Annotated in this window: 60 protein-coding genes, 1 tRNA gene and 2 pseudogenes (2 of these 63 cut by a window edge); 41 read left to right on the forward strand and 22 right to left on the reverse strand. The window is 38.5% G+C overall.

Annotation, left to right across the window (positions count from 1 at the left end):
• Together hemC and DM558_RS00615 are read right to left on the reverse strand one after the other, a co-directional pair.
• Positions 1-452, reverse strand: the 5' portion of a protein-coding gene (gene hemC / locus DM558_RS00610; protein WP_127161588.1) for a hydroxymethylbilane synthase. 481 nt of this gene lie to the left of the window's left edge; only the first 452 of its 933 coding nucleotides appear in the window; its start codon is at positions 450-452; its stop codon lies beyond the left edge, outside the window.
• Positions 453-519: 67 nt separating this feature from the next.
• Complete coding sequence (locus DM558_RS00615; RefSeq protein WP_127161589.1) at positions 520-924, reverse strand: acyl-CoA thioesterase; 405 nt, start codon at positions 922-924, stop codon at positions 520-522.
• 222 nt (positions 925-1146) lie between these two features.
• Here DM558_RS00615 and DM558_RS00620 point away from each other — a divergent pair, with 222 nt between their 5' ends.
• The 3 genes from DM558_RS00620 (at position 1147) to DM558_RS00630 (ending at position 3007) form a co-directional block, all read left to right on the forward strand.
• A complete protein-coding gene (locus DM558_RS00620) occupies positions 1147-1884 on the forward strand; it encodes a hypothetical protein (RefSeq protein ID WP_127161590.1) in 738 nt (245 codons plus the stop codon).
• Between the two features lie 107 nt (positions 1885-1991).
• Positions 1992-2699, forward strand: a complete 708-nt coding sequence (locus DM558_RS00625) for a hypothetical protein (RefSeq protein WP_127161591.1) — start codon at positions 1992-1994, stop codon at positions 2697-2699.
• An 8-nt stretch (positions 2700-2707) separates the two neighbouring features.
• Positions 2708-3007, forward strand: a complete 300-nt coding sequence (locus DM558_RS00630) for a hypothetical protein (protein ID WP_127161592.1) — start codon at positions 2708-2710, stop codon at positions 3005-3007.
• A 21-nt stretch (positions 3008-3028) separates the two neighbouring features.
• Here the strand turns inward: DM558_RS00630 and DM558_RS00635 are convergent, their stop codons facing one another.
• Positions 3029-3850 (reverse strand): TatD family hydrolase, encoded by an 822-nt coding sequence (locus tag DM558_RS00635; RefSeq protein ID WP_127161593.1) that lies wholly within the window; start codon positions 3848-3850, stop codon positions 3029-3031.
• Positions 3851-3868: 18 nt separating this feature from the next.
• A complete protein-coding gene (locus tag DM558_RS00640) occupies positions 3869-4612 on the reverse strand; it encodes a methyltransferase domain-containing protein (RefSeq protein WP_127161594.1) in 744 nt (247 codons plus the stop codon).
• Positions 4613-4706: 94 nt separating this feature from the next.
• Between DM558_RS00640 and DM558_RS00645 the strand changes: the two genes are divergently transcribed.
• The 6 genes from DM558_RS00645 (at position 4707) to DM558_RS00670 (ending at position 9704) form a co-directional block, all read left to right on the forward strand.
• The gene (locus tag DM558_RS00645; protein WP_127161595.1) at positions 4707-5729 is read left to right on the forward strand and encodes a quinone-dependent dihydroorotate dehydrogenase; all 1023 of its coding nucleotides are present in this window, start codon (positions 4707-4709) and stop codon (positions 5727-5729) included.
• A gap of 102 nt (positions 5730-5831) precedes the next feature.
• A complete protein-coding gene (locus tag DM558_RS00650; protein ID WP_127161596.1) occupies positions 5832-6185 on the forward strand; it encodes a YgiW/YdeI family stress tolerance OB fold protein in 354 nt (117 codons plus the stop codon).
• Positions 6186-6460: 275 nt separating this feature from the next.
• Positions 6461-7009 carry a hypothetical protein gene (locus tag DM558_RS00655; RefSeq protein ID WP_127161597.1) on the forward strand — a complete coding sequence of 183 codons (549 nt, stop codon included), beginning with the start codon at positions 6461-6463 and terminating at the stop codon, positions 7007-7009.
• A 514-nt stretch (positions 7010-7523) separates the two neighbouring features.
• Positions 7524-7850 carry a hypothetical protein gene (locus DM558_RS00660; protein WP_127161598.1) on the forward strand — a complete coding sequence of 109 codons (327 nt, stop codon included), beginning with the start codon at positions 7524-7526 and terminating at the stop codon, positions 7848-7850.
• Positions 7847-9013 carry a contractile injection system protein, VgrG/Pvc8 family gene (locus tag DM558_RS00665; protein ID WP_127161599.1) on the forward strand — a complete coding sequence of 389 codons (1167 nt, stop codon included), beginning with the start codon at positions 7847-7849 and terminating at the stop codon, positions 9011-9013. The genes DM558_RS00660 and DM558_RS00665 overlap by 4 nt, the downstream gene beginning before the upstream one ends.
• The gene (locus DM558_RS00670; protein ID WP_228411778.1) at positions 8994-9704 is read left to right on the forward strand and encodes a tetratricopeptide repeat protein; all 711 of its coding nucleotides are present in this window, start codon (positions 8994-8996) and stop codon (positions 9702-9704) included. Before DM558_RS00665 ends, DM558_RS00670 begins: the two co-directional genes overlap by 20 nt.
• Positions 9705-10494: 790 nt before the next feature.
• On the opposite strand, the gene DM558_RS00675 is transcribed toward DM558_RS00670, so the two are convergent.
• Positions 10495-10707: a hypothetical protein gene (locus DM558_RS00675; protein ID WP_127161600.1), complete on the reverse strand. Its 213-nt coding sequence runs from the start codon at positions 10705-10707 to the stop codon at positions 10495-10497.
• 236 nt (positions 10708-10943) lie between these two features.
• Here DM558_RS00675 and DM558_RS00680 point away from each other — a divergent pair, with 236 nt between their 5' ends.
• Genes DM558_RS00680 through DM558_RS00690 form a run of 3 tightly spaced genes read left to right on the forward strand, consistent with a single transcriptional unit; the run spans position 10944 to position 16168 of the window.
• Entirely contained in the window at positions 10944-14156 is a 3213-nt protein-coding gene (locus DM558_RS00680; RefSeq protein WP_127161601.1) for a hypothetical protein, read from the forward strand.
• On the forward strand, positions 14146-15132 hold the full coding sequence (locus tag DM558_RS00685; RefSeq protein ID WP_127161602.1) for a tetratricopeptide repeat protein: 987 nt from the start codon (positions 14146-14148) through the stop codon (positions 15130-15132). The genes DM558_RS00680 and DM558_RS00685 overlap by 11 nt, the downstream gene beginning before the upstream one ends.
• Before the next feature lie 52 nt (positions 15133-15184).
• Positions 15185-16168, forward strand: coding sequence for a tetratricopeptide repeat protein (locus DM558_RS00690; RefSeq protein WP_127161603.1), 984 nt, complete (start codon positions 15185-15187; stop codon positions 16166-16168).
• A gap of 173 nt (positions 16169-16341) precedes the next feature.
• Here DM558_RS00690 and DM558_RS00695 read toward each other — a convergent pair.
• Positions 16342-16429, reverse strand: a tRNA-Leu gene (locus tag DM558_RS00695).
• A gap of 335 nt (positions 16430-16764) precedes the next feature.
• On the opposite strand from DM558_RS00695, the gene DM558_RS00700 reads away from it, so the two are divergent.
• From DM558_RS00700 to thiL, 5 genes are all read left to right on the forward strand, one after another.
• On the forward strand, positions 16765-17556 hold the full coding sequence (locus DM558_RS00700) for an FKBP-type peptidyl-prolyl cis-trans isomerase (RefSeq protein WP_127161604.1): 792 nt from the start codon (positions 16765-16767) through the stop codon (positions 17554-17556).
• Between the two features lie 121 nt (positions 17557-17677).
• Positions 17678-18769, forward strand: coding sequence for a bifunctional 3,4-dihydroxy-2-butanone-4-phosphate synthase/GTP cyclohydrolase II (ribBA, locus tag DM558_RS00705; RefSeq protein WP_109703518.1), 1092 nt, complete (start codon positions 17678-17680; stop codon positions 18767-18769).
• 83 nt (positions 18770-18852) lie between these two features.
• On the forward strand, positions 18853-19329 hold the full coding sequence (gene ribH / locus DM558_RS00710; RefSeq protein WP_109703517.1) for a 6,7-dimethyl-8-ribityllumazine synthase: 477 nt from the start codon (positions 18853-18855) through the stop codon (positions 19327-19329).
• Positions 19326-19799 (forward strand): transcription antitermination factor NusB, encoded by a 474-nt coding sequence (gene nusB, locus DM558_RS00715; RefSeq protein ID WP_127161605.1) that lies wholly within the window; start codon positions 19326-19328, stop codon positions 19797-19799. The genes ribH and nusB overlap by 4 nt, the downstream gene beginning before the upstream one ends.
• Before the next feature lie 9 nt (positions 19800-19808).
• Positions 19809-20753, forward strand: a complete 945-nt coding sequence (gene thiL, locus DM558_RS00720) for a thiamine-phosphate kinase (protein WP_127161606.1) — start codon at positions 19809-19811, stop codon at positions 20751-20753.
• Here the strand turns inward: thiL and zapE are convergent.
• The gene (zapE, locus tag DM558_RS00725) at positions 20741-21763 is read right to left on the reverse strand and encodes a cell division protein ZapE (protein ID WP_127161607.1); all 1023 of its coding nucleotides are present in this window, start codon (positions 21761-21763) and stop codon (positions 20741-20743) included. The genes thiL and zapE overlap by 13 nt on opposite strands.
• A gap of 183 nt (positions 21764-21946) precedes the next feature.
• Here zapE and DM558_RS00730 point away from each other — a divergent pair, with 183 nt between their 5' ends.
• A complete protein-coding gene (locus DM558_RS00730; protein WP_127161608.1) occupies positions 21947-22396 on the forward strand; it encodes a universal stress protein in 450 nt (149 codons plus the stop codon).
• Between the two features lie 67 nt (positions 22397-22463).
• Here the strand turns inward: DM558_RS00730 and hpaC are convergent, their stop codons facing one another.
• From hpaC to DM558_RS00745, 3 genes are all read right to left on the reverse strand, one after another.
• Positions 22464-22970: a 4-hydroxyphenylacetate 3-monooxygenase, reductase component gene (gene hpaC, locus DM558_RS00735; protein ID WP_127161609.1), complete on the reverse strand. Its 507-nt coding sequence runs from the start codon at positions 22968-22970 to the stop codon at positions 22464-22466.
• A 67-nt stretch (positions 22971-23037) separates the two neighbouring features.
• A complete protein-coding gene (locus DM558_RS00740) occupies positions 23038-23655 on the reverse strand; it encodes a transglycosylase SLT domain-containing protein (protein ID WP_177412514.1) in 618 nt (205 codons plus the stop codon).
• Positions 23656-23779: 124 nt separating this feature from the next.
• Positions 23780-25174, reverse strand: coding sequence for an FAD-dependent oxidoreductase (locus DM558_RS00745; RefSeq protein WP_127161611.1), 1395 nt, complete (start codon positions 25172-25174; stop codon positions 23780-23782).
• Positions 25175-25498: 324 nt separating this feature from the next.
• Between DM558_RS00745 and DM558_RS00750 the strand changes: the two genes are divergently transcribed.
• The 4 genes from DM558_RS00750 to DM558_RS00765 all read left to right on the forward strand — a co-directional run bounded on the left by DM558_RS00750 (position 25499) and on the right by DM558_RS00765 (position 28263).
• Positions 25499-26068 carry a YajG family lipoprotein gene (locus DM558_RS00750; RefSeq protein ID WP_127161612.1) on the forward strand — a complete coding sequence of 190 codons (570 nt, stop codon included), beginning with the start codon at positions 25499-25501 and terminating at the stop codon, positions 26066-26068.
• A 169-nt stretch (positions 26069-26237) separates the two neighbouring features.
• Positions 26238-27050, forward strand: a complete 813-nt coding sequence (gene rsmA, locus DM558_RS00755; protein ID WP_127161613.1) for a 16S rRNA (adenine(1518)-N(6)/adenine(1519)-N(6))-dimethyltransferase RsmA — start codon at positions 26238-26240, stop codon at positions 27048-27050.
• Positions 27051-27055: 5 nt separating this feature from the next.
• Entirely contained in the window at positions 27056-27436 is a 381-nt protein-coding gene (apaG, locus tag DM558_RS00760) for a Co2+/Mg2+ efflux protein ApaG (protein ID WP_127161614.1), read from the forward strand.
• Positions 27436-28263, forward strand: coding sequence for a symmetrical bis(5'-nucleosyl)-tetraphosphatase (locus tag DM558_RS00765; protein WP_127161615.1), 828 nt, complete (start codon positions 27436-27438; stop codon positions 28261-28263). Before apaG ends, DM558_RS00765 begins: the two co-directional genes overlap by 1 nt.
• Positions 28264-28304: 41 nt before the next feature.
• Here DM558_RS00765 and DM558_RS15875 read toward each other — a convergent pair whose 3' ends face one another.
• The 3 genes and pseudogenes from DM558_RS15875 to DM558_RS15715 form a co-directional block, all read right to left on the reverse strand.
• Positions 28305-28589 (reverse strand): SDR family oxidoreductase, encoded by a 285-nt coding sequence (locus DM558_RS15875; protein ID WP_267128210.1) that lies wholly within the window; start codon positions 28587-28589, stop codon positions 28305-28307.
• Positions 28570-28995, reverse strand: a pseudogene (locus DM558_RS15880) (SDR family NAD(P)-dependent oxidoreductase). Before DM558_RS15880 ends, DM558_RS15875 begins: the two are co-directional and overlap by 20 nt.
• Entirely contained in the window at positions 28938-29099 is a 162-nt protein-coding gene (locus DM558_RS15715) for a hypothetical protein (RefSeq protein WP_228411779.1), read from the reverse strand. The pseudogene DM558_RS15880 and the gene DM558_RS15715 overlap by 58 nt, the downstream one beginning before the upstream one ends.
• 170 nt (positions 29100-29269) lie before the next feature.
• Between DM558_RS15715 and DM558_RS00775 the strand changes: the two genes are divergently transcribed.
• Positions 29270-30421: a multifunctional CCA tRNA nucleotidyl transferase/2'3'-cyclic phosphodiesterase/2'nucleotidase/phosphatase gene (locus DM558_RS00775; RefSeq protein WP_127161616.1), complete on the forward strand. Its 1152-nt coding sequence runs from the start codon at positions 29270-29272 to the stop codon at positions 30419-30421.
• Positions 30422-30426: 5 nt separating this feature from the next.
• Here the strand turns inward: DM558_RS00775 and DM558_RS00780 are convergent, their stop codons facing one another.
• The 3 genes and pseudogenes from DM558_RS00780 to DM558_RS00790 all read right to left on the reverse strand — a co-directional run bounded on the left by DM558_RS00780 (position 30427) and on the right by DM558_RS00790 (position 35429).
• Entirely contained in the window at positions 30427-30939 is a 513-nt protein-coding gene (locus DM558_RS00780; protein ID WP_127161617.1) for a disulfide bond formation protein B, read from the reverse strand.
• 152 nt (positions 30940-31091) lie between these two features.
• Positions 31092-33248: pseudogene (locus DM558_RS00785) on the reverse strand (YgiQ family radical SAM protein); the annotation flags it as partial.
• Between the two features lie 144 nt (positions 33249-33392).
• Positions 33393-35429: an LTA synthase family protein gene (locus DM558_RS00790; RefSeq protein WP_127161619.1), complete on the reverse strand. Its 2037-nt coding sequence runs from the start codon at positions 35427-35429 to the stop codon at positions 33393-33395.
• 210 nt (positions 35430-35639) lie between these two features.
• On the opposite strand from DM558_RS00790, the gene sbcB reads away from it, so the two are divergent.
• The 7 genes from sbcB (at position 35640) to DM558_RS00825 (ending at position 41110) form a co-directional block, all read left to right on the forward strand.
• Positions 35640-37085 carry an exodeoxyribonuclease I gene (sbcB, locus tag DM558_RS00795; RefSeq protein ID WP_127161620.1) on the forward strand — a complete coding sequence of 482 codons (1446 nt, stop codon included), beginning with the start codon at positions 35640-35642 and terminating at the stop codon, positions 37083-37085.
• Between the two features lie 70 nt (positions 37086-37155).
• Positions 37156-38007 carry a formyltetrahydrofolate deformylase gene (purU, locus tag DM558_RS00800; RefSeq protein WP_127161621.1) on the forward strand — a complete coding sequence of 284 codons (852 nt, stop codon included), beginning with the start codon at positions 37156-37158 and terminating at the stop codon, positions 38005-38007.
• 179 nt (positions 38008-38186) lie between these two features.
• Complete coding sequence (locus DM558_RS00805) at positions 38187-38753, forward strand: GspH/FimT family pseudopilin (RefSeq protein ID WP_127161622.1); 567 nt, start codon at positions 38187-38189, stop codon at positions 38751-38753.
• Entirely contained in the window at positions 38753-39226 is a 474-nt protein-coding gene (gene pilV, locus DM558_RS00810) for a type IV pilus modification protein PilV (RefSeq protein ID WP_164731211.1), read from the forward strand. Before DM558_RS00805 ends, pilV begins: the two co-directional genes overlap by 1 nt.
• Positions 39227-39268: 42 nt before the next feature.
• Positions 39269-40087: a PilW family protein gene (locus tag DM558_RS00815; protein ID WP_127161624.1), complete on the forward strand. Its 819-nt coding sequence runs from the start codon at positions 39269-39271 to the stop codon at positions 40085-40087.
• On the forward strand, positions 40087-40590 hold the full coding sequence (locus DM558_RS00820; protein ID WP_127161625.1) for a hypothetical protein: 504 nt from the start codon (positions 40087-40089) through the stop codon (positions 40588-40590). Before DM558_RS00815 ends, DM558_RS00820 begins: the two co-directional genes overlap by 1 nt.
• A gap of 73 nt (positions 40591-40663) precedes the next feature.
• Positions 40664-41110: a type IV pilin protein gene (locus tag DM558_RS00825; RefSeq protein WP_127164770.1), complete on the forward strand. Its 447-nt coding sequence runs from the start codon at positions 40664-40666 to the stop codon at positions 41108-41110.
• 4 nt (positions 41111-41114) lie between these two features.
• Here the strand turns inward: DM558_RS00825 and DM558_RS00830 are convergent, their stop codons facing one another.
• Both DM558_RS00830 and DM558_RS00835 read right to left on the reverse strand, forming a co-directional pair.
• On the reverse strand, positions 41115-42245 hold the full coding sequence (locus DM558_RS00830) for a methyltransferase (protein WP_127161626.1): 1131 nt from the start codon (positions 42243-42245) through the stop codon (positions 41115-41117).
• Positions 42246-42282: 37 nt separating this feature from the next.
• Positions 42283-43458 (reverse strand): acetyl-CoA C-acetyltransferase, encoded by a 1176-nt coding sequence (locus DM558_RS00835; RefSeq protein WP_127161627.1) that lies wholly within the window; start codon positions 43456-43458, stop codon positions 42283-42285.
• A gap of 230 nt (positions 43459-43688) precedes the next feature.
• Between DM558_RS00835 and DM558_RS00840 the strand changes: the two genes are divergently transcribed.
• From DM558_RS00840 to DM558_RS00850, 3 genes are read left to right on the forward strand one after another with little or no spacing between them, the layout of a single operon-like run.
• Positions 43689-44186: a peptidylprolyl isomerase gene (locus DM558_RS00840; RefSeq protein ID WP_127161628.1), complete on the forward strand. Its 498-nt coding sequence runs from the start codon at positions 43689-43691 to the stop codon at positions 44184-44186.
• Positions 44187-44192: 6 nt separating this feature from the next.
• Positions 44193-44912 (forward strand): UDP-2,3-diacylglucosamine diphosphatase, encoded by a 720-nt coding sequence (locus DM558_RS00845; protein WP_127161629.1) that lies wholly within the window; start codon positions 44193-44195, stop codon positions 44910-44912.
• Between the two features lie 50 nt (positions 44913-44962).
• A complete protein-coding gene (locus tag DM558_RS00850; protein WP_127161630.1) occupies positions 44963-46054 on the forward strand; it encodes a glycosyltransferase family protein in 1092 nt (363 codons plus the stop codon).
• Positions 46055-46062: 8 nt separating this feature from the next.
• On the opposite strand, the gene DM558_RS00855 is transcribed toward DM558_RS00850, so the two are convergent.
• The 4 genes from DM558_RS00855 to DM558_RS00870 all read right to left on the reverse strand — a co-directional run bounded on the left by DM558_RS00855 (position 46063) and on the right by DM558_RS00870 (position 51156).
• Positions 46063-46500, reverse strand: coding sequence for a hypothetical protein (locus tag DM558_RS00855; RefSeq protein WP_127161631.1), 438 nt, complete (start codon positions 46498-46500; stop codon positions 46063-46065).
• Positions 46497-48845 (reverse strand): NAD-dependent DNA ligase LigA, encoded by a 2349-nt coding sequence (ligA, locus tag DM558_RS00860; RefSeq protein WP_127161632.1) that lies wholly within the window; start codon positions 48843-48845, stop codon positions 46497-46499. The genes DM558_RS00855 and ligA overlap by 4 nt, the downstream gene beginning before the upstream one ends.
• A gap of 53 nt (positions 48846-48898) precedes the next feature.
• Positions 48899-49687, reverse strand: coding sequence for a cell division protein ZipA (gene zipA, locus DM558_RS00865; RefSeq protein WP_127161633.1), 789 nt, complete (start codon positions 49685-49687; stop codon positions 48899-48901).
• A gap of 182 nt (positions 49688-49869) precedes the next feature.
• Positions 49870-51156, reverse strand: a complete 1287-nt coding sequence (locus DM558_RS00870; protein ID WP_127161634.1) for a hypothetical protein — start codon at positions 51154-51156, stop codon at positions 49870-49872.
• Positions 51157-51332: 176 nt separating this feature from the next.
• On the opposite strand from DM558_RS00870, the gene DM558_RS00875 reads away from it, so the two are divergent.
• The 8 genes in view from DM558_RS00875 to DM558_RS00910 are tightly spaced (at most 57 nt apart) and all read left to right on the forward strand, a layout consistent with a single transcriptional unit that may run on beyond the window.
• Positions 51333-51860: a DUF4124 domain-containing protein gene (locus DM558_RS00875; RefSeq protein WP_127161635.1), complete on the forward strand. Its 528-nt coding sequence runs from the start codon at positions 51333-51335 to the stop codon at positions 51858-51860.
• A 1-nt stretch (position 51861) separates the two neighbouring features.
• On the forward strand, positions 51862-54081 hold the full coding sequence (locus DM558_RS00880) for a DNA internalization-related competence protein ComEC/Rec2 (RefSeq protein ID WP_127161636.1): 2220 nt from the start codon (positions 51862-51864) through the stop codon (positions 54079-54081).
• Between the two features lie 56 nt (positions 54082-54137).
• Positions 54138-54818 carry a MotA/TolQ/ExbB proton channel family protein gene (locus DM558_RS00885; RefSeq protein ID WP_127161637.1) on the forward strand — a complete coding sequence of 227 codons (681 nt, stop codon included), beginning with the start codon at positions 54138-54140 and terminating at the stop codon, positions 54816-54818.
• Between the two features lie 2 nt (positions 54819-54820).
• Positions 54821-55258, forward strand: a complete 438-nt coding sequence (locus DM558_RS00890; protein WP_127161638.1) for an ExbD/TolR family protein — start codon at positions 54821-54823, stop codon at positions 55256-55258.
• 1 nt (position 55259) lies between these two features.
• Positions 55260-56255, forward strand: coding sequence for a tetraacyldisaccharide 4'-kinase (gene lpxK / locus DM558_RS00895; protein ID WP_127161639.1), 996 nt, complete (start codon positions 55260-55262; stop codon positions 56253-56255).
• Positions 56256-56312: 57 nt separating this feature from the next.
• On the forward strand, positions 56313-56498 hold the full coding sequence (locus tag DM558_RS00900; RefSeq protein ID WP_109703481.1) for a Trm112 family protein: 186 nt from the start codon (positions 56313-56315) through the stop codon (positions 56496-56498).
• On the forward strand, positions 56495-57259 hold the full coding sequence (kdsB, locus tag DM558_RS00905; RefSeq protein WP_127161640.1) for a 3-deoxy-manno-octulosonate cytidylyltransferase: 765 nt from the start codon (positions 56495-56497) through the stop codon (positions 57257-57259). The genes DM558_RS00900 and kdsB overlap by 4 nt, the downstream gene beginning before the upstream one ends.
• On the forward strand, positions 57259-57671 hold the 5' portion of the coding sequence (locus tag DM558_RS00910; RefSeq protein ID WP_127161641.1) for a low molecular weight protein-tyrosine-phosphatase. The gene runs 46 nt beyond the window's last position; 413 of the gene's 459 nt are visible here — the first part of the coding sequence; its start codon is at positions 57259-57261; the stop codon falls past the right edge of the window. Before kdsB ends, DM558_RS00910 begins: the two co-directional genes overlap by 1 nt.

The raw sequence follows: 57671 nt of genomic DNA on the forward strand, positions 1-57671 counted from the left end.
ACATTACCGCGTAAAAAGTGGATGTTTAAATCTGGTCTTAACGTTAATAGTTGTGCTTGTCGGCGTAGGCTAGAGGTTCCCACTATGCTCCCAATAGGAAGCTCATCAATGGTTTTAAACTGATTGGAGACAAAAGCATCACGGGGGTCTTCACGTTGACAGATACAGTACAGACCCAACCCATCAGGAAAATCCATGGGAACATCTTTCATTGAGTGGACGGCTATATCTGCTTCGTTTTCTAATAGTGCTGTTTCAAGCTCTTTAACGAATAAGCCTTTGCCTCCGATTTTGGCAAGTGGGGCATCAAGTAACTTATCACCACGGCTCACTATTTTGAGTAGTTCTACTTGTATTGTTGGGTAGTGTTTTTCTAAATGACTTTTAACATACTCTGCTTGCCATAATGCTAAAGCACTTTGGCGTGTGGCAATGCGAATAATTCTGGGCATATGTTAAATCCAAATTCTAATCAGTGAAAATAGCATAATTATAGTGCTTATGCTGATTAAATACCAATCAACTGGTAATTTTAGGCAATGCTCGGGTTCTTCCTTTGTCATCAATCGCAACAAAGACAAACGTGGCCTCAGTGACTTTTCGCCAATCATCTGTTATTAAGTCTTTACCCCAAACCTCAACCCGTATTTGAACAGAACTGCGACCTACGGACAGTGTTTCTGTGTAAAATGAAAGCTGTGATCCCACCTCAACGGGCACTAAAAAAGACATATGGTCGATGGAAACAGTGGCTACACGTCCTTTAGCAATTTTAGCAGCGATTGATGTTCCTGCAATATCCATTTGAGACACAAGCCAACCGCCATAAATATCGTTAAAGCCATTGGTTGTGCAAGGTAAGGCTATGATTTGTAAGGCGAGATTACCTTGTGGTGTCAAATAATCTGTATTGTAATTGTGCATGTTATTAATTATTCTCTTATTTTCAATCAGTTTTTTTAGAAGAATTTATTAGTTATTTGGGTGCCTTTGTAACAATCAATAATAAAGTATTTTTTCTTTAACGTATTGAAATATTTGTATTTATTTGTTTTGTTGTTGTATTATTGACCAATCTCAAGGATTATAAAATAATTTATTGTTTAAACTATTTTATTTATGCCATTAAAAGGACAAGGATTTAATATGAGCATTGGAATAGCGTTATATCATACAGATAACTTATCTGGGCAACAAGCTTATCATTTAGCAACGTTGTTTTTTAAAACTATCAATCAAAATATTACAGATATCTCTTATTCTGATGAGTCGAGCGTTTATCACTCTGTAACTCTTGATAAAATTAAGCAAGCAATTGATGCTAAGGCTGTAAAAGGGTTTAGGCTTTATAGCAAAGATGAAAAGAATCCTCCTTGGTTGGCCTCCTTTGGTTACACAGCAAACGTACAAGAGTATTTTGATTATATAGATATACAGTGTGATACGGCTATTACAGAAAATGAGATAGTGCAGTTTCTTCAAGCAGCCGCCGCCTTGGCTTTTATTCCTTATGGCGTTGTTTATGTCAGCGATAATGTTGTTGATGCCTATGAGTATGTCATGGAAGAGGGAGTTATCGCTGTTCCTAGTTATGAGCAACATTTTTTGTGGCGAGATGAGACACCGGTTTTTTACGGCAGTGCACGCTATGAAAACAGTATGTTGCGTATGGTTTACTCTTGTAACTTAATTAATTTGAAGCATTTAAAAATCTTAATAGACGGAAAGACACTGGAAGATCGCATTTGTAGTGATGAGCATTTTGGTAAACTCATTCCAACATCAAATAATGAGTCTTTTATTTGGGAAGTTCCCACCGAACAATTAGAATATGTCAATAAAGTTTGTGGTCAAGCGGGTGTATTAATTGCTTGGAATAATTAGTGAAAGATTCGAAGATAAAGTACTTTTTGGTTTATAATAAAGCATAATATGTTATTTTTACTTTAATTTATCTATTAATAAGTTCCTCCTATTAAAGGATGTAAGGTATGAAGCTTTTTAGCCCATTTGTTATGACTTTATTTTTAACTCCATTATTAATAGCAGGCTGTTCTAGTCATAAAGAACCTGTGGCCGATTTACCTGAGCTTGAACAAACGGGCCCCATTTGGGGAGATGGCGCAGAGGCCAAAGAAGAGTATATTGACGCTGCTCGCTTTTCTACAGAGCCTACTACAGTGGGTACTATTTATTATTCTGCTAGCCCTGCGCAAGGTATGGTTGTTGATTCTCCAGCTTTTGCTCAAGGGCGTATTAATGTGACAGTATTAGATAAAAATGGTAAAAAAATCCCTATTGTTCAGTCAAAAGGTGATTACTATATTCAAAGTGTTAAAGGGGAAAATTACACGCTTTACTTTGAAAATATCAGTAATACAGGGTATGAAGTCATTGTTACTGCGGATGGCATTGATAGTGTAACAGGTAAAGATGGCAGTTATCGCAATCCCGGTTATATTTTATTTCCCGGTAATACCATCACTGTAAGAGGTTTTCGTCAAACTAAGAGTGAGTACAAGCCATTTGTTTTTTATGAAAAAGAAAGCCCTTATATTAAAGGTAGCCGTGAGGGTACAGATGCAAACATTGGTGTCATAGGTTTTGCTCTGTTTGAGCTAACAACGCCAAAAATACCAAAAGAAACAAAGCCGAATGCATTTCCCGCACAAACAAATATGTTTAGATTAGATCAATAGGGTTTATTATGCAGAAATTATGCATTGTTTTTTGCTTGCTTAGCTTAGGGCTGTTGGGGTGCTCTAATAAAGAAACCTCTGAAAATCCTTATAAAGAATCACATATTGTGACAGTTGCTCCTAATTATGTAATTGAAGTAAATGAAAAGCCAAAATTAACAAAAGAACAAATTAATGCTATGAGCGAAGAAGCATTAAAGACACGTTTTAGTGAGTTGCAAAATGAAGAGCTAGCCCTAACGCCGGGTCAGAAGAAAGAATTCGATATGATAGGCGAACGATTAAAAGAGTTGTCTACAACGTACTAAATTTAATAAAGAGATAGGGCTCTATCTCTTTATCTCCAAAGGGAGTTGGAAAAAATTTTGTGCACATTGAGTAGTATGGTGTGCTGTTTGTTGTTTAGTTTCGTTACGAAAATGGGCAACAGTTTTAAGTACCTCAGGTAAAAAAGCGGGCTCATTACGCCTATTTTTAGGTTTTATATCCAGTGTGCGGGGAAGCAGATAAGGTCCATCTGTTTCAAGCATTAAACGCCCAGTAGGAATATCTTTAACCAGTGGTTGTAAATGTTCGCCCCGCCGCTCATCGCAAATCCAACCTGTAATACCAATATGTAAATCCATATCTAAGTAGTGATACAAAGTCTTCTTATCACCTGTAAAACAATGAACAATGGCAGCAGGTAGCTGATCTCTAAACTGTTTGAGAATACTCATAAAACGATCATTTGCATCACGCTCATGTAAAAAAACGGGTTTGTTCAATTCAACAGCCAGTGCAATTTGTTCTTCAAAAACAGCTTCTTGCATTGCTCTAGGACTAAAGTCACGGTTAAAGTCTAATCCACATTCGCCAACAGCTTTGACGGTTGGCTGTATGAGTAATTGCCTTAAGGTTGTTAGTGTATCGCTATTCCAGTCCTTAGCATGGTGAGGGTGAATCCCTGCTGTACTAAATAATCGTGTTGTAGTAGAGTCGTTAGAAAGGCAAAGTGCTAATGCCTGTTGGCTTTCTTGTTCGCTTGTGCCCGTTATTACCATTTGCAATACATTGGCCTGATATGCTCGATTAAGCACCTCATTGAGATCATGCTTATAGCTTTTATCTGTTAAGTTTATACCAATATCAATGAGCCATTGATGTTCCATAAAGTTCTCTCTCGTGTTCTATTTAGGCTGACAGAGCCAGTGAGTATAACGACCTAAGCCTGAGAATGTAGGGTGCTTGCAATAGGCTAGTTCCATTTCGATGAGCTCATTTGGGTCTGCTTTAGCTTGAAAGTCAAAGGGCATATAGTCGTGAAATACCCTTATTCCACTTTGCGCAATAATTTCCCAATCAGTATTCATGGCCTGTTTTAATTCATTAGAGGCGATAGGATTTTGTGGGGTTAAACTTTGCTTTTCACCAGAAAACTGTTGTTTTTTTAATTTCTTAAAGTGGCCTTTTAATAAGTTGCGATAGATTAAGGCATCTTTATTATAAAAAGCCAGTGAAAGCGTCCCTCTAGGGTGAGTAAATGTTTTGAGAGTATCTAAAATACTCAATGGGTCAGCTAGCCATTCTAGCACCGCATGGCAAATGACTAAATCAAAAGATTGATTAAATGATAGTTGTTGCCATGGCTGTTGAATAAAGTCAGCGGTGAGTTTCGCTTGTGCAAACTGTTCTTTTGCTGTATCAAGCATAACCGCAGAAGGCTCTGTGACCGTAACATGATACCCTTGTTGCGCTAACCAGAGAGAAATATGCCCTTGCCCCGCGCCAATATCCAATACATTGATTGGTTTGTTAGGAAGAACCGTAGCGAGGTCTTGCTGCAAAACAGCTAGGCGGATAGCTCCTTTTGTACTGCCATAAATTTTCTCAGCAAAACGGCCTGCCAACTCATCAAAATAGCGATCTGTCATAGTTTACTTAACTTGAGTCAATAGAATTTTATACCGTATTTTAGAGTGAAGTGGTTATAATAAGAAACTATTATTTTCTCTATTTGAGGGCATTATGTATAAATTGGTTCGCCCATTATTATTTAAACTCGATCCTGAAACAGCTCATGACTTAGCCATTCAAGCGTTAAAAATTCGCGGTAAATTGTGTTGTGGTAGCTGTAGCCAAACACTACCTGTTAATGTGATGGGGCTTAATTTTGACAATCCTGTTGGGCTAGCTGCAGGTCTTGATAAAAATGGTGATGCAATCGATGGTCTTGCTTCTCAAGGATTCGGGTTTATTGAAGTTGGTACAGTTACCCCTAGACCTCAACCCGGTAATCCAAAGCCACGGCTATTTCGATTGCTACAAGCAGAAGCGATTATTAATCGGATGGGTTTTAATAACCAAGGTGTTGATTATTTGATTGCCAATGTTCAGGCAAAAAAATACAAAGGTATTTTAGGCATTAATATTGGTAAAAATTTTGATACACCCGTTGATGAGGCAGAGAGAGATTATTTAATTTGTCTAGAAAAAGTTTATCCTTATGCTGACTATATTGCGGTTAATTTAAGTTCTCCAAATACCCCAGGACTACGGACTTTACAATTTGGTGATCACTTTAAAAAGTTGTTAGATCTTCTTAAATCTAAGCAGCAAGCACTAGCACAACAACATAATTGCTATGTCCCTATTGCTGTTAAAATCGCACCTGATATGACCCATGAAGAAACAGCCTTTATAGCTAACACACTGGTTGATTCTGGGATGGATGCTGTTATCGCCACCAATACAACCATTTCGCGTGAGGCAGTAAAACATTTGCCCCATGGCACTGAAATAGGTGGCCTTTCAGGTGCTCCGCTATTTGAGCAAAGTTGTAAAATGGTTAGCTTTTTATCAGAAACTTTACAAGGCAAGTTACCGATTATTGCATCAGGTGGCGTTACAAAGGCAAGTGATGCCGTACAAATGTTAAAAGCAGGTGCATCATTGGTACAGGTCTACACAGGCTTTATATACCATGGTAATAAACTGATTAGTGATTCAGTAGCGGCTATTAAAAAAGAGAATATATTGCCCAAAAAATAATATACTTAATACCAGTAGCTAGTATTTAAAGAGAAAAGTCTGGCTTTTGTCTTTAAAACTGGTCTGGCAGATTTTTTTCTAAATAAATTGGGAGAATTTATTATGAAAAAAACATTACTTATCGCTGCATTGCTGACTGTTGGATGTACAGGAGTGTTAGCACAGCAGGGCGGTTATACAGGGCCAAAATCTACAGGTGTTGTGAATGTTGCGCAAGCTAAGCAAATGCGTGATGACACAAAAGTTACATTACATGGAACGATTGTAAAACAGTTGGGGGATGAAAAATATTTATTTAAAGACAGCACGGGTGAGATAACGATCGAAATCGATGATGATGATTGGAATGGTTTAGCCATAGGTGCTAATGATCAAATTGAAATTTATGGTGAAGTAGATAAGGATTGGAATTCTGTTGAAATTGATGTTGATAGTATTCGTAAAGTGAATCAATAGTTTTTCTCATGTTAGGTTATATAAAAAAGGATCGATAATGATCCTTTTTTATAGCTTGAATTCTAGTATTTGTTTTTGTTTATAATGATCTAGCTTAATAAAATAGTCTGTTATTTATATATAATTATAGTCAGGCAACTAAATAGTATTCTTTAATTTTTATATTATGAGTTAAAGTAATAATTTTGTGTTGTGTTAAAGGTCAGTGTATACTGTTTGCTAAAATTGCCTGTAGAGCGATAATTTAAACACTATTATTATATATAGGTAGTTACATGACAGATAATTTCTTTGCAATTTTTGTACTGTTTATTTTAGTAATACTTCTAAGCTTATTGATTTATAAGTTTTATGAATTAAGTAAAGCCTCAAAAAAGCAATTACTAAAGACATCTGATTTTAACCTATTGCTAGAAGAGATAGATGATATTGACGGTTTTAATTATTTCCTTTACGAGAAATCAGTTAATTATGAGGATTTTGAAAAAGAGAAATTATTTTTACAGCAGTATCTTGAGAAAAACTCTGGTTCATTGGAGCAGTTGGCTAATGCTTATGACTTGATAGAAATTTATATTGATTACAAGTTAAATAATGCACCGGATTCTCAACAGACTGTTCTTATGTCCTTTTATACTACGCATTACGAGCTTACGAAGGAATGCTTAAAGAAAAAATTTGAAGAGAAATCAAATACGTTGATCAATAATAAAATGTCAGATCCTTTATTGATGAATGGAACAAATAGCTCGGGGCAAACGGTAAAAGGCATACAAGAAAGTAGTTTGGCAGTACAATTACTTAAGCTTAAAACAAAAAACTAACACAAAAAGCCCTTTAATACTAAAGGGCTTTTTTAATGGGGCAGATTAATTATGCAATCAGCTTTCTACTTTAAAAACTAAAATTAGTACAATCAATATAAAGCAAATCCAATACTGTTTATCTTCTTTACTAAAAGAGATAGCCCGTGTACTAAGCTAATAAAAGGTTACCTAGTTTCTGCTGGTATTTAACAATGCTAAAAATAACAAGAGTTGTTAAATGTAACAATTGAAATCGCTACTTCAGCTGTAGAATATTTTTTATAATAAGTATTATGATCTATTAAGAAAAGTATTAATCATTATTAATTTTATTGTTAAAGTAACTCTTTTTTATTTATTGAATTATATTTTGATTATAACTTGTTTTTGTAAAAGAGAATTTTATTTACTTACTCGACTAAAGTTTAATGCTAAAATGCTAGGTATTAGGTTAGTTTATTATGAGTTATATGGATTATAATAACTATAAATCATTGTTTGAAATGTAGTAGTCATAAGGGAAGTACGCTATATGTTTTACACAGCTAATCAAACCATCTTTAGTCTCGATATTCAGGGCGTAGAAAACAGAGAAGGCTCAAAGCTTCAGGTACTGGCATTTGATGGTATTGAAGCTGTCAACAGCGAATACATCTTTGAAGTTACGTTAGTGTCAAAGCACTTGCGTTATGACATCACCAAACTATTGAGCAAGTCGGCTTATTTATCCTTTACTCCTAATAAAAAACAAGGGATTAATGGGATCATCCTTTCTGTTAAGCGTGCGGCCATTGGTCATGAATATTCTTTATTTAGAATCATCCTAGCCCCAAATTCTATCATCTTTACAATGAAGTGAATCAACGTGCGTTTGTTGATCAATCGGTACCTGAAATTATTAGCATGGTGCTGTCTGAAAAAGGTTGTCAGCAAGGCGATGGTATGGATTTTGTCTTTAAGCTCAAAGAAGAGTATCCTAAACGCGAGTTTTGTTGCCAATATGAAGAGACTACTGCTCACTTTGTTCACAGGCTTTGTGAAGAGGAAGGTATCAATATTTTTTATCAACATAATGAAGATAATCATTGTATGATCTTATGTGATGATAATAACTATTTCCCGAATCTAGATAATAATTTTACATATGCTCCAGATACAGGGTTTGTTGCTGACCATCCTGAGTTTAAACGCTTTGATGTCAATCTAAACAGCAGTACGACCGAAACCACCTACGCCGCCTTAAAAGAACTCGGTCAACAACAGCTAATGCCCGAGGCGCAACGCCAGTCACACCATGAGCGCGGTTTACTGCACTACCTAAACCCGGTCAATTGGTTTAACTCAAGTACCTACGATAGCGACATGAGTCAAACCGATAAAGACCATATAGAACAAGTTCAAACCACCGAAGACATCGAAAAAATGTCTGAGGTAGGGCAGGGCTATGACATTGAAGGGGTTGATGGTAAAAAACCGTTTGAACTAGAAGAAATTGATGGCTTAAAAGTATTAATAGGCACTTTGGCTTGCGACAATACCCATACCATTTCTGCCTATGAACAGGCACAGTATGCCTGCTATCGCAGTATCTACATCCACAGCAAAGTGCTGGTGGTAGACGATATCTTTACCTTGATTGCTTCGGCCAATATCAATATTCTCAGTCTGTGGGCTGATTCTGAATCAGGTATTGCCGTGCCCGATGCAGCGCTAGGTTATAAAATGCGTAAAGAACTATGGGAAATGCATGCTACAGAATCAATGGATAACCCAGATAATAATTCCAGTGTAGCCATAAAATGTGATGCCGTTGCTAATTATGAGCATTGGAATAATTTTATGAATGATAATTGGAAATATAAGGCAAAGCGCCAACCCCTAGCCGCACACATTGTACGTTTTTGGGACACTACAACAGGATATGCTTATGCCGTGGATTTATCACCGTCCTTTATCTTACCTTGTTATTCTTTTATTACTCAGTTTCTGGACAGGAGCTCTTATGGCTTACCCACAAATTAAATGCGCCTACGAAAAAGACAACAACCCGCCATTAAGTAAAGAGGCTGACCAATATTTTCAAACCGCTCGGCAGCTGGAAAAATCAGCAGGAGTTCGCAACTGGCCATTGATCGAAAGCAATTACCAAAAAGCCATCGACCTTAACCACTGGAAAGCCATGAACAATTTGGCCATTCTCTACCGTAAGGGGGCTTACAACGTTAATGACAAACTAGACCACCCTACCGGTATTGTGCCCAACAAAGACCGCATGCTCGCCCTTTATGCCCGAATGGTACAACTCAAAGTACCCATGGGCTATTACAACTGGGCGGTGGCGATACAACGAGGCCAAGTTAAAAATGCCCAAAAAGGCGGTAGCGCCAGCTATATGCACCGTGCCGCCGAACTGGGCTACCCCCTTGCTCAAGTAGCCATTGGTAACCACTTTGCCTTTGGCTTACCACAAGGCCAACAGCGTGATGACCTTGCTGAAGCCTATTTTCGTTGTGCGGGGGCTCAAGATAATACTGAAGCATTAATTGAAGTAGCAGACTTTTTTTATGTCTCTAAACAAAATATGCCTTTGGCTGCTTTTTATTATCTGCGCGCCGCTTCTTTGGGTAGTACAAAAAGTTTTATGTTTATTATGAATATGTTTAGAGAAGAGCCTAAAGCTTATAACTTTGGCTATCTTCCTAACCCAGAATGATCGAATATCTATAAGGGTTTTTATGCACAGCTCAGAAAGAACCCTAATTTAACTTTCCCAAACCTAATGAAAGAGTATCTGTTACCACGTCATCCCACCCGAGGCTACGATGTTGATCATCCCGACACAAGGCCACAATAAACTATGAGTAAAGATGCATTAAACGTCATGCAGGTGAGTCTCGCTACACCATTAGATTGTAACTAAGGCTTACGCTACAAAATCCGTTTTTTGGCTTTGTGAAGTATTGAGTGCTATTTGAGGATGGGAATAGATTAAATAATAAATAAAAGGCATTAAAAAAGCCTAGTTAATTTAATTAACTAGGCTTTGTATATGGTGCCAGGGGACGGTCTCGAACATTAATATATAATAATCTATTATTATTTTTTAGTTATTTATAACTACTGCTATTTAATGATTATATACTATAACGGTCATTTATATATCTATTGACATCATTATTAAAAGGGGTACAAAAGGAGGTATATTTTTATACCCTCATGTGAGTAGATATGTCATGGCTATTTTGAAGGTTTTTTAGTTACTTCTAATGAAATGATATTTATTCTTCTGTAATTATTGGTTAGCAAGGAATGTAGAAAAAATAAAACACTAAAACTACTAGGTAAAACCGTAGTTCAAAAATGGAATTTATACCCTCTAACTACTACAGAAAACTACAGTTTAAAAATCACTTTAAAATGCTTTTTTTTAAGTTTCTGGAGTCCAAAAAAAGACCCGTTAATCAACAGGTCTTTTTATAGCAAATAAACAAAAGAGTATTTAATTATTGACTTCGATAACGATTTTGTACCGTCTCTATTAACGCTAACGAATCACTTCTTAATAACTCACTGGCGAGAATCATTTTTTTAATCGCTTTGGTGGGTAGATTATCGACTTCATTAACGATAGTGGAAAGATCACCCGCCAGATAAATACGTTTAGTGGCGCAATCTAACAAGTTTTTAGCGGGTGCGGTACTGTCAAAGTACAACACATTTTTATCAACTTAACCCCAATATAACTGATAACCAATTATCAAGAGTACTAATCAATCTAAAAGTACTTAATGACAAAGGTATAGAGCGAGTAGATTACTTACAACGACTTGTAAAACCCTGCTTAGAACAAGACGATTTTGCAATGAAGCCTGAAGTTCAATCAATCTTAAATCAAGATGTCCTCACATATAAAAAAGTTAACGCATTGGAACAGTTAGTATAAGGAAGCATCATGGCAGATAAACAAAAAAACAGCACAACCCAAAAAGATACCGTGGTGCTAGGTTTCAATGAATACCTAGTAAAAACCATCGACTTAACACTCAACACCGTATTGCAAAGCGCAACAGCAGAAGCAATAAAAAACAGTAAAGACCCTGGTTGTAGCCCCAAAAAAGAATTTTACGATATTATCTATCTCCCAAATAATCGAACGTTTTGGCTTATTAATGAAGACACTGCCAATGCATTAGGCGAGGCAGAAAATAAATTTACTCAAGCCATTAAACTCGCAACCGCCGAAAAACGTCTAGAGGCACTAAGCGAAAGACAAATAACCCAATTATTTGTCACACCACAACTACATTCTTTTCTGTCAGATCAAGAACAACTAGAATACGAGCAAAAACAACAAAGAAAAAAAGAAATCTATGATACAGAAATTGCACCGAAAATAGCCCAAGATTATGCGGCAACCAATTACAGCACAGCCCAAATACTAACGGGCAACAAAGAGATGAATCAACTCGAAAAAGACGTAGAAGCGCTTAAACGAAAGGCCATCAGTACGGCTGAATCGAGCGGTTATAAACTGGTGGGTAGCCAAATCTATAATGCAACCCAAATAAAAGTTAAAGAACTTCTTGAACAATATGCACAAAGCCAAGAAGACGTTATTAAACTCAATTCACAAGGCCAGTATAAATCGATTTTCGAAGCAATAACCTATTACCAAGAAGCGTACTCATCGATTCAAGAAAACTTACTGCAATGCAACGATGATGAGTGTGCAGCGTCGTACGGGCTTGACTTTTATCGCGCCTCTCGAGAACTAACAAAAAGAAAAGATGCCCTAAGTAAAAACCTTACCACCATTACCGAACTGGCCAATTGCGGTATCGCTGTTAGCGAATTTGCCTTTTGCCCAGCCAACGCAGAAAAAGGGCTAGCTGACTATCTAAGCTACCTATCACTCTTTGAAGAACGCCAAGCAGAACTCGATAAACTAAATAACGAATTTGAAAGCTGGTCAAAAGCCCTCGGTCGCAATGCCACTTTAGTGCCTACCTTTGTTTTTCAAAACTACATCAACAAAATATACACACTCGATCAAGATATTAAAACGCGACGAGAACAAGCCGAAAAAAACATTGATAATCTAAACGTCCCTATGCTCTGTATCTGGGATGCTTCACAATTTAATCCTAAGCCTGTCGATTTTTTATACAAGGCCGTAATGCCCTTACAAGAATACTCAACGCCCGCTTCAGAAAACATCATCAGCAAACTCTCACACCTAGCCATAGGTGACCTCTCTAAGGCAGTACAAGAGCAACTGGTTGACTCCATAAAAAAAGTCCCCATCGCTAATTTAAATGAAAAGCGCACCGAGTCTGAAATTTTTGAAAACTACCTAAAAACTCAAGGCAATGTGGCCATCAAAGTTGATGAAAAATGGTTCTACAAAGACCAAAAAATAGATAATGACAATATCAAAGTATTTGATTACCAAGCATTCTTTAAGCATCTAGAAAAACAAAACTACCAAATTAAAACACTCAAAGATGAGCAAACAAAAAACGAATGGGGTGAAAGCTTAAGGAATATACTGTTTGCACAAAGCATCACTAAAAACATCATGTTATTTGATACGAGCTTTGGGGCAGCGATGATGCGCGCCTTTTGTGATGACGGTCAAATGGTCAATAGCAAAGTCTCAGGTAAAACCCTAAGCCTTAAACGAGGAAAAAACGAACAAGAGCTCAAAGAAGAAGCAGAAAAAGAAAAAAATAGTCCTATTCAAAAAACAACCGTTGTCGATAAAAGCAAAGGCGACGTACCTCAAGAGAAAAACAAACTAGCCACCGCCTCAATTGCCAGTGGCGAAATAAAACTAATCATTTCGCCCGCCAAAGGCGAAGTAACCCTATTTGACTTCATGTTTCCACAACCCAATGACGACCTAAGACACCTTAAAATCACCTATCAAGATGAAGAAGGCAAACAATGCACCATCGACTTTGGTAGCTTCTACATGCGGCTGTTTGCCAAAGCATGGGGGTTTGCTGGGGCTAGCTTACTCATGAGTGGTCAAGTCTCAATAGGCGTCAACAAAAGTCAGCTTAGCTTACAAAGCCTCTACCAAGCCACCTCCAAAGATGCCTCAGCCAAGTTTGATGTATTTCTAGGGGTGCAAGCAGGTATTAACCTAATGGGTGAATTACGCTGGATTCCGCCGCTTGAACTAAAGCGAGGCACAGAAATACTCAACCTGTACCCCTACCAAGAAGACTACCGTGTACTAGCCAACCTAGAAGTTTCCGCTGCTGCTGCATCTGGTGCGGGTATCTCAGGCAAAATAGGGTTTGGCTTACACCGCGGCAAGTTTTACTTTGTCTGCAAAGTGTCATTAATCTGGGGCGTGGGGACAAGCGACTCGGTCGCGTTTGAAATAGACTACCAGTCATTGGCCGACGTCTTTCGGTTATTATGTAAACTGCTGCGCGAAGTTAAATACGTTCACTTAAGCTTTATTTCCCCCGAGGCATTTAAATACCTAAGCGCCATGTACACCCTGTTTTTACTGATCGGTGCTCCTGTATTTCTGGTGACACTCTCCCTTTCCAAACTGATGGAAGTGTATGATGCCATCATGGGTGCTGGTAATGAAGACATGATTGCAGCGCGAATAATCGACCCTCGCTATGCCGAAGAGCTACAACGCTGGTTAAAAACTGTTCCGCCTGAGGCTCTTGGGCCTTTTCTATTAGCACTAACCAGTTTTCAGCGCGGTAAAAATTGGCTTTATTTTGATGAAAACATCCGAGCTAACCAACAGCAAGCATTGGTTAATGTCTTGGGGTGGCTTGTGGCCAATGAAGATCAACCCTTTAGTGCAAATAAACCCAATGCTACTCAACTTTTATTTGAAAAAGCCGTCTCGCGCATGAACGTTTATGGCAAAAAAGAGAATGATCCCAAATCCACCTACTGCCTGAAAAAAGCTTGGTTAGATACCTTTATGGGCTGGTCTTCAGCTTTAAAAAAACAAAGACATAAAGATTTGTTATCTGATTATAATGGTTATATTGAAAAGCTTGGCAGCCATATTAACCAATATTGTGAATTAATTGATGAAAAAAGTTGGTTACAAAGCGTTAATACGATGGGCATGTCTGATACAATCAAAGTATGGCGCTACACAGGACCTCATTATGAAAAATAAAATCTTCTCTTTATTATTGTTAAGTTGCTTGAGCCTCAGTTTTGCGGCTACTGCTGCCCTTTTAACCCCAGAGCAACAACAAGCCAAGGAACAAGGAGTTATCTATTACATGATCGGACTTTGTAATCATGCCGCTCCCTATTTAAAACAAACGGCAGAGGTAGGTGACAAAGATAGCCAATACTACTACGCTGACTGTCGCTACCAAAAAGACCAAATGCTCACAGACGAATCCGCTTACTGGTACCAACAAGCCGCCGAGCAAGGCGATATCTACGCCATGATGCGTCTTAGTGGCAATGATCGCTGGTGCAAAACCTTTAACCAATGCCCCAAAAATATTGATACAACAGCATGGCGCAACAAAGCCAAACAACAAGCACTGGCTAAGGCTAAACAAGGCGATGGCGAAGCCATGCTACAACTCTACCTAATGACCGATGATTTGTCGTGGTTAGAAAAAGGCGCGGCCGCCGGTGACCCCGTGGCACAATACACCTTGGCCAGAAAATACGATGATCGTGCAGGCCACTTTGCAACCCCTGAACTACGTGAAGCCGCTGTGGCTAAATGGACAAAAGCCTCCGCGGAGCAGGGCTACCCCAAAGCAATGTACGATTATGCTTATATTCTACGTAAGCAAAAAAAAATCGATGAAGCACAACAATACTTAATCAACTCGGTGAATACGGGTTATGTTGATGCCATCTTCTCTTATGCCGTTATTTTAAAAGATGGTGGGGAAAATGAATTCAATATTCAGCAAGATTTAGTAAAAAGTTATGCACTGTTTAGCTTACTGGTTTCTCATAAGACAAGAAACAGTACGCTTGCCGAAAGCATCATAAAAGACCATATGCCAGTGTTATCAAAAGAACAGCTAGAACAAGCCAAAGCCTATGCTGAACAGTGGCAAAAAGAACATCCGCCGCTATCAGAATACTACACCAAATACCATTATCCTGCGTTTCACTAGAAACGCGGTACGAAAAACAAGGGCAGTAACTCAAGAAAGGAAGTATCTCATCATGAAAAATAAAATCCTCTCTTTATTGTTAAGTAGCTTACTATTCGGTTTTTCAGCTACTGCTGCCCCCTTAACGCCTGAGCAACAACAAACAAAACAGCAAGGCATCAACTACTACATGATCCAACACTGTGAACTTGCCGAACCTCTACTAAAACGAGTGGCAGAGGCTGGCGACAAAGATAGCCAGTACTACTACGCCGATTGCCGCTACCAAGACACACAAATGCTCACAGACGAATCCGCCTACTGGTACCAACAAGCTGCCGAACAAGGCGATATCTACGCCATGATGCGCCTTAGCGGCAATGACCGCTGGTGCAAAACCTTTAACCAATGCCCCAAAAATATTGATACAACAGCATGGCGTAACAAAGCCAAACAGCAGGCACTGGCTAAGGCTAAACAAGGCGATGGCGAAGCCATGCTACAACTCTACCTAATGACCGATGATTTGTCGTGGTTAGAAAAAGGCGCAGCCGCCGGCGACCCCGTGGCACAATACACTCTTGCTATTAGGTATGATGACCGCGCAGGCCATTTTGCAACCCCCGAACAACGTCAGGCTGCTATTGCTAAATGGATGAAAGCTTCCGCTGAACAGGGCTACCCCAAAGCAATGTTAAATTATGCCTATATACTCAGTGAGCAAGGTAAAGCCACAGAAGCTCAACAATATTTGATAAAGTCAGCCAATACTGGATATATAGATGCAATATATGAATATGCGGCTATTTTAAGAAATGGAATCACAAAAGAATTTAATCTTCAGCAAGATTTGGTAAAAAGTTATGCGCTGTTTAGTTTGTTGGTTGCTAATAAAACAATAAACCGTTTACAAGCTGAGAACTCTATAAAAAATAGAATGCCGCCGTTATCAAAAGAACAGCTAGACCAAGCCAAAGCCTATGCCGAACAGTGGCAAAAAGAACATCCACCGCTCTCAGAATACTACACCAAATACCATTACCCTGCGTTTCACTAGAAACGCAGCAAGATAGCCAAGTTGTAGTCAATATTCTGAGCTTGAATAAAAAATAAGGGCAGATCAATGCATCTTGAGCCACTCTATAAATTATAATGGGGGTATAAACGAGGGTACGAAAAATATTAATCAATAAAAAAGCCTAGTTAAATCAATTAACTAGGCTTTATATATGGTGCCCGGGGCCGGAGTCGAACCGGCACGGGTTATACACCCGAGGGATTTTAAATCCCTTGTGTCTACCAATTTCACCACCCGGGCATTTTTCAATGCTGAGTATAGCAGTAAGATGTATTAGATATCTTGCTGTATGGGCGAGGTATTATAGGGAGTTTTTTATAAATTACAATAGTTATTTTATAAAATTTTAATTTTTTTTAATAAATGGTCTGTTAAACTAGTTATTAGTTTTTTGATCAGGCGATAAAAAGAAATATTTTGTTTTATTTCATAGTTTAATAATTCTGCTTTATTCTTTATATTATGCAGCATCAAAAAGATATAAGTGAGTTTTATAGAAGAACTCGAGTAATTCATTACTTACTTAAAATTATTATGTAGGCAAATAAAATTAGGATGTTATAAAAGGTAATAGTATGAAAAAAAATTATTTAGCTGTGGTTGTAGCAAGCTTAGCGCTTTCATTGGCTGCTTGTGATTCAAAATCTGAGAATGCCACTAATGCCGCAAAACCTGCTGCACAAACACAAGCGCAAGGTGAAGTAAAACAAACTAACCAAGCTGATAGTAATAATACCTCTAAGGAAGTAGTGCAAGCTTCATATGCAGTTGGATACCAATTTGGTAAAAACTTAGCAACAACAGGTATTAAAGGTTTTGATTCTAAAGAAATCCTAGCGGGTATTAATGACGGCTTACAAGGTAAAGATTCAAAATTATCTCAAGAAGAAGTACAAGCAGCGATGACAGCATTAGATGCTGAGATTCAAAAGAATATTGCTGAAAAAGCTAAAGCGTTTGCTGAGAAAGGTAAGGCCTTTTTAGCAGAAAATGCTAAACGTGAAGGTGTTGTAACAACTAAGTCTGGTTTACAGTATGAAGTTGTTGAGCAAGGTAAGGGTGCTAAACCTAAATCAACAGACATTGTTAAAGTTAACTACGAAGGTAAGTTAACTGATGGTACTGTTTTTGATAGTTCAATTAAACGTGGTGAACCTGTAGAGTTTGCTGTTGATGCGGTTATTCCTGGTTGGAAAGAAGCATTACAATTAATGCAAGTTGGTGAAAAAGCTAAGTTATATATTCCTAGTGATTTAGCTTATGGTGAAAGAGGTATTCCACCTACCATTCCTGCGAATGCTGTGTTGGTATTTGATGTTGAATTATTAAGCATTAAACAACCTGAAACTCAACCAGCAAAAAAATAATGAGTTATCGTTAAGCAATATGTCTTAATTGATAAAAACCTCGTCTATTGACGAGGTTTTTTTTTGGTAAAAAATATATACTATAAGCAAATTAGTTCTTTTTGCATCAATGGGATAAAAAATGGCGTTAAATACGGTTGAAGAGTTAGTAGAAGATATTCGTCAAGGTAAGATGGTTATTTTGATGGATGACGAAGGGCGCGAAAACGAAGGTGATTTAATTATTGCTGCCCAGTGTGTTGAAGCTGAACATATTAATTTTATGGCAAAACATGCCCGTGGGTTAATTTGTATGCCAATGGGGAAGGACCGTTGTGAACGTTTAGGGCTTAACTTAATGGTATTACGCAATAATTCGGGGTTTGGCACGAAGTTTACAGTTTCTATTGAAGCTGCAACAGGTGTGACTACAGGGATTTCTGCCGCTGATAGAGCGCGAACCGTACAAGCTGCTTGTGCTGATGCCGCCACCGCTGAAGATATTGTAAGCCCAGGACATGTTTTTCCTCTAATTTCTCAACCCGGTGGGGTGTTGGCAAGAGCTGGCCATACTGAAGCATCAACAGATTTAGCGCGTATGGCTGGTTTTAATGAGTCAGCAGTTATTTGTGAAATTATGAATGATGATGGCACGATGGCTCGTCGTCCTGAGCTAGAAAAGTTTGCTGCTGAGCATAATATTAAAATAGGAACAATCGCTGATCTTATTCATTATCGTTTAACCCATGAACGTACTGTTAAACGTTTATTAGAGCGCCCTTTAAAAACAGAGTTGGGAGATTTTAAATTAATTTCTTATCGTGATGAGGTGGATGGTTTTATTCATTTAGCACTTGTGCATGGAGAAATTAATGGTGCTGAGCCCGTGTTGGTTCGTGTGCATAATCTTGACCCTTTGCGCGATTTATTACAGGTTTCTCAGCCGGGGCGTTGGGGATTGCGTGATGCAATGAGTGCAGTAGTAAGCGAGGGCAGTGGTATTGTTCTGTTGTTAGGTAATTCGTTAGATGGTCATGCATTATTAGATAATTTACAAGAAAAGCTAGAGCCAGCCCTTTCAAACTCACCGGTTACTTACAGCGTGGTGGGTGGTGGTTCACAGATTTTACGTGATTTAGGTGTGCGTAAAATGCGTTTGATGAGTACCCCTGCACGTTTTAATGCGTTATCTGGTTTTGGGTTGGAAGTGGTAGAGTATATTCCGCCTGTTTAGACTATATAATTTAAGCATTTTTATTATTATTTGGTTATAATAATTAACTGATGTTAGCTCTTTATAAATGATGGGATTTAGTTATGACAGTACATACCCTTGAAGGTACATTTGCTACACCTAAAGGTCGTTTTGCATTGGTTGTTGGGCGATTTAATAGTTTTGTGGTAGAAAGTTTGGTTGAAGGTGCTATAGATACTTTAACCCGCCATGGTGTGAAAGAAAGTGATATTACAATTATTCGTGCACCAGGTGCTTTTGAAATTCCATTAGTTTGTCAAAAAATTGCTCAGCGCAATGAGTTTGCTGCTATTGTTGCATTAGGCGCTGTTATTCGTGGTGGTACGCCTCATTTTGAGTATGTTGCTGGTGAGTGTACCAAAGGGCTTGCTCATGTCTCTTTACACTATGATGTGCCTGTTTCTTTTGGTGTTTTGACAGTGGATACTATTGAACAAGCGATTGAGCGTGCTGGAACGAAAGCAGGTAATAAAGGTTCTGAAGCTGCGTTATCAGCATTAGAAATGGTTAATTTATTGGGACAGTTGGAGGCCAAGTGAGTAATTCGGAGCAACCCAATAAAGATAAACCGTTGCGTGGTAAAATATCAGAGCGCCGTCGTGCGCGCAGTTTTGCCATGCAAGCTCTTTATCAATGGCATATGGCGGGGCAGGCAATTAATGAAATTGAAGCCCAGTTTTATGTAGATAATAACTTTTCTAAAGTTGATACGGAGTATTTTAAAGCTATTTTACATGGTGTCCCTGCTAAAGTAGTGGAGCTTGATGAAGCCTTTGCGCCTTTGCTTGATCGTCCGATAAAAGAGTTAGACCCTGTTGAGCTTTCTATTTTAAGACTTTCAACATTTGAGTTGTTAGAACGTATTGATATTCCTTATCGTGTTGTTATTAATGAGGGTGTTGAGCTGGCAAAAACTTATGGTGCAACGGATGGGCATAAGTTTGTTAATGGAATTTTAGATCGTTTAGCACCTAAGTTGCGAGTGGCTGAAACTCGTCATAAAAAATAGGATGGACGTGTGGGTGAGTTTGAGTTAATTCAAGCGTATTTTAAAAGCTCAGCCTGTGCGTATTTAAATAAGAATATTTCATTAGGTATTGGGGATGATTGCGCCTTATTAAGGCCATCCCCTCAGTCTGAAATTGCTATTTCTACTGACACGTTAGTAGCTGATGTTCATTTTCCTGCTAAGGGTGATGCTTTTTTAATTGGACAACGAGCGTTAGCAGTAACGGTAAGCGATTTGGCAGCCATGGGGGCAAATCCCATTGGTTTTACCTTGGCGTTGACATTACCTTGTGTTGATCAAGCTTGGTTGAAGCGTTTTTCTGAAGGGCTTTGTTTAAAAGCGCATGAATGTAGTATTTCTTTAATGGGAGGCGATACGACTAAAGGGCCTCTTTCTATCACTATTACCGTTTTTGGTGAAGTTCCTTTAGGTAAAGCCTTGAGAAGAGATGGTGCGCAACCTGATGATTTGTTGTGTGTATCAGGTTATTTGGGGGAAGCTGCAGGCGCTTTGTCTATGGTGTTAGATAATAAACCTTATGATTTTTCTGCGTTACTGAAGTCTTATTGGTCTCCCATCCCACAATTGGTGATTGGGCATGCATTATTAGGTAAGGCAACAGCTTGTTTGGATATTTCTGATGGGTTAGTTGCTGATTGTGGACACATTGCAAAATCTTCCAACGTGGCTTTGGTTATTGAGGCTTCTAAATTAGTGATTAGCCCCTTATTATCGGCAGTTTATGAAGATGAGCAGTGTTTGCAGAATATTTTAGTGGGAGGCGATGATTATCAGTTAGCTTTTACTATTCCTCGTGATTTATTCTCTGAGCTTGTTAAGACTCATCCTAGTATTCAGGTTATCGGTTATGTCACTAAGGGCAGTGGTATTAGTGTGGTGGATAAAAAAGGCGTACCTATTGTATTAAGCCAACAAGGATATCAACACTTTTGAAGTTGATTAAGTCGGCTGTACGTTCTAGCCATGTCTCCAATAGCTGCTTCGGCCAATAGTTGATCAAGTGAGTATTGGCTCAATAAATACAGGCATTTATTTTGATCGTATAAAATATCAATAAGATTAATAAAGCGTTGTTGGGCTCCCAAGCTAGTTGTTTTTATGAGAGGCACATTGTCTATAATCCAGTCATCAAATTGTTCTATTAGGGTAAGGTAGTCATTAGTGGATGTTTCTTGCTCACATATATTTTCAAAGTTGAATATAATTTGTTTATTAGTATAGTTTGTAGGGTAGAGTTGTCGGTTTGTAAGTTGAATAGGTTGTGTTTTATCAGTGTAATTTGGTATGCCTAGTGCTTGTCTTTGTTCTTGTGTTGCGGGATAAACATAGTAGCCAGCTGTAAAACCTTGTTTATTTTTTTGGGGTAAGGTGCGAAAGTCTATTTCTCCTTCGATATTGATGATGTGCATGTGTTTTTTTAATAGAGTAATAGCGGGCATGAAACGTTCATGATACAAAGGATTGGATAATAGGCTATCAGGTTCGTAATTGGATGTAATAATAATGGCGATATTTCGCTCAAAGAGTATTTTGAGGAGTTGGGTGATTAGCATGGCATCGCCAATATCATGCACATGGAGCTCATCAAAACAAACGAGCGTTGAGTTTTCTAACAGATCATCAATTGCTTCCTTTGTCGGGTTAGTATATTGGGCGTATTGGAAGATTTTTTGATGGAGTAATTTAAAAAATCGATGAAAGTGAAAACGTTTTTTTTCTTTAATCGGTATGCCGTCGAAAAAGGTATTTAATAGCCAGCTTTTCCCACGACCAACAGGTCCCCAAAGATAATAGCAAGGAGGATTTTTAATTTTTTTGTTTAAATATAGTAGATCACTTAGTTCAGATAGCTGATGGATTGTATTCTGCTGGGTATTGCTAATCAGAAAGTTTTGTTGCTGTGCTTTGTTTTGAAAGTAAGCCGCTAATGAAGAATTAGCCATTTTAGTGATCTCTATTATTATAATGCATCTAAAATAGATTATTTGTTTTTACTGAACTCAGCATAATATTATACTAAGCATTGCATTGCAAACTCACTGTATAGTACTTTTATGCTCTGTTATGTGGTTTAATAGGTTAATTAAAACAATATAGTTAAGAACTTGTATAGATAAGGGAATATTATGTTTTCATCTGTTCTAATAGCTGTTGATAGTTGGGAATATACAACAGATCTACTGGATTTGGCAAAGCGCGTTTGTGCTGATGCTAAAGTGGTGGATCTGATTTATGTGGATAGCCGCTTACCAGAAAAGCCAGAGTTTTTTCACTACACGGATGATTTTGCTAAATTAGTTTTAACTGCCGATGCATCACAACAACAAGTGATACAAGATGCGTTATGCTATCTTTCTATGACGGCAGGTATTCAAGCAAAAGGGGTGCTGATGGGCGGTGATGCCGCGACCTCTATTGTAAAATATGCGAAAGAAATAAATTGTGATGTGATTATTATGGGGCACCGTAATTTACCGGCGATTAGTCGATTTTTTGATCCCTCGATTGCGTTGCAAGTACTAAAAAAAGCGCATTGTCCAGTGTTATTAGATAGTACCGCGAAGCTTGACTCTTAGTTTTGATCATTCGACGTCGAAGTAGGGCGGATTCAAGCACCAATAAAATGGTGATTAATGTGAGGTGCTAGCTTCTTGATATCTCATGAAAAGCTCGATTAAAATAGATTAAGCTATTGCCGTTTTCTCTTATTTCTATTTCGTTCAGCTCTACAAAGAATAGCGTATGAGTTCCCATCTCTGACATGCTTGATATTTTGCCTTGTAAATTAGCTAAGGCACCATCTAATACAGGGATTTGTTGAGTTCCTTCTTTCCAGTTGTGAAGCATAAACCGATCACTCATTTTAACTTCTGTCATTCCGGCGAAGTGTTGTGCTATTTCGAGTTGCTCTGCTGAGAGAATATTAACACATAGATATTGATTTTCTTTAAGTGTTGCATTGGTTTTACTATTACGGTTAATACACACCATAATAGTGGGTGGGGTATCTGTAATAGAACAAACTGCTGTTGCAGTAATTCCCGAGCGGCCAGCAGTACCGTTAGTTGTAACGACACTCACAGCAGCAGCCATTGATGCCATGGCATTTCGGAAAGCTTTCTGTCTAGTGTCTAATTCTAATAAAGTCATTTTTTATTTTATCTATAGTAGTTTGTTATCATTGGTATTAGAGTATGGAATTGGAAAGATGGATTAATTAAACACCAAAAATCCATTCCCAAATACTTTGTGGTTTCATTAGATCTTCTTTACATGAGCGATATTGTGCGCCATAACTGTTTGAACGTGTTTGAACTTTTTGTGCAACGCCAATAAGCCATGATTTACTATTGTGTGTTTTGCGCTTATATCCACCCCAACCTTCATGATAGTTTAAATACTGGTTATAAGCATCCCATTTAGAGACACCGTTTACCTTTTGTGTTTTGTTAATATACCAACCGATAAAATCGACGCTATCTGAGAAGTTATTACGCTTCGCACCTGTATTGCCCGTGTCTTTTATGTAGTCATTCCATGTCATTGTTTGAGCTTGTGCAAATCCATAGGCCGTCGATACGCGCCCCCAAGGTATAACCCACAAGATATATTTACGAGGTGGTAATGCTGATCCATCAAATTTGGATTCTTGGTGTATAAAAGCCATGGGGATTTGTGGAGGAACACCCCATTTTCTTTCGGTATCTAAAGAGGCTTTGTACCAATGACGTTTTTCTTTGTAAATACTGCAAACATTGTCTAGATTTTGTGGTGGACGATCAGCACAACCCATTACGAATAGCAGTAATATAAACGGAAATAGGATCTTTCCAATAGGCATACTTAATCCTAAATGAATAATTTATAAAATAATGTAAGCCTATCTTACCATGTTAGGGGATAAATATAGAACATGGATACAATAAAAACCGCCATATAGGCGGTTTTTATTATCTTTATTAAACCTCTGCTAATGAATGCTCATTAGGGCGATCGATTTCGCGTAGTTCAACTTCTCCACTTAATAACTCTTCTTCAAAAGCTGCTTTATCAATGTTGCATTTTAGGAAGTCTGCAATAAGATACATATCTTTTTCTGCATTTCCAAGACAAGAAGTACCACCAGGGGAAGGGGTCATATTGAATACAATACCCGTACCTGGATTGATTTTTGCTTCACCCATCATTAGTTTTTGCTGTTTTTTATCAATAACCTGAGGACGAATTCCACCAAAGCCACGTGCGAACTTAATATCATCAACAGTTAATGTGGGAATGATTTTTTTAATTTCTTTTAGAAATAAACGCTCACGTAAATAAGGCACTTCATACATGAAGTTACGGAAAATATAACGACGAATGTCGGATACTTTAAGCAGTTTCCACATTGCTTTCATAACATCAGAGCCCAAGCTAAATACTTTACAGAACTCTACAAAGGTTTTCATGTTATGGCGTTCTAAAACAGGCAATACTAAAGCGGTTGGTCCAAAGCGTGTTTTGCCTGGAACAGATACATCAGGGTCACCGTGTACAGCAGCAAAAGGTAGGTTTGGATTCTGCATGGTGTAAACCTTACCTTGTAGAACCTGAGGCGTAAAATAATAGGAACCCGCCATCGGTAAGCAAGCAAAATCTTTACCATAGCCCATTTGGTGAGCAAATAACAAAGAGTGTCCACCAGCGGCAACAACGACATATTTAGCTTCTATTACGCCTGTTTTTGTTGTATGGATTTGGAAGACATCATTGATTTTTTCTATTTTTATGACTGGGTTGTCAAGCAGGACGTCACATATTTGGTTCTTTTTAGCAGAAGATTCTTTAGCGTACTTAATAAAAGACTCAGAAAGTGTATGGTAGTTACAAGCCGTGTATTCATCCGTGGCACCTAACGCAAAAAGCTCTTCTAAATCAGAGCGACCCTCAACTACTTTAGGTTCAATCTTTGCGATATCCTTACGTTCTAATTCTTTTAGATTTGGGTATAGCTCTTTAAATACTTGGTAACGCGCTCGTAGTGCGTCGCATTCAGTTTTTCCTACACCTAATACCATTTTGGGGTAGATGGTGATGATGTTATCGCGCTCTTCAGCAGGTAACTTAGTGGCATAGTTAACTATCATATTAGCGGTACGCTTGGTGACGCGCGCTTTTTCTAATGTATAGTTAGTTTCTATATCGCCTTTATGTATGGTTTGGCTGTTGTTGCAACTTTTTGAGTTAACTGCTGCTACTTGGGGATACTTCTCTAAAAGGCCAATGGCTTTAAGGTCAGTAAAGCGGCTTAGTTGATAAAGCAATGCTGTACCAGAAACACCACCACCAATGATTAGCACGTCATACGTTTTCATATGCTCGTCACACTCTTATTTTATTAGTAATTAAATTTCACTGCCTTATATCAGCGAGTGAATTCTTGTTTTGCTGATATGCTTTATAAAAAGCCTCTTTTTGTATTGACAATAGGATGCAAAAAAATATCCATTGTGCTTAAAATAGCTTTTGCAAAAACACGGTTATGTATTATAACGGTGAATAGGTCGTCAGGTCTATTTGTTATATAAAATATCTTAAATTATTAAAAATATATTTTGTATAGCTATTATTAAGGTAAAATTTTATTTATATAATTATACTACTAAGAATGATAATTTTTAAATGAGGGAGTTTTTTGAATGCTTTTTTGTCAAAGAGTTTTTATCTGTCTGATTTTTTTAGGTTCTTTGGCTGGTTGTGCCTTAAGTCCTCAAGAGTTAAAACCTAATCCAATTGTAGGTAACTCTCTGTCAAACGTTGGACATGGACAAGCGGTTTCAGTCAATGTAGTGGATCAGAGACATTCTGCTATTATTGGGACGCGTGGTGGGTTATATTCATCAACCAGCAGTATTACTGTACAAAGTAATGATATTGTTCCCAAATTACAGAAACAAGCTGAAGAAGCCTTGTCTAAAATGGGCTATAGACCTCAGTCAGGTAGTTCTACTACATTAACGATTATTATTGATTCTATTGTTTATACCCCATCAGACAGTAACTTTGCTAATGATGCGAGTGTGAAAGCTGTGCTTAAAGCACAATTAAAAACACCGAGTAAAACCTACAATGGAAAATACTCCTCAACCACTTCGCAGGGTTTCACTACTGCACCTAGTTTAGAACAAAATAATGCTTTTGTCTCTGATGTGTTAAGTAATGTATTAACAAACGTATTTAAAGACTCAAATTTATCAGGCTCTATGTAAAGATTCCGGAGTAAATAGCTGCTATAGCGGCTATTTTTCTGTTCGTGTGGTGTTAGGTGCTATAAGTTAGATAAATAAATTAATAGCTTAACAAAAAAATAATTATCTGATGAGTGAGAAGTTAGCTTACAATACTCATAAAGTTTATTCCAATCAAGGTTTTTTGTGAATGTCTGAGCTATTTCAACACCGTGCCCGTAAAAGATTTGGTCAAAATTTCTTGAAGGATTCAGGGATTATTGATCGTATTCTCCGTTCTATACATGCTGTTTCAACTGATCATTTATTAGAAATAGGACCTGGTCAAGGCGCATTAACTGAAGGGTTACTTGCCAGTGGTGCACTGCTCGATGTGATAGAGTTAGACCAAGATTTAATTCCCTTATTAAAATTACGATTTGGTCTAAATACTTTATTCCATTTACATCAAGGGGATGCATTAAAATTTGATATTGCTTCTTTGACCAAAGATGAGGGCGAAAAACTAAGAGTTGTCGGTAATTTGCCTTATAATATTTCAACGCCACTTATTTTTCATTTGTTAAGTCATCACCATGTTATACATGATATGCATTTTATGCTTCAAAAGGAAGTGGTTGAGCGCATGGCTGCTGATCCGGGTAGCAGTGATTGGGGACGACTAACCATTATGGTACAGTATTTTTGTCAAGTGGAGCATTTGTTCAATGTTCCGCCAGAATGCTTTACACCAGCACCTAAAGTAGATTCGGCGATTGTCAGATTAACACCCTATCAAACATTGCCTTATCCAGCTAAAAGCCATCAACTACTTGAGTTAGTAGTTAGAGAAGCATTTAACCAACGCCGTAAAACGTTAAGAAATACTTTAAAACGATTGTTGTCTGTCGATGATATTGAAAAGGCTAATGTCGACAGCGGATTACGGCCTGAACAGCTAACATTAGCAGAGTTTGTAAGACTTGCTGATCAGCTTTATATAAACCAGCACATAGAAGGGTAGTACCTATGCGCACAGATTATCCTATTGAGATTAAAGTGGTTGTAGATTATTTACTTGAGGAGTCTGAACCAAGAGATAATTATTATGTATTTGATTATCATGTTTTTATTTATAATAATAGCGATAAAGATATAAAATTACTGTCTAGGCAATGGGTTATTACCGATGGTAATGGTCATAAAAAAGAAGTTAAAGGCAGCGGTGTTGTAGGAGAGCAACCCTGTATAAAAAAAGAGGATATGTTTAAATATACCAGTACGGCTAATTTTTCAACCCCTGTGGGCAGTATCTATGGGCAATATACTATGCAAGTAATGGAAACAGGTGAATTATTTGATGCACCTATTTTACCTTTTCGTCTTGCTGTTCCAGGAGTCTTGCATTAATGACAGTCTATGCAGTGGGTGATATACAAGGTTGCTATGATGAGTTACAAACGTTATTAACTAAGGTAGCCTTTAACGCTGAAAAAGACGAGCTTTGGTGTGTTGGGGATTTGGTGAATAGGGGGCCTAAATCATTAGAAACGTTACTGTTTTTATATGAGATGCGCCATTGTGTCAAGCTTGTATTAGGTAATCATGATTTACATTTAATTGCCTGCTTTTATGACCATGATCGGTTAAAAAAGCACGATACTATCCAAGATATTATTCATTCAAAACAAGGGACAACCTTAATTAATTGGTTACGTCAACAACCGCTTGTTTATTTTGACCCAGTACGTTGTATAGCGATGGTTCATGCGGGTATTCCACCTTTATGGACATTAGAAGACAGCCTTATGCGTTCAGCAGAAGTGGAAAAAGCGTTACAAAGTGATAAAGAAATAGGTAAGTTTCTTAAAAATATGTATAGCAATGATGCTGTTAATTGGCATGAGTCTCTAAAAGGACAAGAGCGCCTTAGAGTGATTACTAACTACCTTACACGTATGCGTTTTTGTAAGCTGGATGGCACAATTGAATTTAATAGTAAAGAAGGGATTGATAGCGCTCCTTCAGGATATATGCCTTGGTTTGAAGTACCTCATCGTAAAATGGAAGGCCAAGATATTCTATTTGGGCACTGGGCAGCTTTAGAAGGTCGCTGTAATGAACCACATGTTTATGCTTTAGATACAGGGTGTGTTTGGGGAAGTTGTTTAACGATGATAGATGTAGAAACTAAGCAAATGTATTCAACGAATTGCACTGCAATAAAAGGGAAATAATGATAAGCGATGTTTCTTTAAAAACATCGCTTTATATAATGTTAAACGCTTACTGCACCAAAGTTTTCTGGTAATGTTGAACCGCCATCAATAACAATTTGGGTTCCTGTAATATAACGTGATTCATCTGATGCTAAGAAATCCACTAAATCACCTAGCTCTTCAATAGTTCTTAAGCGTCTCATCGGAATAGCGGCTGCAATGCTATCTAATACCTTTTGTGGGTTACTTTGATTACTCTCTTTAGCAATTGATTCTGCCATTGGGGTGGCAATATAGCCTGGGCATACGGAATTGACGGTAATATTATGGGTTGCAACCTCTATCGTCTATGCTAGAAGTAAAGCCTGAGATAGCTGCTTTACTTCTAGCATAGGCGGCTTGTCCTGCAGCGGCTACCATTGTGCCTGTAGCTGATGATAAATTTACAATTTTGCCTTAGTTTGCTTTTAGCATATAAGGTAAAAAAGCATAGGTTACATTCCAAGTGCCTTTAATATTAATATCAAAAGTTCTGTCTCTGATTTCTTCTGATGTTTCTAAAAATGGAACAATATGGCATACACCGATATTATTCACTAAGATATCTACCTTGTGGTATTTTTTGATTACTGACTCGACAATTTGTTTGAGTGTGCTGGCATCGCGAATATCAACATCATAACTTTCTGCTTTTAGCCCCCGCTGTACGAGCTTGTTGGCGGCCTCGGTAACACTTTCATGGTAATCAATAAAATAACCGTAGGGCTTTGTTTGGCTAGTACTTGTGCTGTTCCTAGTCCATTGTCTATTGCACCACCAGTGATAATTGCGACTCTATTTGCTAACTTTTTCATGTTTTGTTTCCTTGCATCTATAATGTGGATAAAGAGTAAACAATGTTTCATTTGGTTATTTAATGGATTATAAAATAGAATATTGTATAAACCATTTTTAATATAAATAATAAGTACTTTATTGATATAAATAAAATACTTATACCAACACTATCTTAGATTAATAGAAAATGAAAGAGAAAGTCGTCATATATAAAGTAGGTGGAGCCGTTCGTGACCGTTTATTGGGGCAAGCGGTTAAAGATATTGACTGGGTAGTTGTTGGGGCGAGTGCCGATGATATGTTAGCCAAAGGTTATCAACCTGTCGGTACTGATTTTCCTGTATTTTTACACCCTAAAACAGGTGAGGAATATGCCTTAGCAAGAACGGAGCGTAAAAGTGGTAAAGGCTATGGAGGGTTTACTTTTTTTACTGACCCAGAGGTAACTCTAGAGCAAGATTTAATTCGTCGTGACTTAACGATCAATGCAATTGCTGAAGATCAATATGGGCAAATTTATGATCCCTATGGTGGGCAGCGCGATATTGAAGCGAGATTATTACGCCATGTATCGTTGGCATTTATTGAAGATCCGCTTAGAGTTTTACGTGTCGCACGTTTTGCAGCACGGTATGCTAGTTTAGGATTTGTTGTTGCTGATGAAACGCTTGAATTAATGACACACCTTAGTCACAGTGGTGAGTTAGGTCATTTAACCGCTGAGCGGGTATGGAAAGAGTTTTCACGTGCCTTAATGGAGCAAAGCCCAGATGTCTTTTTAAGTGTACTATCGCAATGTGATGCCTTAAATGTGTTATTACCGGAGTTAGTTAATCTAGCATTGGTGATCAGTTTGCTAAAACAAGCAGCTGTAACTCATCAGCCGTTAGCTATTCGCTGGGCATGTATTGCTGTACCGTTGGCCTTAAAAGGCGATATAAAGCAAATTCAGCAGATTAACCAACGTTTTAAAGTACCTAATGAATGCATGGATCTTGCTCTGCATGTAGGGCAATATTTAGGTTTTTGCCAGCAGGGAATGGCTCAAAGCCCAGAGTCACTTTTGCAATTTTTACAGCGAATGGATGTATTAAGAAGACCAGAGCGATTAGCGCAATTATTGCGACTTTATGAAGTAGTGATTGAGGTAATGAATAAACCGATGGACGAAAGGAATAATGTCGTTTTTTTAAGGACGCTAGCGGAACAAATTCGAAAAGTTGACCCAAAAGTTTTTATCCGCCAAGGCATCGTGGGCGCCGACCTTGGCACCCAGTTAGAAAAAGAAAAATTAACCATTATTAGAGATGAACAAGCTAGGTTTAAATCAATGAGTTGAAATGATTAATTAATACTAGGTTGTATTTTGCGAGGTCTAAATAGTTGGAATAATAATACGATACTAAATAAACTAAAAAATATAAGTCCCCAATAAGGAAGTTCTATCCATAAAAAATCACCTTGGTATAAACCACATTCAGGGGTTCCTTTGAAGGCCGTTATAATGGCTTCAAAAAAGGGATTATCTTCAAAAATACTCGTAAAGGTTGTAGGTAAACAGCCTGTATTTTCAGGGTTAAATTTTATCCAAATTTGTCTTCCTGCTGCTAAAACACCGAGCGCTGCAAAAATCAAGGCGATCACTGAGTAAATACGGTGGCCAACACCTTGTGGGTTCTGGATACAAGCAGCTAGGCAGGTAATACCTGTGAGGCCAAAAAGAATACGTTGTATCCAGCATAGTACACAGGGTTCCATGAGTTTGACATACTCAAAGTAAAATGCGAACCCTAACGATGAGGCGCAAATGAGGAAAATCATAAAGAAAATAAAGCGCGAACAGGTAAGAAACTTCATAATAATGGGCTTTCCTTAAAAGTTATTAGCGGTAAGTTAGACTGCAAGTATAGCATTTAACTAAACTATACAATGGCTTGCAATCAATATTTTGTGAGTTTGTATAGCTATTTGGGTCTTACCGGTTTTTTGGGCGCTCTTGTTTTTTTGACATCATGTTGGCGAGGTGGAAGCCCAGTGTGTTGTGTGAGTAAAGGACGTTTACTTTTTCCTTTATCTGGGGTGGAGTTTTTTCTCCTTGGGCTTTGATAGCCGTTTGTTTTAGGCTGATACGCGGGGATGAGTTGATGGTCACCATCGCCAATTAAATCACTTCGTCCCAATGCCTGTAAAGCTTCTCGTAATAGTGGCCAATTATTCGCATCGTGATAGCGTAAAAATGCTTTATGCAAACGCCGTTGTTCTTCTGTTTTGGTAATAGCCACTTTTTCACTCTTATAAGTAACCTTGTGTAAAGGATTTTTACCTGAGTGGTACATTGCCGTGGCGGTAGCCATAGGCGATGGGTAAAAAGCTTGTACTTGGTCAGCCCTAAAACCATGACGTTTTAACCATAAGGCAAGGTTCATCATGTCTTCATCTGTTGTTCCAGGGTGTGCGGCGATAAAGTAAGGAATGAGATATTGTTCTTTATTGGCCTCTTTGCTGTATTTATCAAACATAGCCTTGAAGGTATCATAGGTGCCGATACCGGGTTTCATCATTTTATCCAGAGGGCCTTGTTCGGTATGCTCAGGTGCGATTTTTAAGTAACCACCTACATGGTGGGTTACAAGCTCTTTTACATATTCAGGTGATTTAACGGCCAAGTCATAGCGTAAGCCTGAAGCAATAAGAATCTTTTTAATACCTTTAAGCTCTCGGGCGTGACGATAGAGTTGAATTAAAGCTGAGTGATCGGTATTTAAGTTACCACAAATACCAGGGTAGACACAGGAGGGTTTTCTACAGGCTTCTTCAATTTCTCTGCTTTTACACGCCAAGCGATACATATTGGCTGTCGGGCCACCCAGATCAGAGATAACACCTGTAAAACCGGGCACAGTATCACGAATTTCTTCTATCTCGTTTAAGATAGACTCTTCGGAGCGGTTTTGGATAATTCTTCCTTCATGCTCTGTAATAGAACAGAAAGTACAGCCGCCAAAGCAGCCGCGCATAATATTAACAGAGAATCGAATCATCTCATAGGCAGGTATTTTTGCCCCTTTATAGTCAGGATGAGGTAAGCGTGCGTAGGGAAAGCCAAAAACGTAATCCATTTCGGGCGTTGTTAATGGAATAGGTGGTGGATTAATCCACACTTCTAGGTTGTCATGTTTTTGAACTAACGCTCTTGCATTACCGGGGTTAGTTTCTAGGTGTAAAATACGGTTAGCATGGGCATAGAGTACAGGGTCATTACGAACTTTTTCAAAAGAGGGAAGGCGGATAACCGTTTTATCTCTTGTTAGTTTTGGGCTTGGGAGTATTGCTTCAACCACTTGTGGTTGTTCTATCGCTTGAGCCGTTTGAGCTTTCTGTTGTTCGACAGCGCACTCTTCTAGATCGTTGGTATTGACATAGGGGTTGATAATTTTATCAATTTTACCCGGACGGTCGATACGGGTTGAGTCTATTTCAAACCAACCTTCGGGAGTGTCTTTACGAATAAACGCGGTGCCACGGACATCGGTGATTGTTTCGATGGATTCTCCACGAGATAATCGTTGGGCAATTTCGCAAGTAGCGCGTTCTGCATTTCCGTAAACCAATAAATCAGCGGTTGCATCGACTAGAATTGAGCGACGAACACTGTCTTGCCAGTAGTCATAATGGGCAATACGGCGTAAAGAGGCTTCAATTCCTCCTAGAAGAATCGGTATGTCTTTATAAGCTTCTTTACAGCGTTGACTATACACTAGACTTGCTCTATCAGGTCTTTTTCCTGCGATACCGCCGGGTGTGTAGGCATCATCTGATCGAATACGACGATCAGCCGTGTAACGGTTAATCATCGAGTCCATGTTTCCTGCCGCAACACCATAAAATAGATTGGGTTTGCCAAGCCTCATGAAGTCATCTTTTGAGTGCCAGTCCGGTTGGGAAATAATACCTACTCTAAACCCTTGACCCTCTAAAAGCCTGCCAATAATAGCCATACCAAATGAGGGGTGGTCAACATAAGCATCACCTGTTACAAGAATAACGTCACAGGAGTCCCATCCTAGTTGATCCATTTCTTCTCGGCTCATGGGGAGGTAAGGGGCAATACCGAAACATTCTGCCCAGTATTTAGGATAGTCAAAGAGTAAAGTCGATGCGTGCATGGGAATATGATAAACAGGCTATGGAATAAAGAATCATTACATAGCTTGTTTAGCCAGTAATGACTGTATTTTTTTAAGAGAGTTATTGTACGTTAAATAAGGAAGTAACTCCACCTTTATGAAAAGTGGAGTTACTGCAAGTGATTACTTATCGGTTTGAGCTGCTTCAGCCCCAGCCGTGTTATCAAGTAAGCTCTTGGTTGCCATTTGAACATAGGCTTCCATTTTTTGTTTTAAATTATCTGCTTCTTGCTTATCGTCGATTATTGTAGCAGTTGGATTTGCACCTACTTGGTAGTGATAAAGTTTAACATCTTTTTCATTAGGACGAATAAGTATTTCGTTACCGCTTAAGATGGCGATTGTTTGGTCGCTGCTCGATGGTTTAATAATACCAAATCCTTTATCGCCAGCAGGTAAGTTAAGCAAGTCACGTCCCCAACATTGTTGGCGAACATCACCACCTAAACGCCCCATGATGGTCGGTACAATATCAACTTGTGTTCCTACCGTACTGCTGGTTGCTCCAAATTTCTCTTGAATACCAGGAGCGATAATAAGTAATGGTACATTAAAGCGGAATAAATCCATATCTGTTAATTGTATAGGGTTTCCAAAACCATGATCGCCCACCACAATAAAGATTGTATCTTTATAGTAAGGTGATTTTTTAGCTTTCTCAAAGAACTGCCCTAAAGCCCAGTCAGAATAGCGCATTGCTGTTAAATGCTCATTCTGTGATCCTTGATCGGTCACTGGTTCAACCGGTAGATCTTTAGGCAATGCATAAGGTGTATGGTTAGAAAGACTTTGTAATAACGCGTAGAAAGGTTTACCTGATGCTTCTAGTTTATTAAGTTCTTCATTACCACGGGTAAACATGTCTTGGTCAGATACTCCCCATGTTGAGTCAGAGAATACAGGGTTTACATAGTCGTTACGACCAACAAATGAGGTCATGCCTTGGTTGCTAAAGAATCCCATTTGGTTATCCCAAGCAAAATCACCATTGTAAACATACACATCGCTCATATCGCGAATGGATAGAAGTTGTGGAAGCCCCGAGAATTTATTATTACCCTCTGGTTCTTGCATTAATGTTTCAAAGGCAGGCAGGTTAGGGAAGCAGGCCATGGTTGCAAACATACCTTGATGGGTATGAGTACCGTTTGAGAAAAATTGGGTGAATAATAAGCCTTCTTTGGCTAAACGGTCGAAGTTCGGGGTGATGTTACTAGGGTTGCCTAAGGCACCTACATAACGACCTGCAAAACTTTCCATTAAAATAACAACAACATTTTTAACAGGAAGGGTTTTGTTTTTGTCCACTAAAGTGTCACGACGAATCACTGCCTTATCAGTTTCAACTAATGTTTCATTAGGTAACACGATCATAGAGCGAACGATTTTTTCAGCTTCTTCATCTGGCATCGTAGCTTTCCATACAGTACTACGGCTACTTACGTTGCGTGCTGCATCAATTAGAGAAAGTGTACCATTTAGACCAAGTTGATTGGCAAAAGGTGAATCTGTTGTATAAGCATCCCCCCAACGAAGTGGTGAGCCTTGACGTAAGGTACCACGCCCTGCTAAGACAATGATAGCAACACAAAGAATAAAAATAACTAATTGTACATAGTAAGGGTATTGTTTGTTGGTATTTTTCTTCGTGATGCGATCAATTAATTTGAAAATAAGAAAAACTATCGCGGTAATAATAATCCATGCAATCATGTATTTAACCACGGGATAGCCATTCCAGATCATGCTTAATACTGTTCTAGGATCTTCACGAACATACTGAAAGACTAGGCTGTTTAAGCGCTGATGAAACTCATGATAAAAATCTAACTCAAGTACCCCTAGGAAAATACCAACACAGGCCGCAAGTGTAAGCCAAATGAGTTGAAGTGTACGTAAAGCCATGACCTTACTACAAAGGAATGTGAGCCCTATTGGGATCATTATAAATGCAGTGACTTTGGCATCAAAGCGTAGGCCGTTGCAAAAGGCCTCAATGAACGTAGAGGTCGGGGTATCCCCTATTAGATCTGCATTATATTTAAATAGCGCATAACGCAATAGGCTGAAAATGACCATCAAAGTCAGTGCCGATAAAATAAAAAATACCAATTGCTGGAGTGCATTTGGTTTGTTAGGTTGAGTCAGTTGTTTTGTCATGGTTATAATGGCTGTTAATGTGGGTTGAGTTATACAGTTTTAATAATATAAGGAGAACTGTCAAAGAAATGTGAATTGTAAGGCGGTTAATGGTATTGGGCAAATAAATTTCGTGACAAATAATGAGGAAGTTTAGCTAAAGTTTTCTTTATTATTTGGAATCAGAGACTTATTTATTTCTACTGTGAGTGATGGATAATAGGATTATAGATGGTAGCTAGTATATTTTGGTATGACTTCGAAACAACAGGCATTAATCCACGTGCTGATCGTCCATTACAAGTGGCTGGTATACGAACAGATTTAGAGCTAAATGAAATAGATGATCCCATCAATTTATATTGTACCTTATCAGATGATATTTTACCTCATCCACAGGCTTGTTTAGTAACGGGAATTACGCCTGATATTTTAGTGCTTAAGGGGTTAAAAGAGGTCGAGTTTTTTAAAAAACTTGAGCAACAGTTATCTCAACCTCAGACGTGTACAGCAGGTTATAATAATATTCGATTTGATGATGAAGTGGTACGCTATGGATTGTACCGTAATTTTTATGATCCGTATGCGCGTGAGTGGCAGGCAGGAAATAGCCGTTGGGATATTATTGATTTATTGAGAGCTGCTTACGCATTAAGGCCAGAGGGTATCATATGGCCAGAGTTGGAAGGGCAGGTTTCTTTAAAGTTAGAATTGTTAACGAAAGAAAATGGTATTGCCCACGAGCAAGCACATGACGCTCTGTCAGATGTGCGAGCAACTATTGCATTGGCTCGGTTAGTTAAGGAAAAACAACCGAAGTTGTATCAATACTTATTTGATTTACGCTTGAAGAGAGAAGCACAAGCACGTATTCCATTATTAAAGCCAATTGTTCATATTTCTGGGCGGTTTTCAGCGGAGCGGCATTATATGTCAATCGTTTTGCCGTTAGCTAAACACCCGACTAATGCTAATGCAATCATTGTTTGTGATTTACAAAAAGACATCAGCCCATTATTTGATTTGTCCGCAGAGCAAATAGTCCAGTATTTATATACGCGTCATGATAAGTTGCCAGAAGGTATTCAGTCTATGCCGCTGAAGTTGATACACGTTAATCGTTGTCCTGTCGTTGCACCTCTGGGGGTGTTGAGAGAACAGGATGTTGAACGATTACAACTGGATGTAGACTATTGTTTAGCGCAAGCAGAGCAATTAAAAGTGGGGCAGTCTATATGGCACGATAAATTGGTTTCAATTTATCGTTCAAACAGTACAGGCATTAACGATGAGATTGAAGATGCAGAGCAACAGCTTTATTCAGGATTCTTGTCTGTACGTGATAAACGATTGTGTGATTCTATTAGAGGCTTAGACCCTACAAGATTAATTGATGAAATGGCTCATTTTGAAGATGGTCGATTACCCACATTATTATTTCGCTATCGGGCAAGAAACTATCCTGAAACTCTAGTAAATGATGAGAAAAAGGCTTGGTATGATTTTTGTCGTCAACGGCTTACGAATGAAAAAATGGGTGCTCCGATTACGATTGAGGCATTTAGGCAGGAGGCTCAACAGTTATTAGACACTAATCATACCTGTGAAACTACGCTAACAGTTTGGCAAAGCCACATTGAATATTTACTAGAAAAGTATGCATTAAATAAAAATTAAGTAAATGGATAGACTAAACAAATTATAAAATTGTAGAATGGTCGGCTAATTTTAAATGATTGGAGTCTTTATGAATACCTTTCGACTGGTGATTTCTTGCCCTGATGGGATAGGCATTGTTGCTAAAGTGAGTGGTTTTTTAGCAACATACAATGGATGGATTATTGAAGCAAATCACCATTCTGACTTATCTAATGGCCAGTTTTTTATGCGCCATGTGATTAGGGCTGACTCATTACCTTTTGATTTGGCAGGGTTTAAGCAAGCATTCTCACCTGTGGCAGACCAATTTAACATGACATGGCGAGTCACAGAGTCTGTACTAAAGAAAAAAGTCATGCTAATGGCGAGCAAAGATTCTCATTGTTTGATAGATTTACTTTATCGGTGGCATAGTAATGAGTTAGATTGCGATATTGTGGGTGTCATATCAAATCATAATGATTTACGTAGCATGGTTGAGTGGTATGGAGTCCCTTATCATCACATTCCTGTTGCCCCCGATAACAAACAAGAGAGTTTTGATAAGGTTACTCAGTTAATTGAAGATAATAATGTTGATTGTGTTGTTTTAGCACGTTATATGCAAATTATTCCTCCTGCGCTTTGTCAAAATTATGCACAAAAAATCATCAATATTCATCATAGTTTTTTACCTTCCTTTGTTGGGGCAAGACCCTATCATCAAGCGGCCCAACGAGGGGTGAAGTTAATTGGTGCTACTTGCCATTATGTTACGCAAGAGCTGGATGCTGGGCCTATTATTGAGCAGGATGTCGTTCGTATTTCACATCAACACAGCATTGAAGATATGGTGAGATTAGGGCGTGATGTTGAAAAAATGGTGCTTGCTAGAGGGCTGCGCTACCATTTAGAAGACAGAGTGCTTGTACATGGTAATCAAACAGTTGTTTTTGCGTGATTAAATAATACTAAAATGTGATATTTAGCAAATATTTCAATATTACTCATTGCATTACTTATAAAATTATTAATAATACTCAGTGAAAGTGGGTTATATTTGATTTTTACTCAAGTTAAAAGATAGAATAAGGTAAATCAAATGGCTATGGACAATAAAGAGGTTGGAAGTCACTTATCATGAGTACTTTGTCGCAAAAAGGATTTACAATTGTTGAATTATTAGTCGTTGTTCTTGTTTTCTCAATTTTAGCTATGCTGGCTGCACCAAGTCTTGTGGGCGCGATTAATAAAAACAAAGTTGTTGCAACAACTAACGAACTAGTTGGTTTGATTGAGTTTGCAAGAAATACTGCTAAATCGACGAATCAAGCTGTTCTTATTTCTAAATGCAAATCTTCTGATGACTGTGGGTTACAAGTTATTTTATTAAAGGATAAAGGTACCTCCATAACGGATTCTACCGCCCTACGCGTGATGCATAAGCAAGACATGAAAGCTCTAACTTATATTGATGACAAAAGTAATCTTGCTTTTTATCCCGATGGGACAAGAGGATTGCATGTTGATAAACAGACTATTAAAGTTTTTGATAAGAATGGGGCTTTTACTTCTTCTGTTGCAGAGTTTGCTGATGTTCAAGGGAAGGGAGATGTTAAGTGGCAGGTGAAAAGTGGTAGCGATTGTCGAATGATAACAATTACTGCATTAGGGAGTGTAAAGGTTGCTACTGAGGGATGTTCATAATGAAAATAAAAGTAAGCCAAGGTTTTAGTCTTATTGAAGTATTGATTGCTTTTGTGATTTTGGTCGTTGGTCTTTTAGGTGCTACAACGTTGATTATTCGTAGTTCACAAGTTAATGTAAATGCCTATGAGACAGAGCAGGTAGCAATGTTGTCTAATACAATGGTTGAGCGAATAAGGGCTAACCCTAATGGAATTAATAGCTATATAAATAAATCAACATCAACAGTTGAGTGTGATAACAAAAGTAGCAATTGTGATTTTAATGCAAGGGCAGGTGCTGATAATGTTTATTTTCAAAATCAATTTGAAAAAAACTTAAATATAAATGATGTGGATTGGACTTTATTAGAAAAGGGTGGTTCCACTACAGTGACAGGATCCAATGCTAAGCTTTATCAATTAAAAATCACATGGGGAGCTGATACAAATGGTGTTTCTGGTAAATCATATTATTTAAATTTTGTTCTTTAAAATAATAATAACTAATTGGTGTGGAATGTAAGGGATTTAGCAATGAAAAAAGTTTTACAGCAGGGGTTTTCTTTTGTAGAGTTGATGATCGCTATACTCCTAGGTGTTATTTTGTTGTTAGGCGTTATGCAAGTATTAATCTCTAGTTCAACATTGGGGACTACGTCTAATAATCTCTCGGTTAATCAAGATACGGCAAGGACTGTATTGGGGTTATTGGGAGGGGAGGCTCAAAGAGCTGGTTATAGAGGCTGTGGCCCTGGAGGGAAGCTTGATAATCAGACTGATAATAGTTGGAGTGTAACTGCACCTATTATGCCTATTTTTTCAGGTGGCAGTTTTATTGGCATCCGGTTTGCTTATGGCATGGATGAGGGCGTAGTAGGAACCACTAAAGTAAAGCTTAATGATGGTAGTAAAGACATAACGGATTGCTTAGGTAAAAAACTGTATTATCGTAGTTATGTTTATGTTAATTGCACTAATGATAAAAGTAAGCAAGGGTTATGTATTAGAGGGTATTCTAAACCAGATGAAAGTACAGCTAATGGGGATTTAGTTGCTAATGAGTTTATTGAAGGGGTGACACTCGAGGACGTTGTGTTCAATGTAAAAAAAGAAGATGACAAATTTAGAGGAGTTACCCTTAGTGCCAGTGAAGTATCAGATTATCAGAGTGGTGATTTTTCAACAGATACTACGAACGGTTCTGTAGATATCTCCTATTCGAACTTAATAACATTTCATATCGTCGTAAAAACAAATGAGCCTCGTGCATCTGAAGCTTCGAAAGACTCTAAAAATGTTATCAAAAGAGATTATTTTGCAAGTTATCCTCTAAAAAATGTAGGAAGTAAATAATGGCAACATTTAGTCAGTTTAAACAACAAAAAGGAGCAACGTTGATCGTTGTTTTACTGTTGCTATTAATCATTATGTTATTGGCGTTATCCATCGCAACTAGTACAACATCACGTAGTTTGATTGTTAATACTAACGTGTTGAACGCACAAGCAACTGAAGCAGCAGAAACAGGTTCGGATGTGTTACTAAGATTGTTGAAAGACGGTACGTTAGATAAAAAGGATATTCCTGACTGTGGTAGTGGCTCTCCTTATAGTGCGCAGTTTAATAAAAATACGACCATTGCTAGTAATACAGAAGATAAGCGAGCAGTGACTTTATCATGGTATGCTTGTAAAGCTAAACCTCCTGGCACAAATGAGATGTGTACAGAAACAACGGTAACTGGATGCTTTGCTGTCGTTATTACGGGGGTTGCCTGTTTTGGTAATATTACCGACCCTGAAAATGAAGCATGTACAGTTCGTCGATATTTACAAGGGTATGCTTTTAAAAAATAGATATTATTTAATTTAAGGGAGTGATAAATAGTGATTACTTGTTCTTCCCAGTATTTTAGTTTAGGAGTTATAAATGGCGAAAGTTAAGGGATTTTCATTAGTAGAGTTAATGATTGTATTAGCAGTCGTTGCTATACTGGCAGCTATTGCTTATCCCATGTATCAAAGCTATATATTGAGATCTGCTTGTGATAGCGGCAAAGCTGGACTCTTGCAAGCAGATGCATTGATGAATCAGCTCTATATGCAGTATGGCGTTTATAATAATGCAGATATTAAAGATAATAAACTGCCCGGAATGGGGTATATTCCTGTCGATGGTTCATCTACAAAAGCTGATTTTACAATTGCTGTTTCTCCTCTTGAGGCAAAGAAATATACTATTACTGCAACTGTTACAAGCTATGGGCGTTTAAGGCGGTTTTCAGGCAGTACTTTAACTATTGATCAGTCAGGTGCAAGAGGTGGTAGCATCGGTGGGATAAACGTCTGGACGAATGGGTGTAGTGCGCTCAAATAAAAATTTATTTTATAGCCTTTAAGATAATGAATTTGTTAGTTTGGGTAATCGTCTTAACTTCGTTAAAGAGTTTTTTTAGTAGTTGAAAGTAGTTGAGATGCCTATTAGCAACAACCCATAGTTCCCCTGTTGGTTTTAAACTGTTGTGTGCTTGTTTAAACATTCTTCTAGCAATGTAATCTCCTATCACCTGTTGTTGGTGGAAAGGAGGATTACACAGCACGCAATCTAATGATTCGTTTTTCTGTTCTATCAATCCATCACTGACATTAATAACCACTGCTCTTCCAGAAAATATTCTTTGCCAGTTCTCTTTTGCAGAGGCAATGGCCATATAAGACTCATCAATCAATACCAATTCAGCCTCTGGGTTGTTCATTGCCCAGATGATCCCCATGATTCCATTACCACAGCCAAGATCAGCTACTTTTTGTATGTGGGGATTGTGCTTAAGGTATGGGATAAGCACACGAGTTCCAATGTCCAATCCTTCCCTGCAAAATACATTAGCGTGATTGGTGAGTTTTAGGCCTAAAGGCTGGTAAGAGTAATAGGTTGGATAAGGTGATTGAGCTAACGGTATTTCATGGGGTGTTACAGTCAGTAGGCGAGCCTTTTTAACAGCAAGAGAGTATTTTGTACTCCCTATGTGTTTTTCTAATAGCAAAATAGCTGCTTTAGGTAAGTGTTTTATCATGGCCGCTGCATATATCACAGTATTTTTAGTGATATGAGATTTAATCTTGATGAGTTGCTCTTCAAGTAACGCCAGTGTCTTTGGAATTTTGATGAGTACTATATCATAGGTTTTTTTTAAGGGCTCAGTACTTGGTATAAACTGAACAGAAGTAGTCGCTAAATGGTTATGAGCTAGGTTTTCTTTAAGTGCTAGTTCCGCCAGATAAGAGTCGCCATATGAGTCAACTAACGAGTAAGATGTGGCAATATTACAAGCCAGCGCTCCAAAAGCGTCATTGATGATTAGAAATTGACTGTTTGCTGGTAAAGCGCATTGCGCTACTGTTGTTAATAAATACTCGTCTGCGGCATCAAATGCTTGCAATGATGGGTGGCTATCTAATGGATAACGTGCCAGTACCAGTGAAGCAAAAGGCGTCGTAAGTGTTTTATACATGCGGCTATTCTACCTATTAGAGCCTTAGTAATAGTTTTTAGGTGCGCTCAATTGCAATAGCAACTCCCATTCCACCACCGATACATAAAGCGGCTAGCCCTTTCTTTTTATCGCTGTGCTGCATTTCATAAAGTAGCGAAACAAGTATGCGACATCCTGCGGAACCAATTGGGTGACCTAAAGCTATTGCACCTCCATTAACGTTAACTTTATTGGTATCCCAACCGAGAGTTTGATTAACAGCAATAGCCTGTGATGCAAATGCTTCATTGGATTCAATAACATCAAGCTCATCGACATGCCATTTTGCTTTTGCTAAACACTTTTTAGCGGCTTCAGCAGGTCCCATTCCCATGAAAGCGGGGTCAACACCAGCGTTAGAATAAGCAACTATTTTGCCTAAAATGGGAAGTTCTAGTTGTTTTGCTTTTTCTTCTGTCATTAACATAATCACCGCGGCTCCATCATTCAGTGTCGATGAGTTTCCTGCGGTAACGGTTCCATTCTCAGGCTTAAAAGCTGGTTTTAAACGATTAAGAATTTCGATAGATGTTTTGGGTCTAGGCTGTTCATCAGTATCAAAGAGGTGATGATTGCCTTTAATGACTGGGGTGATTTCATCTTTAAACTTGCCGGCAACGATAGCTTCCTTCGCTTTTTTCTGTGAAGCAACAGCAAACTCATCTTGTGCTTGGCGGCTAATATTAAATTTTTGTGCAATATTCTCAGCGGTTATTCCCATGTGATAGTCATTAAAGGCATCCCACAGACCATCATAGATCATTGTATCAATGGTTTGACCTGGGCCCATTTTAATTCCACGGCGTAGATCATTAATCACATAAGGTGAAAGACTCATATTTTCCATGCCGCCAGCAATGATAATTTCTGCATCGCCACAACGTATAGCTTGTGTTGCTAAATGCACTGCTTTAAGAGCAGAACCACACACCTTATTAATGGTCATCGCAGGGGTAGTATTGGGTAGGCCTGATTTAATAGCTACTTGACGGGCTGTATTTTGTCCTTGGCCTGCTGTTAATACATGGCCTAAAATGACTTCAGAAATTTGTTCAGGCGGTATGTTCGTTTTGTTAAGAAGTGATTTGACAACGGTCACCCCTAAATCTACAGCTGTAATATCTTTTAAAGAGCCTTGAAAGCTCCCGATAGGCGTTCGTGTGGCAGCAACAATCACAACATCTGTAGACATGGTTATTTCCTATTCTATATAGCTATCTTCTTAATAGTTTATTTTGAAAAAACGACTATTATTGCATATCTGCTAAACTATTTATAGAGCGCTCTATGCAATAGCCTACTATATCAGGCATAAGGAAGCATTATTAATCTGTTACGATAATATTGGCTATTTATTAGGCGTAACGAGATATTTAATGGTATTCTTAATGACCTTTATTATTTTTTAAGATTAGAAGAGTTATGATTAAATTACATACAAATTATGGCGTTATCACACTTAAGTTAGATGCTGAAAAGGCACCCGTTACTGCTGCGAACTTTGAAAAATATGTAAAAGAGGGGCATTATGATGGAACGATCTTCCATCGTGTGATTAATAACTTTATGATTCAAGGCGGTGGTTTTGAGTCTGGAATGAAGCAAAAAGAAACTAATGCTCCTATTAAGAATGAAGCCAATAATGGTTTATCTAATAAAGTGGGGACAATTGCAATGGCGCGTACAATGGATCCTCATTCAGCCAGTGCACAGTTTTTTATCAATGTTAAAGATAATACGTTCTTAGACCATACAGCACCGACTCCTCAAGGCTGGGGATACGCAGTGTTCGGTGAGGTGGTTGATGGTATGGACGTGGTTGATAAAATTCGCGGCGTTGCCACAACGTCTAAAGCAGGTCATCAAGATGTACCTTTAGAAGATGTTGTCATTGAAAAAGCTGAGGTTGTTGCAGATTAATTTTTGATGAGTGTTTTATTAATTTCTGATTTGCATCTTAGTGAAGAACGCCCTGATATCACAGAGGCGTTCTTATTTTTTTTAAAACATAAAACTGATCATTGTGAGCGTTTATACATCCTTGGTGATTTTTTTGATGTATGGGTGGGTGATGATGGGATGGGTGTATTTGAGCACCGCATTGCAAATGAATTAAATAAGTTGGCAGAAAAGGGCATTACAATTTATTTGATGCATGGTAATCGGGATTTTGCCATTAGTTCTACGTTTTGTCGGCTAGCAAACTGTACTTTATTAAAAGATCCAACATTAGTTGATTTTTATGGTATACCAGTTTTATTATCTCATGGTGATTTTTTATGTACACAAGACATTGCTTATCAGAGGATGCGTCGATTGTACAGAAATTCATTTGTTTTATTTCTGCTAAAACGCTTACCTCTAATAGTGAGAAGATATATTGGGCGTAAGTTAAGAGCCAAAAGCCGTATTAATAAAAAAAATAAGGCAGCAAGTATAATGGATGTTACACCACAGGCGGTGGTAGAGCTATTAGAAAAATATAAAGTGCAGTTCTTAATTCACGGGCATACGCATCGACCTGCTATTCACGAGCTTATGGCAAATCAGAAGCCTGCTAAAAGAATAGTGTTAGGTGACTGGGAGCCAAACGGAACGATTTTAAAGGTGACCTCAGGGCATTTTGGGCTAGAAAAAGTATACTAATGTCTATTAGAATAAGGATAAGTCCCTTATTCTAAATTTTATATGATGCTATGTTAGTTTACAGCCTAAATTCAGCAATTAAAACGATTGAAAAGCAGTTGTTGTATATTGTCTATGGTGATGATTTAAACTACCAGATAGAAGTGAAATTGAGTATCTTAAGTGTTTTAAGAAATACGAAAAAGCCTTGTTTTACTATTCGCATTCTCACTGATCGTCCTGATGATTATAAAGGGTGGCCTGTTGAAATTATTGTCATAGAGGCACAGACGTTAAATGACTGGCTAGGCGATACACATTATCATTATCGTCGTAAATTAATGGGGCTATTAGCACTATTACCCTATGCTGAACGTACAGTTTTTTTAGACACTGATACGGTTGTACAAAAAGATATTAATGCTCTTTTTGCCTTTTCAGATAAACAAATCTTAGTGGATACCATCGATGGTACATGGCAAGAAAGACGTTATGATGCATTGATTTTAAAAGTGAGTGAGTATTTATTAAAAACACACCTACAGTATGACTTGTCAATCCCTTTAATTAATTCAGGTGTATTAGGTTTTGTTAAGGATGATGTAGCCATTATTCAACAAGCGGTTGATTTGCTAGATGAGTTATGGCCAGTAGATCATCAGTGTCGAGTGCTAGAACAGTTTTGTCTTGCTATTTGTATTAATAAACAAAAGGATGTCATTGAACATAATATTATTTACCATTACTGGAGTAGAAAAGAGTTCTTTCAGCAAATGGGGCGTCATTATTTTGAGCAATATGGCTATAGTTACCACCCTAACTTTTTGGAAACGAGTAAAGAGATACCTGAATATATCATACGCCCAACTTTGCTAAAACGTTTATGTTATCGATTGAAAGTGAGACCTTTCCCTAAGAAGCAACGCAGTGGTATCTTGAAGTTACTCTATGCGATAGCGTTAGGTGAAGAGGGATACGAAGGAAAGCAAAAAATAGCGTATTGGCAACAGGCAATGAATAGGGGATTTTTACGTTATAACCCTAAGGCTTATGAAGATTTTCAATCAGGTCTCTGGCCAACTGATTATAAGGATATTGTCTCGACACCAGAACAGCAAGGTTTTTTGACATTTCTTAGAGAAGAAAGGCTACTTAAGCAGTAGCCTTCGCATTATTTGACAATTACTTCATCGGTATCTTGTTGTTCAGTTACAAAGCCGGGTGGTGTTTGTGTGGTGCTAATGGTTAAATCAGGTTGAATATAAAAACTAATACCCCCTAAAAGTTCCGTACGCGTCATAGCACTGATAATTTTTGAAGGCGCTTTAGCTTGGAAATAAACAGATGCGTTTCTTCCCTTAATAAACGGGAGATCAATTTTCTCTTGAGTATTGGGGGGGATGCTTCCCACCGCTGAGTCTTTGTCATTTATTTTGATGGTATACAATAAATTCTCTGTAGACATATTGTAAATGGTTAAGCTGGGGCGCTCTTGCCATGCAACAAACACAAATGAGCATAATAAAATAATTAAAATGGTTAATACACGACGTTTAGTCGCTAGTCTGGCCCCTCTTCTCGGTGGGGGCGTGTTATTGTCTATATTCACAATGTTATCTCATTTTCTTTCAATAAGTTTAATAAATCATCTTCACTCCAAACAGTAATCCCTAACTCGTTGGCTTTGGTTAGCTTAGAGCCAGCATCAGTACCTGTAAGTACAATGGTTGTTTTGGCTGAAACACTTCCCGAAACTTTTGCGCCGAGTTGTTCTAAATACTGTTTAGCGGTCTCCCGTTTTAACTGGTGTAATGTGCCTGTTAATACCCACGTTTGACCTGTGAGTGGTAATGCTTGTGTCTTTTGCTTGGGTTCGCTTTGCCAGTGCATCCCAAACGCTTTTAATTGTTGCTCAAGGGTAAGGACATACTCTCTATTTTTAGCAAGGCTAAAATAAGAAAGCAGACTCTGTGCCGCGCGTTCTGGCAAGCGATCAACTGCAGATAAGTCTATTTTATCAGCCCTTATAATCTCTTCAAGACTGCTGAAACGTTTTGTTATACGTTCAGCAGTTGTATCTGCGATGTAAGGGATGTCGAGGCTTTTTAAGAGCTTAGTTAGCGTGAAGCTTGCAGCAAGTTGATCTGAAATGTCACTTTCATTTTGTAGTTCAATAAAGGTGAGCAGTTGTTGCAGCGTTTTTTGATTATGCTCTTCTTGGAAGAAGTTATTGATCTCATAAGCAACCTCTAACCCAATATCAGGAAGAGAGGTTAAGATTTCTGGCATTGCGACTTGAATACGCGAGAGCGAGCCAAATGAGCGAGCCAATAGTTTTGATGTGCTTTCTCCTACATTAGGAATACCGAGTGCATAAATAAAACGAGCTAAATCTGCTTTTTTACTATTAGCAATGGCGGATAGTAGGTTTTGTGTGGATGTCTGGGCAAAGCCCTCTAAAACAATCACTTGATCGAACGTTAATTGGTAAAGGTCAGCAGGGGAGCGGATAAGGGATTGATCCACCAGTTGTTCAATAATCTTGTCCCCTAAACCATCAATATCCATTGCTTTACGGGACACGAAATGGATGATGGATTGTTTTACTTGTGCAGGACAGGATAATCTACCAGTACAACGATAGGTAGAACCCTCTGAAATATGTTCTTGCCCTTTGCTTCGCTTTATTAATTGTGTTTTTTCTACCATTGAACCACACACTGGGCAGTGGGATGGGATGGTTATAGGTTCCGCGTGGCTAGGCCTACGTGCTAATACTACACTGGTTATTTGTGGAATTACATCGCCTGCACGACGGATAATGACAGAGTCACCAACCATGAGACCAAGGCGTGTGACTTCATCCATATTATGCAGTGTTGCATTTGAAACGATTACACCACCTACATGGACAGGTTCTAATCGTGCCACAGGGGTGACTGCCCCCGTACGGCCGACCTGAAATTCAACGGCAAACAGTTTAGTTATTTCTTCTTGGGCTGGAAATTTATAAGCAATGGCCCAGCGTGGCTCGCGGGAACGAAAACCAAGTTGTTGCTGTGCCTCTATATTGTTGACTTTAAAAACAACCCCATCAATATCATAATCTAAAGTATCGCGGCGTTGGCCAATTTGTTGGTAATAAGCAAAACACTCCTCAAATCCTTTAGCCAGTTTTAGCTCTGGACTAATCGGAATTCCCCACGATTTTAATTGCTCAAGCGTTTGTTGTTGGGTTGTGATTTGTTGGTTGTCAGGCAAAACAAAACCATAACAGCAGAAAGTGAGTGGGCGTGTAGCGGTAATTTTTGAGTCAAGTTGGCGTAAAGAGCCCGCCGCCGCATTACGGGGATTAGCAAAAGGTTTATTACCACTGGCCAACATACTTGTATTGAGTTTTTCAAACCCGGCATGGGGCATATAAACTTCACCCCTGACTTCCAATCGTTTGGGCCAGTCTGTTCCAAAGAGTTTTAGAGGGATATTGCGGATTGTTCGTACATTGGCGGTAATATCTTCCCCTGTTGTACCATCACCACGTGTAGCTGCTTGGGTTAGGCTCCCATTCTCATAAATTAAACTCACCGCTAAACCATCTAGCTTAGGTTCACAACAGTAGATGATCTCATCTGATGTGGCTAATCCTTCTTTAACTCGACGGTCAAAGTTTTGTAAATCATCTTCTTCAAAGGCATTGCCAAGGCTTAACATGGGAGTTTCATGTTGTATGCTATTAAATTGAGGAAGTGCTTGGCCTCCCACTCGTTGCGTTGGAGAGTCAGCGGTTTTTAATTCAGGAAATTGAGTTTCTAAAGACTGAAGTTCTTTGAATAAGCGATCATATTCAATATCGGGGATAGTCGGTGCATCAAGTACATAATATTGATGGCTATGGTGATTAAGTTCTTTACTTAGCTCATCAATACGTATAGAAGCTTGTTCTTTTGTCAGCATAGTGATACCAGAAAGTAAAAAGGTACAATGAAGTACCTTTTAAATATAAGGGGTTAATATCTTTTTTTCAGTTTACGGCGCTCAAAGTCAACAATACTTTGACGATAATGTTCAATGGTTTGTGCAGTCATCACGCTGTGTTGGTCATCAAGAAGCTCACCATTGAGTTCATTGGCCAGTTTACGTGCAGCGGCTAGCATAACATCAAAGGCACGCTTAGGGTGTTTAGGACCAGGAAGACCTAAAAAGAAACTAACCGCACGTGTTGAGAAGTGGTCAATATCATCTAAGTCAAAGGTTCCAGGTTTTACCCCATTGGCCATAGAGAAGTAGCGTTCGCCATTGCCTGTCATGCTTTCATGACGATGGAATATATCCATTTCACCAAAACGTAAACCACTTTCTAAAATGTTTTGTAGTAGTGCTGGGCCTTTAAAGCCGTCTTTGTCTTGTGCAACAACATTGATAATTAATACTTTTTCGATAGGAAGAGGTTTGCTTTCTGTTTCTTGTTCGTTACTGTTTATATTATTGGATGCACTAGCTACTTCATCTGCTAAGTTTAAGCTGATTTGTGGTTCTTGTTTTTTCGCTTTATGTGCTGTGTTAATTTCTTTAGAGGACAGGGGAAAGGCATCCTCCATCACCTCTTTATCATCATTAAAAACAGGAGAGGGACTAAATTTCGTTTTTGTTTCATCGTTATCGTAATATTGGTTTAAATTCCGATCAAGCCTTAGCTTGCCACGGCTGCCTCGAATTCGACGCCAGCCATCAAAGAGAATGGCTGCAATAACAATGAGACCAATAATAATTAGCCATTCACGCAAGCCCAGTTCCATTCAATCTCCTGTTAATAAAATTATTAAAACTTAAACTTCTTAAGTATACGGATTATTAAGTCTTTATGGAAAGTAAAATCAATTAATTTAGTATCTAATATGTTTCATAATTATAAAATTAAACAAAGATTCTGGCTAGCTTATATCATGATAAAGCTTTTGCTCATAAGTAAGTAATATTTTTAATTATCAACATGTTTATAGGGAAATGCATCGGGATAAACATTTTGAAGGGATGCATTTAATTTATTAATATCATTATTAAGTAAGTAGATTTTTATAAACCACATGGAGTAGCCTTGGCTGAAATATAAGGTATTTTTTTGTTTCTCACCCGCATAGTTTTTAAATAGAAATAATCCATAACGCTCATATAGACGATATGTGCTTATCGTATGGCGTGTTACCTCTATTGTATTTAATGTTTTTAAACGTTCTAAGTAAGTTTCATCAAGAGGCTCGTCCTTTTGAGCAAAACTAATTGTGGGTTGCCAGTCTATAAAAATGGCATTGAGTGTATCATTAAATTTGTAAAAAAGGCGTGAAAAATAACGATCAAAAGAACAGCTATTGTTATAACATCCACCTAAAACAGTGTCTCCTGTATACAAAGCTACATGAGCTAAGGTAGCGGCAACAACCATTTGATAGTTTCTTTCGTTTTCTAGCGGAATAAGTAGGCTTCTCTCTTGTTTAGACAGCGGTGCTAATAGAGGTTCTAGCTCTGCAAGATAAGGTTTTAAATGAATGCCCGAATGTAATAAGCGATCTAAAACAAAGTAGTGGTTAGTCAGTGTCGTGATAAATATACTGTTATCTTCTAATGTTTTCTGCTTACTTGCTAGCATATGGCGATAAAATGTAATGTCGTTAATTAAAAAACGCATTCCTTTGTCTATTTGTCCATTTTGGATATCTAATATGGCTTGTGCGGTGAGTAGCTGAGAAATGCTGTTGATGTATTGGTAGGGAACAGAACTATTAATATTATAAGGGAGGATGTGCGCAAACTGAGAGTATTTTTGTAAAGCAAGGTAGTTGTTAATATAGCCTTGTTGCTCTTCTAGTAATTGCCTAATGTGTGATGACTGCCCTTTAATCTCAGGCAGACAGTTTATATTGTTAGTTTGTGCATCACAGGGCGATTTATAAAGAGCGCTTAATTGGTTGTTGCCGGGTAAAACAAAGGGCATGTTGTATTCATAAGGTGTTTCTTGAGTTTTCTTAATAAATACTTCGATGGCTTTAAACCCATCCGGAAACATTTGTTCAGGCGTATCAACATTAAAACCTGCCATTGCAATAAACGCATTGTGTTCTGGTGCAATATCTGTTTTAGGAATAATTAATGTAAATTGCTCTTGCACTTTTGGTAAGAGTTTTCCATCCCTAGTTTGTCCCCAAATAAGCAGTAAGATAACAGTAATAATAATTACATAAACATAAAGGGGCGTTCTTTTACTCATCATAGTGCTAGTGTCTTTTATTTCCAATATAAAAAGTAATATTTAATCGTAAAGTACGTGTGATAGCAACCATCAATATATATGCAACTAGATTATAAGTCTTTTGATGAGCTTAAACAGTGAAAATTTATGGTGTTTTATGTTAAATTAGAGAAAATATTATTGATTATAATGAGTTTATGAAAAGGATTGGTTATCTTATTTGCTCACTGTTAGCCATCTGTTATGTCGATGCTAAAGTCTATAATTGTATGGACTCACAAGGGCAGCGTATTTTTTCTGATAAGCCATGCGCTGAAGCAACTGTTGGGAAAGGGATTGTTTCAAACTATGAAAGTGGTAGTTTAGCCGTCCAAAAGGTACCAGTGGTGCTGGATGATCGGATGGCTGATAAAATTCGCTACCGTATCTCACCTGCTGAAATAAAGAAAAAATATTGTGCTAAATACTCCCAGGTTGAGCGTAATCGTTTGGTACAAACGCGACAAGTGGTGCTTGGTATGTATTTGGCAGACGTGATTAAGGTCTGGGGCGCACCTATTGCATCAGATGGTAACCGACTATTATTTCAAGATCATGATGAGACCGTCACTATTTCTTTATTGGAGGGGTGTGTGATAAATATTGGGCGCGACTATCTCACGGAAGATGAGTTTTTTAACCCCGAGTTATATGAGCCTGTCGAAAATAATAACGTAGATTATTAGAATGCGGTTAGCACTCTGTACTTTTATTATAGGGGTATTGAGTCTTCGTTTTTTGCCTTGTTTACCCTCTCCCTTTTTTTTTATCTTGCTGGGTTGTTTAGGTTTAGCGTTATTGCCTTGGCGGTTTTATCCGATAGGCCTATTATTAATAGGCTTTGTATGGGGTGGGAGCGCCGCCAGTTTTGTTATTGGTGATAGATTAGACCGTAGTCTTGATGGACAAACCCTCTGGTTAGAAGGAAAGATAGTTGGGTTGCCCGAATATGCAGACAAGGTCATACGCTTTCAATTAGATCATGCGAAAAATACTGAGGTTAGATTACCTAAGCACATCAGGCTCTCATGGTATCAGGGAGAGCCTCTAGAAACAGGGGAGCGTTGGCGTTTAAAAGTAAGGCTTAAATACCCGCGAGGAACTGTTAACCCTAACACTTTTGATTATGAGCAATGGTTAACTGCTAAACATATAGGCGCAACTGGTACAGTAAAAGAGGGGTACCGTTTAGAGGCAAGTGCTTATGCCAGTAACTGGCGGTATTTAGTAAAAGTAAAAATTAATCAGCACCTTCCCGAAGATATGCGAGCAGGTATTGTCGCATTGGTATTGGGCGATGGTTCTGGTTTAACAAAACAGCAGTGGCAGGTATTACAAGAAACAGGCACCATTCATCTGATGGTGATTTCAGGGCAGCACATTACATTACTTGCAGGCTTTATTTATTTCTGGGTAGTGTGCTTAGTACGGTTAGGCTTATGGCCTACCAGAATCCCTTGGTTACCTGTTGCTTGTGGTTTGGCTATGTTAGGTGCTTTAGGTTATGGGCTACTAGCAGGTTTTGAGGTGCCTGTGAAGCGGGCTTGTATTATGTTGGCGTTGGTTTTTATATGGCGTTTAAGATTTCGCCATTTAGGGATTGTGACACCTTTTTTAATGGTATTAGCCATTGTATTAGCTGTTGATCCGCTGGCCAGTTTGCAAGCTGGTTTTTGGTTGTCTTTCTGCTCCGTTGCTATTTTACTATTAGTGTTCTCAGGGCGTTTGTCTCGTCAAAACTGGTTGCTTACCGCAATAAAGTTAGAGGTGGCCATTACTATTGGTTTATTACCTATCTTGTTGGCGTTATTACTGCCTGTGAGTTTAACCGCGCCGATTGCTAATTTAATTGCTGTTCCCGTAGTGAGCTTTATTGTTGTTCCTTTGGCCTTATTGGGTACGCTTTTTCTTTTTATACCCTTTGTTGGTACTTGGTTATTGTGGTTAGCCGGGGCTGCATTAAAATCCTTGTTTTGTATCTTGGGCTTTATGGCATCTATTATCCCCGCGTGGATTGCTCCAGTTTATTCGGTTTGGACTATTCCATTAGCTCTTTTGGGCGTCTTCTTAATACTCTTACCTCGTGGTTTGTTGGTGCGTGGTTTTGGTTTTATTTTTTGTTTCCCTCTATTTTTTACTGAGCAAGTTTTACCCGAAGAGGGGAGGGCTGAAGTGGTTGTGTTTGACGTTGGACAAGGCACATCTGTTTTAATTAAGACAAAAACACATGCATTACTCTATGACACAAGCCCCAGTTTTGGTGATTTTAATGTTGGAGAGCGTGTGGTATTGCCAGCTATGCGGCGACAAGGTATTACAAAACTGGATACCCTTGTTATTTCCCATGCAGACACAGACCATGCCGGGGGATTACAAGCTATTGAGCAGTCTTTAAATGTTCTTCATATAATAAGTGGTGAAGTGAGTAAACTTAACTATTCAAAGCCCGTAAGCTCCTGCCAAAATGCTTCTTGGTGGTGGGATGGCGTAAAGTTTACATTATGGCAATGGCAAGAGGCTAAAAAAAGTAATGATCTTTCTTGTGTATTGTTAGTGGAGGCGCAGAATGAGCGTTTGTTATTAACTGGAGATGTTTCTGCTAAGGCCGAGCAGGCATGGGTAAAAGAGAACCCTATTAAAATACATTGGCTATTGGCGGCACATCACGGCAGTAAGCAAAGCTCTTCAGGCGCTTTTTTAGCTGCAATAAAACCTGAAACAGTACTGTTTTCTCGTGGGTGGTTAAATCCATTTCATCATCCGCACCCTGATGTGATATTGCGTTATAATAAGGTGCAAGCAAATATTGAAGATACAGCAGTATCCGGAGCTCTGGTCATAAAGTTGGGTGATTATTTACCTATTACTAGAGCACGTGATACAAAAAAATTTTGGCGAAAAGAGTAACAACGGTTTATTATAAACAGTTAACCTGTAAAAAATTTTAGAATGGAGTATAAAACGTGTGGGTGTTTGTTAAATCAGGTGGGATCATGATGCTCCCAATCATCCTTTGTTCTATTGTGGCAATGGGTATTATTATTGAACGATTAATTGTTTTAAGAACAACGAAGATCGCCCCGGCCCCTTTAATGGGAAAGGTTTGGAATTGGTTTAAATCAGGCCAAATTGACCAAGTTCGTCTAGAAGAGTTAAGAAAGGATTCACCTTTAGGACAAATTTTAGCGGCAGGCTTAGCGAATGCTCACAAAGGGCATGACAAAATGAGAGAAGCCATTGAAGAAACAGGTGGTTTTGTTATTCATCAATTAGAACGCTATTTAAATACCTTGGGTACAATTGGTGCGATAGCGCCTTTGTTAGGTTTACTCGGTACGGTTTTTGGTCTTATTGAAATATTCAGCGCTTTTTTAGGTGGTGGCACACCTGATACAGGTAAACTAGCCGGCGGTATTGCTATGGCGTTGGTCACAACAGCGTCTGGTCTGATTGTGGCGATCCCTGCGGTTTTCTTCCATCGTTTTCTATTACGTAAGGTTGATGATCTTGTGGTGGCGATGGAACAAAATGTAACCAAGTTAGTTGATGCAATTGATGATAGCTACAATCAAGTAGACAATACTTCTGCATCAAGCGCTAGAAAGAATAAGGCTAAATCTTCAGATACTGTTCGAGGCGAGTGAACGTGAAATTTAGAAGAGCAAGAGGCAATGGCGCGGCACGTGATGAGATTTTCATTAATCTGGCCTCGCTGATTGATATCGTTTTTGTGTTATTGCTGTTTTTTATTGTAACAACAACCTTTATTCGTGAGAATCAATTAAGCATTGAGTTACCTGAGGCCAGTGTGCGTAACCCAGTGATTTCATCTGCTGCGGATAGGCTAGAAGTTACCATCAGTAATGATGGGCGTTATGCTGTTAATGGGCGAGTACTGCCTGAGTCAACAGAAGCAGCTTTGATGGATGCTGTCACCGCAGAGTCTAAAGGTAATAAAGATATCCCCGTGTTGATTACAGCTGATGCTAACGCAAAATACCAGTCAGTCATTACGGCTATGTCAGTTGCTGGGCAGTTAGGGCTTTCTAAACTGCGTTTGGTAACGGTAGAGTCTGAACAGTAGTATGGTGTTTAGCGATTGTTTAATAGCCTCATGGTACGGCCAAAGAAAACCATTTACTTGGTTGCTACCATTTTCAACACTTTATGCTAAACAAGCTGTAAAACGTAGAAATGCCTACCTTAATGGAGCTAAGGAGACTTATAAAGCGCCTGTTCCTGTTATTGTGGTTGGTAATATTACCGTCGGTGGAACAGGTAAAACCCCCTTGATTTTATGGCTGATTGAATATTGCCGATCTAAAGGTTTATCTGTTGGTGTAGTAAGCCGTGGCTATGGTGCTAAGCCGCCACAGTTTCCATGGCACGTAACGGCTGATCAGTCTGCTAAAGCATGTGGTGATGAGCCACTGCTTATCGTTAAAAGAACAAGGGTTCCTTTAGTGATTGACCCTGTTCGTGTTAATGCAGTGAAGCAATTATTATCGACTGAAAAAATAGATATTATTCTTTGTGACGATGGTTTACAGCACTATAAGTTGGCGCGTGATGTAGAATTAGTGGTGATTGATGCAGCCCGTGGTTTAGGAAATGGCCATTGCTTACCCATGGGGCCTTTACGTGAACCTGTGAGTCGATTATCTTCAGTTGATGCAGTTATCTACAATGGTGCTGAAAGCGATAGTGAGCAAGGATTTGCCATGAAGCTTGAGCCCACTCAGTTAATTAATGTATTAACGGGTGAGCAATGCCGTGCGGAGTTTTTTCCAAAAGATCAACCAGTTAATGCCATTGCGGGGATCGGTAACCCACAACGCTTTTTTAAAACGCTTTCTTCTTTAGGATTTAATACGATAGAACATGCTTTTAATGACCATGCGGTTTATACGCAAGACTCATTAACATTCGATAACGATTACCCCATTATCATGACCGAAAAAGATGCGGTGAAATGTCAAAAAATCGCACAAAAAAACTGGTGGTATTTAGAGGTGGTTACAGCACCTTCTGAGGGTTTTAAAAACTGGTTTGATCAAAAAATTACTGAGCTTGTTAATTAAAACCGTTTATAATAAGCTGAATCCATTTGACAGATACTTCCTCATGAGGTTATTACAATGAATCAAAGTTTATTAGCTATCTTAGCTTGCCCCATTTGTAAAGGTCCTTTAGAACTCAGTCATGATAAAACAGAATTGATTAGTAAAGGCGCGGGTGTTGCTTATCCGATTCGTGATGGTATTCCAGTCATGCTGATTGATGAAGCACGTACATTAACTACTGATGAGCGGTTAGCCAAATGAGTACCCCTTTTATTGTTGTTATTCCTGCACGCTACGCCTCAACACGTCTACCGGGTAAACCTTTGCTCGATATTGCGGGCAAACCGATGATTCAACATGTTTGGGAAAGAGCATTAGAGAGTTCTGCCAAACAAGTTTATATCGCAACCGATGATGAGCGCATTAAAGTGGCTTGCCAAGCATTTAAAGCCCCTGTTCTGATGACAGGTGACCATCGTTCAGGTACCGATCGATTAGAAGAGATAGCGACCAAGCTTAATTTGGCAGATGACGAAATTATTGTGAATGTACAGGGCGATGAGCCTCTCATTCCTGCCAGTATTATTGATCAAGTCGCTAATAATCTTGCGTTATATACTGAAGCTAGAATTGCGACTCTCTCTGAACCTATTAAAGAGTTAGATGGTTTATTTAACCCTAATTTTGTTAAGGTGGTAACTGACCGTTTTGGCTATGCATTAAGTTTTAGCCGTGCCCCTATGCCTTGGGCCAGAGATGCTATGTTAGATGCACCTGATACGTTGCCGGCGGGTATTCCTTTTCGTCGTCATATTGGTCTTTATGCTTATCGTGCAGGCTTTTTGCACGATTATGTGGCGTGGGGATCTTGCTGGCTTGAACGTTGTGAAATGCTTGAGCAACTCCGTGCTTTATGGAATGGCGTAAAAATTCACGTGGGTGAGGCTATTGAGGTTCCTCCTGCTGGAGTTGATACGATTGAAGACCTAGAACGTGTGAAGCAGCTGTTGGAACAAAAATAGTGCGTATTTTAATGGTTTGTTTGGGCAATATTTGTCGTTCACCCTCGGCGGAGGGTGTTCTTCGCCATAAACTAAAGCAAGCGGGGCTAGTGGATAAAGTTTTTGTTGATTCGGCAGGGATTGGTGGTTGGCATGAGGGTGATACACCTGACAAGCGTGCTCAGAAAGTAGCTAAAAATAGAGGCTACGATATATCAGGGCTTGGAGCAAGGCAAATACAGCCCGATGATTTTTCATCATTTGATGTGATTTTAGGTATGGATCATAACAATATCAAAGCCTTAAAACAAATGCCTCAAGGCAGCGCTGTTATCGATTTATTTTTAAACTATGCCCATGCAGAACGTACCGAAATGGTAGATCCTTATTATGGGGATATGCAAGATTTTGATCAAATGTTTGACCTTTTAGA

Source organism: Entomomonas moraniae, from assembly GCF_003991975.1.
In the GTDB taxonomy this organism is placed as follows: Bacteria; Pseudomonadota; Gammaproteobacteria; order Pseudomonadales; family Pseudomonadaceae; genus Entomomonas; species Entomomonas moraniae.

Excerpts from the sequence above, each read along its gene's own strand:
- DM558_RS00615 (WP_127161589.1), bottom strand. The coding sequence starts at position 924 with ATGCACAATTACAATACAGATTATTTGACACCACAAGGTAATCTCGCC.
- DM558_RS00620 (WP_127161590.1), top strand. The coding sequence starts at position 1,147 with ATGAGCATTGGAATAGCGTTATATCATACAGATAACTTATCTGGGCAA.
- DM558_RS00625 (WP_127161591.1), top strand. The coding sequence starts at position 1,992 with ATGAAGCTTTTTAGCCCATTTGTTATGACTTTATTTTTAACTCCATTA.
- DM558_RS00630 (WP_127161592.1), top strand. The coding sequence starts at position 2,708 with ATGCAGAAATTATGCATTGTTTTTTGCTTGCTTAGCTTAGGGCTGTTG.
- DM558_RS00635 (WP_127161593.1), bottom strand. The coding sequence starts at position 3,850 with ATGGAACATCAATGGCTCATTGATATTGGTATAAACTTAACAGATAAA.
- DM558_RS00640 (WP_127161594.1), bottom strand. The coding sequence starts at position 4,612 with ATGACAGATCGCTATTTTGATGAGTTGGCAGGCCGTTTTGCTGAGAAA.
- DM558_RS00645 (WP_127161595.1), top strand. The coding sequence starts at position 4,707 with ATGTATAAATTGGTTCGCCCATTATTATTTAAACTCGATCCTGAAACA.
- DM558_RS00650 (WP_127161596.1), top strand. The coding sequence starts at position 5,832 with ATGAAAAAAACATTACTTATCGCTGCATTGCTGACTGTTGGATGTACA.
- DM558_RS00655 (WP_127161597.1), top strand. The coding sequence starts at position 6,461 with ATGACAGATAATTTCTTTGCAATTTTTGTACTGTTTATTTTAGTAATA.
- DM558_RS00660 (WP_127161598.1), top strand. The coding sequence starts at position 7,524 with ATGTTTTACACAGCTAATCAAACCATCTTTAGTCTCGATATTCAGGGC.
- DM558_RS00670 (WP_228411778.1), top strand. The coding sequence starts at position 8,994 with ATGGCTTACCCACAAATTAAATGCGCCTACGAAAAAGACAACAACCCG.
- DM558_RS00680 (WP_127161601.1), top strand. The coding sequence starts at position 10,944 with ATGGCAGATAAACAAAAAAACAGCACAACCCAAAAAGATACCGTGGTG.
- DM558_RS00685 (WP_127161602.1), top strand. The coding sequence starts at position 14,146 with ATGAAAAATAAAATCTTCTCTTTATTATTGTTAAGTTGCTTGAGCCTC.
- DM558_RS00690 (WP_127161603.1), top strand. The coding sequence starts at position 15,185 with ATGAAAAATAAAATCCTCTCTTTATTGTTAAGTAGCTTACTATTCGGT.
- DM558_RS00700 (WP_127161604.1), top strand. The coding sequence starts at position 16,765 with ATGAAAAAAAATTATTTAGCTGTGGTTGTAGCAAGCTTAGCGCTTTCA.
- ribBA (WP_109703518.1), top strand. The coding sequence starts at position 17,678 with ATGGCGTTAAATACGGTTGAAGAGTTAGTAGAAGATATTCGTCAAGGT.
- ribH (WP_109703517.1), top strand. The coding sequence starts at position 18,853 with ATGACAGTACATACCCTTGAAGGTACATTTGCTACACCTAAAGGTCGT.
- zapE (WP_127161607.1), bottom strand. The coding sequence starts at position 21,763 with ATGGCTAATTCTTCATTAGCGGCTTACTTTCAAAACAAAGCACAGCAA.
- DM558_RS00730 (WP_127161608.1), top strand. The coding sequence starts at position 21,947 with ATGTTTTCATCTGTTCTAATAGCTGTTGATAGTTGGGAATATACAACA.
- hpaC (WP_127161609.1), bottom strand. The coding sequence starts at position 22,970 with ATGACTTTATTAGAATTAGACACTAGACAGAAAGCTTTCCGAAATGCC.
- DM558_RS00745 (WP_127161611.1), bottom strand. The coding sequence starts at position 25,174 with ATGAAAACGTATGACGTGCTAATCATTGGTGGTGGTGTTTCTGGTACA.
- DM558_RS00750 (WP_127161612.1), top strand. The coding sequence starts at position 25,499 with ATGCTTTTTTGTCAAAGAGTTTTTATCTGTCTGATTTTTTTAGGTTCT.
- rsmA (WP_127161613.1), top strand. The coding sequence starts at position 26,238 with ATGTCTGAGCTATTTCAACACCGTGCCCGTAAAAGATTTGGTCAAAAT.
- apaG (WP_127161614.1), top strand. The coding sequence starts at position 27,056 with ATGCGCACAGATTATCCTATTGAGATTAAAGTGGTTGTAGATTATTTA.
- DM558_RS00765 (WP_127161615.1), top strand. The coding sequence starts at position 27,436 with ATGACAGTCTATGCAGTGGGTGATATACAAGGTTGCTATGATGAGTTA.
- DM558_RS15715 (WP_228411779.1), bottom strand. The coding sequence starts at position 29,099 with ATGAAAAAGTTAGCAAATAGAGTCGCAATTATCACTGGTGGTGCAATA.
- DM558_RS00775 (WP_127161616.1), top strand. The coding sequence starts at position 29,270 with ATGAAAGAGAAAGTCGTCATATATAAAGTAGGTGGAGCCGTTCGTGAC.
- DM558_RS00780 (WP_127161617.1), bottom strand. The coding sequence starts at position 30,939 with ATGAAGTTTCTTACCTGTTCGCGCTTTATTTTCTTTATGATTTTCCTC.
- DM558_RS00790 (WP_127161619.1), bottom strand. The coding sequence starts at position 35,429 with ATGACAAAACAACTGACTCAACCTAACAAACCAAATGCACTCCAGCAA.
- sbcB (WP_127161620.1), top strand. The coding sequence starts at position 35,640 with ATGGTAGCTAGTATATTTTGGTATGACTTCGAAACAACAGGCATTAAT.
- purU (WP_127161621.1), top strand. The coding sequence starts at position 37,156 with ATGAATACCTTTCGACTGGTGATTTCTTGCCCTGATGGGATAGGCATT.
- DM558_RS00805 (WP_127161622.1), top strand. The coding sequence starts at position 38,187 with ATGAGTACTTTGTCGCAAAAAGGATTTACAATTGTTGAATTATTAGTC.
- pilV (WP_164731211.1), top strand. The coding sequence starts at position 38,753 with ATGAAAATAAAAGTAAGCCAAGGTTTTAGTCTTATTGAAGTATTGATT.
- DM558_RS00815 (WP_127161624.1), top strand. The coding sequence starts at position 39,269 with ATGAAAAAAGTTTTACAGCAGGGGTTTTCTTTTGTAGAGTTGATGATC.
- DM558_RS00820 (WP_127161625.1), top strand. The coding sequence starts at position 40,087 with ATGGCAACATTTAGTCAGTTTAAACAACAAAAAGGAGCAACGTTGATC.
- DM558_RS00825 (WP_127164770.1), top strand. The coding sequence starts at position 40,664 with ATGGCGAAAGTTAAGGGATTTTCATTAGTAGAGTTAATGATTGTATTA.
- DM558_RS00830 (WP_127161626.1), bottom strand. The coding sequence starts at position 42,245 with ATGTATAAAACACTTACGACGCCTTTTGCTTCACTGGTACTGGCACGT.
- DM558_RS00835 (WP_127161627.1), bottom strand. The coding sequence starts at position 43,458 with ATGTCTACAGATGTTGTGATTGTTGCTGCCACACGAACGCCTATCGGG.
- DM558_RS00840 (WP_127161628.1), top strand. The coding sequence starts at position 43,689 with ATGATTAAATTACATACAAATTATGGCGTTATCACACTTAAGTTAGAT.
- DM558_RS00845 (WP_127161629.1), top strand. The coding sequence starts at position 44,193 with ATGAGTGTTTTATTAATTTCTGATTTGCATCTTAGTGAAGAACGCCCT.
- DM558_RS00850 (WP_127161630.1), top strand. The coding sequence starts at position 44,963 with ATGTTAGTTTACAGCCTAAATTCAGCAATTAAAACGATTGAAAAGCAG.
- ligA (WP_127161632.1), bottom strand. The coding sequence starts at position 48,845 with ATGCTGACAAAAGAACAAGCTTCTATACGTATTGATGAGCTAAGTAAA.
- zipA (WP_127161633.1), bottom strand. The coding sequence starts at position 49,687 with ATGGAACTGGGCTTGCGTGAATGGCTAATTATTATTGGTCTCATTGTT.
- DM558_RS00870 (WP_127161634.1), bottom strand. The coding sequence starts at position 51,156 with ATGATGAGTAAAAGAACGCCCCTTTATGTTTATGTAATTATTATTACT.
- DM558_RS00875 (WP_127161635.1), top strand. The coding sequence starts at position 51,333 with ATGAAAAGGATTGGTTATCTTATTTGCTCACTGTTAGCCATCTGTTAT.
- DM558_RS00880 (WP_127161636.1), top strand. The coding sequence starts at position 51,862 with ATGCGGTTAGCACTCTGTACTTTTATTATAGGGGTATTGAGTCTTCGT.
- lpxK (WP_127161639.1), top strand. The coding sequence starts at position 55,260 with ATGGTGTTTAGCGATTGTTTAATAGCCTCATGGTACGGCCAAAGAAAA.
- DM558_RS00900 (WP_109703481.1), top strand. The coding sequence starts at position 56,313 with ATGAATCAAAGTTTATTAGCTATCTTAGCTTGCCCCATTTGTAAAGGT.
- kdsB (WP_127161640.1), top strand. The coding sequence starts at position 56,495 with ATGAGTACCCCTTTTATTGTTGTTATTCCTGCACGCTACGCCTCAACA.